This window comes from Bradyrhizobium sp. MV1.5, from assembly GCF_055807615.1.
Genome location: NZ_JBVVPL010000037.1, coordinates 1 through 55149 on the forward strand (window position 1 = coordinate 1; position 55149 = coordinate 55149).

General features: G+C 64.9%; 53 protein-coding genes, 2 tRNA genes and 1 riboswitch (1 of these 56 only partly in view). Of the genes, 28 read left to right on the forward strand and 27 right to left on the reverse strand.

Annotation, left to right across the window (positions count from 1 at the left end; genetic code table 11):
• Positions 1-65: 65 nt before the first annotated feature.
• From AC0L2J_RS27235 to AC0L2J_RS27245, 3 genes are all read right to left on the reverse strand, one after another.
• The gene (locus AC0L2J_RS27235; RefSeq protein WP_035973478.1) at positions 66-680 is read right to left on the reverse strand and encodes a 2-hydroxychromene-2-carboxylate isomerase; all 615 of its coding nucleotides are present in this window, start codon (positions 678-680) and stop codon (positions 66-68) included.
• Between the two features lie 66 nt (positions 681-746).
• On the reverse strand, positions 747-2117 hold the full coding sequence (locus AC0L2J_RS27240; RefSeq protein WP_473395077.1) for an MATE family efflux transporter: 1371 nt from the start codon (positions 2115-2117) through the stop codon (positions 747-749).
• Positions 2118-2206: 89 nt separating this feature from the next.
• The gene (locus tag AC0L2J_RS27245; RefSeq protein WP_473248838.1) at positions 2207-2803 is read right to left on the reverse strand and encodes a DUF2239 family protein; all 597 of its coding nucleotides are present in this window, start codon (positions 2801-2803) and stop codon (positions 2207-2209) included.
• Positions 2804-2953: 150 nt separating this feature from the next.
• Here AC0L2J_RS27245 and AC0L2J_RS27250 point away from each other — a divergent pair, with 150 nt between their 5' ends.
• A complete protein-coding gene (locus AC0L2J_RS27250; protein WP_063992271.1) occupies positions 2954-3619 on the forward strand; it encodes a glutathione S-transferase family protein in 666 nt (221 codons plus the stop codon).
• Positions 3620-3763: 144 nt separating this feature from the next.
• Here AC0L2J_RS27250 and ggt read toward each other — a convergent pair whose 3' ends face one another.
• Positions 3764-5515 (reverse strand): gamma-glutamyltransferase, encoded by a 1752-nt coding sequence (gene ggt, locus AC0L2J_RS27255; protein ID WP_473395078.1) that lies wholly within the window; start codon positions 5513-5515, stop codon positions 3764-3766.
• 99 nt (positions 5516-5614) lie between these two features.
• Between ggt and AC0L2J_RS27260 the strand changes: the two genes are divergently transcribed.
• Entirely contained in the window at positions 5615-7003 is a 1389-nt protein-coding gene (locus tag AC0L2J_RS27260; RefSeq protein ID WP_473395079.1) for an MFS transporter, read from the forward strand.
• Between the two features lie 144 nt (positions 7004-7147).
• Here AC0L2J_RS27260 and purH read toward each other — a convergent pair whose 3' ends face one another.
• The 3 genes from purH to AC0L2J_RS27275 all read right to left on the reverse strand — a co-directional run bounded on the left by purH (position 7148) and on the right by AC0L2J_RS27275 (position 12126).
• Positions 7148-8740 carry a bifunctional phosphoribosylaminoimidazolecarboxamide formyltransferase/IMP cyclohydrolase gene (gene purH, locus AC0L2J_RS27265; RefSeq protein WP_473395080.1) on the reverse strand — a complete coding sequence of 531 codons (1593 nt, stop codon included), beginning with the start codon at positions 8738-8740 and terminating at the stop codon, positions 7148-7150.
• A gap of 23 nt (positions 8741-8763) precedes the next feature.
• A riboswitch (ZMP/ZTP riboswitch) is annotated at positions 8764-8845 on the reverse strand.
• A 59-nt stretch (positions 8846-8904) separates the two neighbouring features.
• Positions 8905-10623, reverse strand: a complete 1719-nt coding sequence (locus AC0L2J_RS27270) for a heparinase II/III family protein (RefSeq protein WP_473395104.1) — start codon at positions 10621-10623, stop codon at positions 8905-8907.
• 156 nt (positions 10624-10779) lie between these two features.
• Complete coding sequence (locus tag AC0L2J_RS27275) at positions 10780-12126, reverse strand: RsmB/NOP family class I SAM-dependent RNA methyltransferase (RefSeq protein ID WP_063992275.1); 1347 nt, start codon at positions 12124-12126, stop codon at positions 10780-10782.
• A gap of 188 nt (positions 12127-12314) precedes the next feature.
• On the opposite strand from AC0L2J_RS27275, the gene AC0L2J_RS27280 reads away from it, so the two are divergent.
• Together AC0L2J_RS27280 and AC0L2J_RS27285 are read left to right on the forward strand one after the other, a co-directional pair.
• Entirely contained in the window at positions 12315-12524 is a 210-nt protein-coding gene (locus AC0L2J_RS27280; protein WP_063992276.1) for a DUF1674 domain-containing protein, read from the forward strand.
• A 57-nt stretch (positions 12525-12581) separates the two neighbouring features.
• Entirely contained in the window at positions 12582-13169 is a 588-nt protein-coding gene (locus tag AC0L2J_RS27285) for a thermonuclease family protein (protein ID WP_473395081.1), read from the forward strand.
• 56 nt (positions 13170-13225) lie between these two features.
• Here AC0L2J_RS27285 and AC0L2J_RS27290 read toward each other — a convergent pair whose 3' ends face one another.
• Together AC0L2J_RS27290 and acs are read right to left on the reverse strand one after the other, a co-directional pair.
• Entirely contained in the window at positions 13226-13741 is a 516-nt protein-coding gene (locus tag AC0L2J_RS27290; RefSeq protein ID WP_035973481.1) for a L,D-transpeptidase, read from the reverse strand.
• Between the two features lie 458 nt (positions 13742-14199).
• A complete protein-coding gene (acs, locus tag AC0L2J_RS27295) occupies positions 14200-16146 on the reverse strand; it encodes an acetate--CoA ligase (protein ID WP_473395082.1) in 1947 nt (648 codons plus the stop codon).
• A gap of 400 nt (positions 16147-16546) precedes the next feature.
• Here acs and AC0L2J_RS27300 point away from each other — a divergent pair, with 400 nt between their 5' ends.
• Positions 16547-17716 (forward strand): DNA topoisomerase IB, encoded by a 1170-nt coding sequence (locus AC0L2J_RS27300; RefSeq protein WP_473395083.1) that lies wholly within the window; start codon positions 16547-16549, stop codon positions 17714-17716.
• A 13-nt stretch (positions 17717-17729) separates the two neighbouring features.
• Here the strand turns inward: AC0L2J_RS27300 and AC0L2J_RS27305 are convergent, their stop codons facing one another.
• Entirely contained in the window at positions 17730-18185 is a 456-nt protein-coding gene (locus tag AC0L2J_RS27305) for an SRPBCC family protein (RefSeq protein WP_007604132.1), read from the reverse strand.
• Positions 18186-18285: 100 nt separating this feature from the next.
• On the opposite strand from AC0L2J_RS27305, the gene AC0L2J_RS27310 reads away from it, so the two are divergent.
• Entirely contained in the window at positions 18286-19365 is a 1080-nt protein-coding gene (locus AC0L2J_RS27310) for an adenylate/guanylate cyclase domain-containing protein (RefSeq protein WP_473395084.1), read from the forward strand.
• Positions 19366-19467: 102 nt separating this feature from the next.
• Here AC0L2J_RS27310 and AC0L2J_RS27315 read toward each other — a convergent pair whose 3' ends face one another.
• Genes AC0L2J_RS27315 through tsaD form a run of 3 tightly spaced genes read right to left on the reverse strand, consistent with a single transcriptional unit; the run spans position 19468 to position 21940 of the window.
• Positions 19468-19881 carry an EVE domain-containing protein gene (locus AC0L2J_RS27315; RefSeq protein WP_007604134.1) on the reverse strand — a complete coding sequence of 138 codons (414 nt, stop codon included), beginning with the start codon at positions 19879-19881 and terminating at the stop codon, positions 19468-19470.
• 2 nt (positions 19882-19883) lie between these two features.
• Complete coding sequence (locus AC0L2J_RS27320; RefSeq protein ID WP_007604135.1) at positions 19884-20864, reverse strand: NAD(P)H-dependent glycerol-3-phosphate dehydrogenase; 981 nt, start codon at positions 20862-20864, stop codon at positions 19884-19886.
• A 2-nt stretch (positions 20865-20866) separates the two neighbouring features.
• Positions 20867-21940, reverse strand: a complete 1074-nt coding sequence (gene tsaD / locus AC0L2J_RS27325; RefSeq protein WP_007604136.1) for a tRNA (adenosine(37)-N6)-threonylcarbamoyltransferase complex transferase subunit TsaD — start codon at positions 21938-21940, stop codon at positions 20867-20869.
• A gap of 166 nt (positions 21941-22106) precedes the next feature.
• On the opposite strand from tsaD, the gene AC0L2J_RS27330 reads away from it, so the two are divergent.
• The 5 genes from AC0L2J_RS27330 (at position 22107) to AC0L2J_RS27350 (ending at position 26694) form a co-directional block, all read left to right on the forward strand.
• Entirely contained in the window at positions 22107-22853 is a 747-nt protein-coding gene (locus AC0L2J_RS27330) for a uroporphyrinogen-III synthase (protein ID WP_473395105.1), read from the forward strand.
• Positions 22854-22922: 69 nt separating this feature from the next.
• Complete coding sequence (locus AC0L2J_RS27335; RefSeq protein ID WP_007604139.1) at positions 22923-24149, forward strand: COG4223 family protein; 1227 nt, start codon at positions 22923-22925, stop codon at positions 24147-24149.
• Between the two features lie 36 nt (positions 24150-24185).
• The gene (locus AC0L2J_RS27340; protein WP_473395085.1) at positions 24186-25985 is read left to right on the forward strand and encodes a heme biosynthesis HemY N-terminal domain-containing protein; all 1800 of its coding nucleotides are present in this window, start codon (positions 24186-24188) and stop codon (positions 25983-25985) included.
• 100 nt (positions 25986-26085) lie between these two features.
• Positions 26086-26161: transfer RNA gene (locus AC0L2J_RS27345), tRNA-Thr, on the forward strand.
• Between the two features lie 152 nt (positions 26162-26313).
• On the forward strand, positions 26314-26694 hold the full coding sequence (locus AC0L2J_RS27350; protein ID WP_473395086.1) for a hypothetical protein: 381 nt from the start codon (positions 26314-26316) through the stop codon (positions 26692-26694).
• Between the two features lie 78 nt (positions 26695-26772).
• Here AC0L2J_RS27350 and AC0L2J_RS27355 read toward each other — a convergent pair whose 3' ends face one another.
• Entirely contained in the window at positions 26773-27819 is a 1047-nt protein-coding gene (locus AC0L2J_RS27355; RefSeq protein ID WP_007604143.1) for a polysaccharide deacetylase family protein, read from the reverse strand.
• A 253-nt stretch (positions 27820-28072) separates the two neighbouring features.
• Here AC0L2J_RS27355 and AC0L2J_RS27360 point away from each other — a divergent pair, with 253 nt between their 5' ends.
• Positions 28073-28399 (forward strand): hypothetical protein, encoded by a 327-nt coding sequence (locus tag AC0L2J_RS27360; protein WP_473395087.1) that lies wholly within the window; start codon positions 28073-28075, stop codon positions 28397-28399.
• A gap of 167 nt (positions 28400-28566) precedes the next feature.
• Positions 28567-28779, forward strand: coding sequence for a hypothetical protein (locus AC0L2J_RS27365; protein ID WP_007604145.1), 213 nt, complete (start codon positions 28567-28569; stop codon positions 28777-28779).
• 25 nt (positions 28780-28804) lie between these two features.
• Here AC0L2J_RS27365 and AC0L2J_RS27370 read toward each other — a convergent pair whose 3' ends face one another.
• Positions 28805-30493 carry an MFS transporter gene (locus AC0L2J_RS27370; protein ID WP_473395088.1) on the reverse strand — a complete coding sequence of 563 codons (1689 nt, stop codon included), beginning with the start codon at positions 30491-30493 and terminating at the stop codon, positions 28805-28807.
• A 161-nt stretch (positions 30494-30654) separates the two neighbouring features.
• Here AC0L2J_RS27370 and AC0L2J_RS27375 point away from each other — a divergent pair, with 161 nt between their 5' ends.
• From AC0L2J_RS27375 to AC0L2J_RS27405, 7 genes are all read left to right on the forward strand, one after another.
• Positions 30655-32022 carry a hypothetical protein gene (locus AC0L2J_RS27375; RefSeq protein ID WP_007604148.1) on the forward strand — a complete coding sequence of 456 codons (1368 nt, stop codon included), beginning with the start codon at positions 30655-30657 and terminating at the stop codon, positions 32020-32022.
• Between the two features lie 34 nt (positions 32023-32056).
• Positions 32057-33424, forward strand: a complete 1368-nt coding sequence (locus AC0L2J_RS27380) for a cytochrome P450 (RefSeq protein ID WP_007604149.1) — start codon at positions 32057-32059, stop codon at positions 33422-33424.
• A 47-nt stretch (positions 33425-33471) separates the two neighbouring features.
• Positions 33472-34881 carry an adenylate/guanylate cyclase domain-containing protein gene (locus AC0L2J_RS27385; protein WP_007604150.1) on the forward strand — a complete coding sequence of 470 codons (1410 nt, stop codon included), beginning with the start codon at positions 33472-33474 and terminating at the stop codon, positions 34879-34881.
• 307 nt (positions 34882-35188) lie between these two features.
• The gene (locus AC0L2J_RS27390; protein WP_007604151.1) at positions 35189-35677 is read left to right on the forward strand and encodes a tellurite resistance TerB family protein; all 489 of its coding nucleotides are present in this window, start codon (positions 35189-35191) and stop codon (positions 35675-35677) included.
• A gap of 221 nt (positions 35678-35898) precedes the next feature.
• Positions 35899-36678, forward strand: coding sequence for an SDR family NAD(P)-dependent oxidoreductase (locus tag AC0L2J_RS27395; RefSeq protein WP_473395090.1), 780 nt, complete (start codon positions 35899-35901; stop codon positions 36676-36678).
• 127 nt (positions 36679-36805) lie between these two features.
• The gene (locus tag AC0L2J_RS27400) at positions 36806-37600 is read left to right on the forward strand and encodes a glutamine amidotransferase (RefSeq protein ID WP_473395091.1); all 795 of its coding nucleotides are present in this window, start codon (positions 36806-36808) and stop codon (positions 37598-37600) included.
• A 123-nt stretch (positions 37601-37723) separates the two neighbouring features.
• A complete protein-coding gene (locus tag AC0L2J_RS27405; RefSeq protein WP_473395092.1) occupies positions 37724-38536 on the forward strand; it encodes an enoyl-CoA hydratase in 813 nt (270 codons plus the stop codon).
• Positions 38537-38656: 120 nt separating this feature from the next.
• Here AC0L2J_RS27405 and AC0L2J_RS27410 read toward each other — a convergent pair.
• Positions 38657-38732, reverse strand: a tRNA-Ala gene (locus AC0L2J_RS27410).
• 204 nt (positions 38733-38936) lie between these two features.
• Between AC0L2J_RS27410 and AC0L2J_RS27415 the strand changes: the two genes are divergently transcribed.
• From AC0L2J_RS27415 to folD, 3 genes are read left to right on the forward strand one after another with little or no spacing between them, the layout of a single operon-like run.
• Positions 38937-39227 carry a YggT family protein gene (locus tag AC0L2J_RS27415; protein WP_007598721.1) on the forward strand — a complete coding sequence of 97 codons (291 nt, stop codon included), beginning with the start codon at positions 38937-38939 and terminating at the stop codon, positions 39225-39227.
• A gap of 20 nt (positions 39228-39247) precedes the next feature.
• Complete coding sequence (locus AC0L2J_RS27420) at positions 39248-39592, forward strand: DUF167 domain-containing protein (RefSeq protein ID WP_007604156.1); 345 nt, start codon at positions 39248-39250, stop codon at positions 39590-39592.
• A 10-nt stretch (positions 39593-39602) separates the two neighbouring features.
• Positions 39603-40487, forward strand: coding sequence for a bifunctional methylenetetrahydrofolate dehydrogenase/methenyltetrahydrofolate cyclohydrolase FolD (gene folD / locus AC0L2J_RS27425; RefSeq protein WP_473395093.1), 885 nt, complete (start codon positions 39603-39605; stop codon positions 40485-40487).
• A 37-nt stretch (positions 40488-40524) separates the two neighbouring features.
• Here folD and ppa read toward each other — a convergent pair whose 3' ends face one another.
• Positions 40525-41061 (reverse strand): inorganic diphosphatase, encoded by a 537-nt coding sequence (gene ppa, locus AC0L2J_RS27430; RefSeq protein ID WP_007604168.1) that lies wholly within the window; start codon positions 41059-41061, stop codon positions 40525-40527.
• Positions 41062-41238: 177 nt separating this feature from the next.
• Positions 41239-41748 carry a GNAT family N-acetyltransferase gene (locus AC0L2J_RS27435; RefSeq protein ID WP_007598725.1) on the reverse strand — a complete coding sequence of 170 codons (510 nt, stop codon included), beginning with the start codon at positions 41746-41748 and terminating at the stop codon, positions 41239-41241.
• A 262-nt stretch (positions 41749-42010) separates the two neighbouring features.
• Here AC0L2J_RS27435 and AC0L2J_RS27440 point away from each other — a divergent pair, with 262 nt between their 5' ends.
• Positions 42011-42901 (forward strand): dienelactone hydrolase family protein, encoded by an 891-nt coding sequence (locus AC0L2J_RS27440; protein ID WP_473395094.1) that lies wholly within the window; start codon positions 42011-42013, stop codon positions 42899-42901.
• A gap of 43 nt (positions 42902-42944) precedes the next feature.
• A complete protein-coding gene (locus tag AC0L2J_RS27445) occupies positions 42945-43352 on the forward strand; it encodes a thiol-disulfide oxidoreductase DCC family protein (protein ID WP_473395095.1) in 408 nt (135 codons plus the stop codon).
• Between the two features lie 34 nt (positions 43353-43386).
• Here AC0L2J_RS27445 and AC0L2J_RS27450 read toward each other — a convergent pair whose 3' ends face one another.
• From AC0L2J_RS27450 to AC0L2J_RS27475, 6 genes are all read right to left on the reverse strand, one after another.
• Positions 43387-44634: a flavin monoamine oxidase family protein gene (locus AC0L2J_RS27450; protein ID WP_473395096.1), complete on the reverse strand. Its 1248-nt coding sequence runs from the start codon at positions 44632-44634 to the stop codon at positions 43387-43389.
• A 224-nt stretch (positions 44635-44858) separates the two neighbouring features.
• Positions 44859-46685 carry a translational GTPase TypA gene (gene typA, locus AC0L2J_RS27455; RefSeq protein ID WP_007598731.1) on the reverse strand — a complete coding sequence of 609 codons (1827 nt, stop codon included), beginning with the start codon at positions 46683-46685 and terminating at the stop codon, positions 44859-44861.
• Positions 46686-46941: 256 nt separating this feature from the next.
• The gene (locus AC0L2J_RS27460) at positions 46942-47211 is read right to left on the reverse strand and encodes a hypothetical protein (RefSeq protein ID WP_007604174.1); all 270 of its coding nucleotides are present in this window, start codon (positions 47209-47211) and stop codon (positions 46942-46944) included.
• On the reverse strand, positions 47208-48638 hold the full coding sequence (locus AC0L2J_RS27465; protein WP_473395097.1) for a radical SAM protein: 1431 nt from the start codon (positions 48636-48638) through the stop codon (positions 47208-47210). The genes AC0L2J_RS27460 and AC0L2J_RS27465 overlap by 4 nt, the downstream gene beginning before the upstream one ends.
• On the reverse strand, positions 48619-49335 hold the full coding sequence (locus AC0L2J_RS27470; RefSeq protein WP_007604179.1) for a prolipoprotein diacylglyceryl transferase: 717 nt from the start codon (positions 49333-49335) through the stop codon (positions 48619-48621). Before AC0L2J_RS27470 ends, AC0L2J_RS27465 begins: the two co-directional genes overlap by 20 nt.
• A gap of 80 nt (positions 49336-49415) precedes the next feature.
• Positions 49416-50180: a Crp/Fnr family transcriptional regulator gene (locus AC0L2J_RS27475; RefSeq protein ID WP_007604181.1), complete on the reverse strand. Its 765-nt coding sequence runs from the start codon at positions 50178-50180 to the stop codon at positions 49416-49418.
• A gap of 156 nt (positions 50181-50336) precedes the next feature.
• Here AC0L2J_RS27475 and AC0L2J_RS27480 point away from each other — a divergent pair, with 156 nt between their 5' ends.
• Positions 50337-50738 carry a response regulator gene (locus AC0L2J_RS27480; protein WP_473395098.1) on the forward strand — a complete coding sequence of 134 codons (402 nt, stop codon included), beginning with the start codon at positions 50337-50339 and terminating at the stop codon, positions 50736-50738.
• Positions 50739-50748: 10 nt separating this feature from the next.
• On the opposite strand, the gene AC0L2J_RS27485 is transcribed toward AC0L2J_RS27480, so the two are convergent.
• Positions 50749-52290: an alkaline phosphatase D family protein gene (locus AC0L2J_RS27485; RefSeq protein ID WP_473395099.1), complete on the reverse strand. Its 1542-nt coding sequence runs from the start codon at positions 52288-52290 to the stop codon at positions 50749-50751.
• A gap of 103 nt (positions 52291-52393) precedes the next feature.
• Positions 52394-53839 carry a TAXI family TRAP transporter solute-binding subunit gene (locus AC0L2J_RS27490; protein ID WP_050992530.1) on the reverse strand — a complete coding sequence of 482 codons (1446 nt, stop codon included), beginning with the start codon at positions 53837-53839 and terminating at the stop codon, positions 52394-52396.
• Positions 53840-53992: 153 nt separating this feature from the next.
• Between AC0L2J_RS27490 and AC0L2J_RS27495 the strand changes: the two genes are divergently transcribed.
• Together AC0L2J_RS27495 and AC0L2J_RS27500 are read left to right on the forward strand one after the other, a co-directional pair.
• The gene (locus AC0L2J_RS27495; protein ID WP_473395101.1) at positions 53993-54295 is read left to right on the forward strand and encodes a 4a-hydroxytetrahydrobiopterin dehydratase; all 303 of its coding nucleotides are present in this window, start codon (positions 53993-53995) and stop codon (positions 54293-54295) included.
• Positions 54296-54387: 92 nt separating this feature from the next.
• Positions 54388-54768 carry a YkvA family protein gene (locus tag AC0L2J_RS27500; RefSeq protein WP_473248806.1) on the forward strand — a complete coding sequence of 127 codons (381 nt, stop codon included), beginning with the start codon at positions 54388-54390 and terminating at the stop codon, positions 54766-54768.
• 78 nt (positions 54769-54846) lie between these two features.
• Here the strand turns inward: AC0L2J_RS27500 and AC0L2J_RS27505 are convergent, their stop codons facing one another.
• Positions 54847-55149, reverse strand: the end of a protein-coding gene (locus AC0L2J_RS27505) for an NADPH:quinone oxidoreductase family protein (RefSeq protein WP_007598751.1). Its footprint extends 672 nt past the window's final position; 303 of the gene's 975 nt are visible here — the last part of the coding sequence; the start codon falls outside the window, past its right edge — the gene reads right to left on this strand; the stop codon is at positions 54847-54849.

The following is a 55149-nucleotide window of genomic DNA, read 5'->3' on the forward strand; positions in this document are numbered from 1 at the left end:
ATGGGTCCTGGCTTTCGCCAGGACGACATCGGAGATGATGGCTCGATCTGTCCATCATACGAAAATCACTTCCCCGACACCATCTCCTCGACTTCGCGCAACTGCTCCTTGCCGAAGAACATCTCGTCGCCGACGAAGAAGGTCGGCGAGCCGAACGCGCCGCGCGCGACAGCCTCCTCGGTGTTCTTGATCAGTCTGCCCTTCACCTCAGGTTCCCCGGCGCGGGTGAACAGCTTTTGCGCGTCGAGGCCGGAGGACGCCAGCGCCTTGGCCGCGACTTCCGGATCGTCCATCTTCTTCGGCTCGCGCCACATGTGGTGGAATGCGGCCTCGACATATGTCTCGAACACGCCTTCGAGCTGCGCCGCGATCGCCGCGCGCATCAGGTTCAGCGTGTTGACGGGGAAGAATGGATTCATGACGTAGGGTTGAACCTTGAAGCGCTTGACGAAGCGCTCGGTCTCGACCGCCTGGAATTCCCGCTTGTTCTTGATGCCGGCAAGCGTCTCGGCCGGCGACTTGTTGTTGGTTGACTTGAAGATGCCGCCGAGCAGGATCGGCACATATTCGAATTTGACGCCGATGCGCTGCTCGATGGCGGGTATCGCGAGATGGCTGAGATAGGCGTTCGGGCTGCCGAAATCGAACAGGAATTGCGGGGCTGTGCGGGTCAAAATCATCCTCCCTGACGTCGCTTTTCCGCATTGTGGCGCAGCGCACGCCGCCGGTCCACCTTTTAATGACGGTCATAATCTCTTGATGATGTCGTCATGTCCGACGCGGATCGTCCGTTTGCGCCACACCAGAAGGTAATAGCCCATCTGCAAAAGGAACATGACGCAGAACACGATCGGATAGGCGGCCCACACACCCTCAAGGCCGATCGTGCGGCTCAGGATCACTGCGGAAGGCAGCTCGATTGCACCAATGGCGAAGATCGCGAGCAGCATTGGCGTCAGCGCCACGCCGGCAGCGCGCATCGCCCCGGAAAACACCGTCGCCAGGCCGAACGGCACCGAGCTCCACAGCGCGATGTGGAGCAAGCCCTTCGCCAGCTCGAGCACGGTGTCTTCGGTGATGAAGATACCGAGCACGGCGCGCGGCGCGAGATAGATCATCGCCACCAGCCCGCCCGTCAGGACGATGTTGAACGCAAGTCCGGTGCGCACAATGCCGTCGAGCCCCGCTCGGTCGCCGCGGCCGACCGCCTGGGCACCGAGGATCGAGACCGCGATTGAAATCGACATCGCCGTGAACTGCGTGTAGCCCATCACCTGGTTGACCGCGCCATAGGCTGCGGTTGCGTTCGAGCCGAAGCCGTTGACAAGGCCGAGCAGCACCAGCTCGGCGATCGCCATCACCACCATGCCGATCGCGCTCGGCAGTCCAATGCCGAGGACTTGTCCCAGCACCACACGATTGAGCCGCAGATGGCGCAGCAGTGCAGCGTCCGGTGCCAACGCATGTTTCCCCCGCAGCAGATAGGCGGCCAGCGCGACCAGCGTCAACGCGTTGGCGATCGCCGCCGCCCAGGCCGGACTGGTGATGCCGGCCGCGGGCAATCCGAACGACCCCCGGATCAGAATCGGCGTCAGGATCAAGCCGATCGCGGTCGACAACGCCAGCGCCAGCAGAGGCGTCAGCGCGTCACCGACGCCGCGGATCATCGCCGTCATCAGCAGGAAGGCGAAGCCGAGCGGCATGGTGAGCAGCATGATGCGGGCATAGGCGCTGGCCTGGTCGAGAATGTCCGCGGGCGTTGCGAGCATCATCATCAATTGCCGGCTGAAGATGCCGCCGATCAGTGCAATTGAAATCGAGAGCAGCAGGCCGATTGCGAGCGTCGTGCCCACGATGAGCTTGATCCGGCCCTGCTCGCCCGCACCATAGGCCTGGCCGATCAGCACCGTGGCGCCGGTGCTTAGCCCGATGACGAAGGCGAACAGGAAGAAGAACACCGGAAAGAACACCGAGACCGACGCGAGCGCGTCGACCCCGATCATCTGGCCGAGATAGACGTTACTGAGGGTGCCGAACAGCGATTGCAGCGCATTGCTCAGCATCAACGGCGCGAGGAAGCGCAGAAAACTTTTCCAGAGCGGCTTGGCGGCGGACATGGATTGGCCTTTCATCAGGGCGTGCGGAACCGTCGCCACGCGAAGTGCGCGTGGCTCGGCCGTCGATAGGGTTGTGTGAAGGCGCGCGCCTAGGCGCGGTCGCTATAGGCGAGCTTGACGATGTGGTCGCGGATGTCGGCGGGCCAATCTGCGATCAGCCCGGTGAAACGCCGCCGGTCATCCGCAAACAACGCGCGGGAAGCTTCCTCGAACTGCGGCAGATTGCCGGCCATGGTCGACATGAAGTGATAGGCCGCATCGCGGGCCTGCCGTTCGCGGTCCTTGTCGCCGCTGGCACGGCGCGCCTCTTCGACAAGTTTCCGTAGTGCGACCGAGGCGCCGCCTGCTTGCGCGCTGAGCCACTCCCAGTGCCGCGGCAGCAGCGTCACCTCGCGCGCGACCACGCCGAGCTTCGGCCGGCCGCGGCCGCGCGGCTCGCTCGGCGATGCGGTCTCCTCAACCGGGGGCGGCACAAGCTTCGCCAGCCGCGCCAGCACCTCGCGGTCTCCGCCGCGCAGATCGAAGTCGATCGATCGGCCCGTGGCGTCCTCGAAGATGATGATGGGCTCGTCCGGCCGCTCCGCCATCCGCTTGATGACCAGCGCAACCTCTCCTGCCGGCCCGGAGACCAGACGGCGATGCCCTTGGAAAGCGGTGAAAGTTTTCTGCATTGGAATCATTGCCATATCCGTCGCGATGGCAGCTTTAATACCCGGGTAAATTGTAAAGGTCAATATACCCGGATGAAAATATCCGTCCGGATGGCTCGACATTGCGTTCCCGGGCTGGCAGGAACGCGCGGCCGATCGACCATGCCTAGCCTCGGGGACCACGCGATGCTGACCGTTCACCACCTCAACAATTCCCGCTCGCAGCGCGTATTGTGGCTGCTCGAGGAATTGGGCGTGCCCTACGAGATCGTGCGCTATCAGCGCCAGCCGGACATGCGCGCGCCGAAGGAACTCCGGGCCATCCATCCGCTCGGCAAGTCGCCCGTCATCACCGACAACGGCAACACCATCGCCGAATCAGGCGCGATCATCGAATATCTCATCGCCACCTACGGCAACGGCCGGCTGGTCCCGCCGCCGAACACGCCTGAGCGGCTGCGCTTCACCTATTGGCTGCACTATGCGGAAGGCTCGGCGATGCAGCCGCTGCTGCTCAAGCTGCTGTTCACGCTGATGCCGAAGCGCGCGCCGGCGTTGCTGCGCCCGCTGGTGCGCAAGGTCTCGAACCAGGCGCTCACCGCGCTGGTCAATCCGCAGCTCAAGCAGCACATGGACTATTGGGAAGGCGAACTCGGCAAGAGCGAGTGGTTCGCCGGCAACGAGTTCACCGCCGCCGACATCCAGATGAGCTTTCCGCTCGAAGCAGCCCAGGCACGCGGCGGGCTCGAGCTTGGCCATCCCAAGGCGATGGCGTTTCTGGAGCGCATTCATGCACGGCCGGCGTACAGCCGCGCCCTCGAAAAGGGCGGGCCGTATCAGGTGGGGCGGTAAGTTTCTCACTGCGCCCTGCGTGACAGTGCCCGCCAGTCCGCATGCAATACGCGTCCGCGCGTCTCTGGCAGTTTCTCTCGCCTCGCGGTGGTTGCACGCGCGGCGGCGCGCGCAAGCCGGCCTTCGCGCCATGCAAGGACAGAGTTACTGCCCCGCTGCTTCCGCGCCCCGGGTGCGTGGATCGGGCGCGCCGAGCGGACCGTTGGCGGTCACCGCGATCGAATTCGCCGATGTCTGCCCCATCGGTATGACGATGAGATGATCCATCGCCTTCAGCTCGAGCAGCACATCATTCGGGAAGCCGCTCTCGACCCGGACCTCGTCGGGCAGCCATTGGTGATGCAGCCGCGGTGCGGCCACGGCGGCCGCGACGTCCATCTTGTAATCGAGGACGTTGACGATCACCTGGAGCACGGTCGAGATGATGCGGCTGCCGCCCGGCGAGCCCGTCACCAGAACCGGCTTGCCGTCCTTCAGCACGATGGTCGGCGACATCGACGACAGCGGCCGCTTGCCCGGCCCGGGCAAATTGGCCTCGAAGCCGACGAGGCCGTAGGCATTGGAAGCGCCGACCGCTGCGGTGAAATCGTCGAGCTCGTTGTTGAGCAGCACGCCGGTGCCGTCGGCGACGAGACCGACCCCGTAACTGAAGTTCAGAGTATAGGTGTTGCTGACGGCGTTGCCGCTGCCGTCGACGACGGAAAAATGCGTGGTGTTGCTACCCTCATGCGGTGAGGTCGCGGTGGACACGAGCTGTTTCGACGGCGTGGCGCGATCGGCGGAGATGGTTGCGCGCAGCTTGGCGGCGTAGTCCTTGGCGGTGAGTGTCTCGATCGGTGCGTTGACGAAGGCGGGATCGCCGAGATAGCGCGCACGGTCCGCATAGGCGCGCTTCATGGCCTCGATCAACAGATGCAGCGAGGCCGGCGATCCCTGCTTCAGATCGGCGAGCTGAAAACCTTCGAGGATATTGAGCGTCTCCACCAGCACCACGCCGCCTGACGACGGCAACGGCATCGACACGATGTCATAGCCGCGATAGGTGCCGCGCACCGGGGCGCGGATCACCGCCTGATAGGATTTCAAATCGGCTGGCGTCATGATGCCGCCCGCGTCAGCCACGGCCTTGGCGAGTTTCTCCGCGACCGGCCCCTCATAGAAACCGCGCGGGCCCTGTGCGGCGACAGCCGACAGCGTTTCGGCGAGATCGCTCTGCACCAGCCGGTCGCCTTCGCCGAGCGGCGTACCATCGGGCCGCGAGAAAATCCTGGCCGAGGAGGGCCAGCGCACCAGCCGCTTGTGCCAGCCCGGCAGCGTATCGGCAATGTCGTCGGTGACGAGGAAGCCATCGCGGGCGAGCGCGATTGCGGGCTCGAGCAGTTGCGCCAGCGTGAACCGGCCCGAGCCATATTTTTCCAGGGCCAGCGCAAGACCCGCGACGGTGCCGGGCACGCCGACGCCGAGAGTGGAATCCCGCGACTTCGCCGCGTCGGGCTTGCCGTCGGCATCCAGGAAGATCTGCGGCGTGGTCGCAGCCGGCGCGGTCTCGCGATAATCGATCGTGATGTCTTCGTTACGCTCGGTGGAGTGAATCACCATGAAGCCACCGCCGCCGATATTGCCGGCGCGCGGATAGGTCACGGCCATCGCAAAGCCGGTCGCGACCGCGGCATCGACGGCATTGCCGCCGCGCCGCAGGATGTCGGCGCCGACGTGCGCGGATATTTTCTCCTGCGCCACCACCATGCCGTGCTCGGCGGGAACGGCATGCACCGTGTCGCGCGCGTGCGGCACATAGGCCCGCCGCGCATCCTGCGCGGTCGCGGCCGGAAGTCCGAACGCCAGAGTGGCAAGGAAGGCGAAAAATGTCCGCCGTGTCGAAAAAGACGACATCATCAAACTTCCGCAAAGGCCATGGGCAGTTCACATGCAGCGCTGCAATGCTATACGGTTTGCCCCGACAGAGGCAAAACTGTTCGTGATGAGGATGATGGAGTGACGACGATCGCCCCGGATGCGCGTATCGCCGGCGCGCCGCGGATCTATCCGCCGCGTGCCGCCGTCGTCAGCTGGATCTTCTTCGACTGGGCTGCGCAGCCTTATTTCACGCTGATCACGACCTTCGTGTTCGCGCCCTATTTCGCCACCGGCATTGCGCCGAATCCCGCCACCGGGCAATCGCTGTGGGGCTTTGCGATGGCTGCCGCGGGCCTCGCGATCGCGCTGATGTCGCCGGTGCTGGGGGCTATCGCCGATGCTTCGGGCCGCAGGAAGCCATGGATCGCCGGATTCGGCGCAGTGCTGGTGCTGGCATCCTGCACGCTGTGGATCGGCAAGCCGGGCGATCCCTCGATCATTCCGCCGCTGCTCACCGCGGTCGCGCTCGCCAGCGTCGGCGCGGAATTCGCCACTCTCTTCAACAATGCAATGATGCCGACCTTGGTGCCGCCGGATCGCATCGGCCGGCTCTCCGGCACCGGCTGGGCGACGGGGTATGTCGGCGGCATCGTCAGCCTGATCATCGTGCTCGGCTTGCTCGCGGCCAATCCCGAGACCGGCCGCACGCTGCTCGGGCTCACACCTCTGTTCGGGCTCGATCCCGTCAGCCATCAGGGCGACCGCGCCGCCGGACCGTTGACCGGGCTTTGGTTCATCGTTTTCGTGACGCCGATGTTCCTGTTCACGCCGGACTATCCGGCGAAGCGCCCGGTGCGCGAGGCGCTGCACGAAGGCCTGTCGGAGCTGAAGCAATCGATCAAGGGTCTGCCGCAGCAGAAATCGCTCGCGGCGTTTCTGCTCGCCAACATGATCTACACCGACGGTCTGGTGTCGCTGTTTGCCTTCGGCGGCATCTATGCGGCGGGCACTTTCGGCTGGCACACGATCCAGATCGGCTCGTTTGGCATCATGCTCGCGATCGCCGGCGCGTTCGGCGCGTGGTTTGGCGGCAAGCTGGACGATCGCTTCGGGCCGAAGCGCGTGATCGCCGGCAGCATGCTGGTCCTGCTGCTGGCGCTGGCGGCGATCCTGCTGGTCGACAAGGATTCGATCTTCTTCATGAAGGTCGCGCCGCCCGCGCCTGGCGGTGCAATGTTCGCCGCTGCGGCCGAGCGCGCTTATCTGGTGCTGGGCTGCCTGATCGGTGCAGCCGGTGGTCCGCTGCAAGCCGCCTCACGCACGCTCCTGATCCGTCTCGCACCGAAGGACCGCATCGCGCAGTATTTCGGTCTGTTCGCACTGACGGGGAAAGTGACGTCCTTCATCGGCCCGCTCCTGATCGGCGTGATCACCGCGGTGACGGCGAGCCAGAAGGCCGGCATGGCCGTGCTGGTGGTGTTCTTCGTCGCGGGGCTGGCGCTGTTGATGCGGGTGCGGGAAAATTAGTGTCGTCCCGGCGAAGGCCGGGACCCATACCGCGTGATTTGTCGTTGCCGCGACGCGGCTAGTACCGCACGCCAAACTACTTCCTGGGCTATGGGTCCCGGCCTTCGCCGGGACGACCCGTTAAGAGTTTAGTACACGACAGATCTAGTGCCTGAAGTGCCGCGTGCCCGTGAACACCATGGCGATGCCGTGCTCGTCGGCGGCCTTGATGACCTCGTCGTCGCGCATGGAGCCGCCGGGCTGCACCACGGCGGTGGCGCCGGCCTCGATGCAGGCGAGCATGCCGTCGGCGAACGGGAAGAACGCATCCGACGCCACCACCGAGCCCTTGGTGAGCGGTTCGGCGAGCTTCAGCTCGGCGGCCGCATCCTGAGCCTTGCGTGCCGCGATCCGCGCTGAATCGACCCGGCTCATCTGGCCGGCGCCGATGCCGACCGTGGCGAGATCCTTGGCATAGATGATGGTGTTGGACTTGACGTGTTTTGCGACACGGAAGGCAAACTTCAGGTCGCGCATCTCGGCATCAGTGGGCGCGCGCTTCGTGACAACCTTGAAGGTCATATCGTCGACCACCGCGTTGTCGCGGCTCTGCACCAGCAGGCCGCCGGCCACCGTCTTGGCGGTGAGGCCGGGTGCGCGCGGATCGGGCAGGCTGCCGGCGAGCAGAAGTCGAAGGTTCTTGCGCGCGCCGATGATGGCAATGGCTTCCTCGCTTGCGTCGGGTGCGATGATGACCTCGGTGAAGATTTTCGTGATCTCGCGCGCGGTGTCGGCATCGAGTGCGCGGTTCATCGCGATGATGCCGCCGAAGGCCGAGGTGGAATCGCAGGCCAGCGCCTTGCGATAGGCGCTGACGAGGTCGGAGCCCTCCGCGACGCCGCAGGGATTGGCATGCTTGACGATGACGCAGGCCGCGGTGCGCTTGGCGTCGAACTCGCCGATGCATTCATAGGCGGCATCGGTGTCGTTGATGTTGTTGTAGGAGAGCTCCTTGCCCTGGAGCTGCCGCGCGGTCGAGACGCCCGGACGCTTGTCGGGGGTCGCATAGAACGCCGCGGTCTGGTGCGGGTTCTCGCCATAGCGCAGCGACTGGATCAGCCTGCCACCGAAGGCGCGGAAATCGGGCGCGTCGATCTCGAGCTGGCGATTGAACCAGTTCGAGATCGCGGCGTCATAGGCGCCAGTGCGCGCGTAAGCCTTTGCAGCAAGACGCCGGCGTAGCTTCAGCGTGGTCGCGCCTTTGTTGGCGGCGAGCTCGTCGAGCACGGCCTGATAGTCCTGCGCCTCGACCACGACGGCGACGTCATCATGGTTCTTCGCGGCGGCGCGGATCATCGCGGGGCCGCCGATATCGATGTTCTCGATGCAATCCTCGAAGCCCGCGCCTTTGTCGACGGTCGCTTCGAACGGATAGAGATTGACGACGAGCAGATCGATCGGCGCGATGCCATGCGCCGTCATCGCGTCCGCATGGTCCTTGTTGTCGCGGATCGCGAGCAGGCCGCCATGCACCTTCGGATGCAGCGTCTTGACGCGGCCATCCATCATCTCGGGGAAGCCGGTCAGCTCGGAGACGTCCTTCACCTCAAGGCCGGCCGCGGCGATCGCCTTTGCGGTGCCGCCGGTCGAGATCAGTTCGACATCGTGCGCGGCAAGCGCCTTTGCGAAGTCGATCAGGCCGGTCTTGTCGGAAACGGAGAGAAGGGCGCGAGTGACGCGGCGGGGATGGTCAGTCATGAGCAAGATCCTCTGTCTTGAAGGAGTAATGCCCAGGCGCGCGGCAGCTATGTCCCGCGCTTCCCGATGGTGCTCCATCCAAGGTCGCCAGTCGCGCGAGCGAGGGCTCGATAGCAGTTTTCGGTCGTTTTCACAACGATCAGATCGGGCCGAATCGCAGGCGTCTACAGCGGAAGTTCCGGCTCCCGCCGCGCATTTCTGCGGGCATTCGTGATCGCCGGCGAGGTGGTGGAGCGGACAAAACTCCAGCGGATCGAGGGCGCCTGCCGCGCATCCTGGCGGATCACGATCTGAGCGGTACGGCGCGGGCCGTCATTGCCGGCCAGGGACACGCTGTCCTCGAGCTCCACCTTGTCGTCGAGCGCCTCGAAGGTCCAGACGTCGCGGTTTGGCAGCACCAGCATGACGCCGCGGGCATCGGATAGCCGGCTCGCCTTCACCGCCGGGTGCAGATGGAAGCGCAGCGCGAAATCGGCATCCGGACCCTTGAAACGTCCGCCTTGCGGCGGCGACAGCGTGTCCTCGCCGTCGATGCGCGCGCCGTCATTGGCGATCATCAGCACGCGGCGGTGGATCGCGCCGAATTTTGTGAGGTAACCGTCATGCGACGTCGTGAGCAGCGTGCCGTTCTGCACGATTTCGCGATAGCTCTCGACCTCGACGGGGCCGCTGGTGATCGGAGCGCCGTGCAGGAGCCGCTTCATCGCCGACATCTCCACGAACTGGCATGACGAGGTGTCGTGATAGGTCAGCGTCGAATGCGCTGCCGTGCCGCGTGCGAACGGCCGCCAATTGTCGCGGCCCGTGGTCGGCATGCCGCAATTGGTGACGATGCGGCTGATGCCGGAGGATAGTTCGAACGACAGGCAGCCGGCATGGGCGTCGTGGCTGACGCTGGCCGCCGGCGGCGGGCCGGTGTCGATGATCAGCGTGGTCTGGCCGGCATCGAGGCGCTGGAAACCGGTATGGGGCATATTCGACATCGGCGCGCCGTGGGTGTCGTCATAGGCAAGCAGCGTGGCGAGCAGATCCGAGGGCGTTGCGCTCATGCCGTTGAACAGCGCGAAATTGCCGTCGCCGTGGCGGAAGAAGCGCAGCATCGGCATCATGCGGTCGATCGCGTTGAGCAGCGCGGGCGGCGGCGCGATGTTGCGCGCGGCAAAGGTCTGCCGCAGCGGCAACAGGTCGATCAAGAGCTCGATCAGCGCGCCCGGGTTGCGCGAAACATGCCCGCCGTCGGGCAGGATCTGCCGCTGCAATTCATCCGAGAGCTTTTTCGAGGTGCTGCGGATGTGACTTGCCTGGTTGGCGAGGCACAGCGCCGCATAGCACAGCGCGATCAGCACCTGGAGCTTCGGCACTCCGTCCGGAATGTTGACCATGGTGTAGCGCAGCAAGCGGATTTCGCGCGCCAGCGCGCGCAGATAGCGGCGGTAGAATTTGTTGTCGGTGTCGTTGAGCACCAGCGGCGCCTGCGACAGCAGGGAGATCACGCGTCGCGCAAGTACGTCGGCGCGTCGCGCGACGGGACGGCGCTTGCTGGCAGGGTTGGCGATCCAGTCCTCGATCAGCGAGCGCGCATTCGCGCGCGTCAGCGCGGTGTCGGCGGCGCGCAAATGGCGCAGCCAGCCGAAGCCGAGCAGCGCAACCTCCCAATCCTCCGACGGAGGCTCGAGATCGAAGATCGAACGGCCGTGGCAATTGACGATCTTGCCGGCGAAGACGAAGCGGCCGGCATAGATCTCGGCGGCGCGGGTCGCATCCGCGGTGCGCAGATCATGCGGCGCGATGATCAGCCGGTCGGCGCGGCCGGGCCAGACCCGCGACAGGGCGACGGAACCGCCGCTCGCGCGCGCGAGCATGTTCCGCGCGAAGCGGTTCATCACCAGCGTCGAGATACGTCTGCGTTGAGCGACCGACACGCCTTGCCTTGATGGGGGAGAGGATTCCGACGAATCCTTATTAATCCCAAAATCGGACGGCCGACACCACCTTGAACGACGCGAATCAGCGCCGTGGTTGCAAAATCCAGTGCAAAATCAGGATTTAACGAGCCGGGCCGCGAAAAATCCGTCGAGCCCACCGAGCTTGGGATCAGCGTTCGGCAGATGGCTGGGCAGAGTGCGCAGATCGCCCTCGGCGGTGACGATCTCGCTGAGCCCCGACACCTCGGACGCATCGATCGGAACCCGACGAAGCCCAGGCTCTGCGGCCAGCAGCGCGGCGACCGCATGCTCGCCCTCTTCGGGTTCCAGCGAGCAGGTACAGTAGACCAGCGTCCCGCCGGGCTTGAGCAGCGAGACCGATTTTTGCAGCAGCCGCCGCTGGAGCGCGGTCATTGCGGCGATGTCGGATTCCTGCCGAAGCCAGGATACGTCGGGGTGGCGGCGGATCGTCCCGGTCGAGGTGCAGGGCGCATCGATCAGGATGCCGTCGAAGCCCTCGGCAGGACCCGCCCATTCCGCGGCGTCGGCGACGACGGTCTCGGCCTGGAGCGACAACCGCGTCAGATTCTCGCGCAGCCGCGCCACCCGGGCGGGCGAGCGGTCGATGGCCGTGACGTGCGCACCGGCCTGCGCCAGTTGCGCGGTCTTGCCGCCGGGAGCGGCGCAGAGATCGGCGATGGATTTGCCCTTGATGTCGCCGAACAGCCGGGCCGGCAGCGCAGCGGCGGCGTCCTGCACCCACCATTGTCCTTCGGCGAAGCCGGGAAGCGTGGTCACCGCACCGTGCAGCACCGTACGCACCGATCCGGTCGGCAGCACTTCGCCATGGAGCCGGCTCGCCCATTGCGCGGCGTCCGACTTCACGGTGAGATCCAGCGAAGGATCGTGGCTGAGCGCGAGCGCCATGTCTCTTGCGACTGTCTCGCCGTAATGCGCGCTCCAGCGCGCGAGCATCCAGGGAGGCAGGTCCAGCGACTGCGCGGCAACCTCGTCCACCAGCGCCTTGCCCTCGCGGGCGCAGCGGCGCAGCACAGCGTTGACGAGGCCGGCATAGCGCGCGGCGCGCCGGTCGGATTGCACGAGGCGAACGGAGAGATCGACGGCCGCGTGATCGGGCACGTCCATCCAGAGGATCTGGGCGGCGCCGATCAACAGCGCGCTCTGCGCGCGCGGCGCGTCGGAGGGAATGCCTTTGTCGAGCAAGCGGGACAGCACATGGCCGAGCGTGCCGAGCCGGCGCAGCACGGTGGCGACCAGGCGACGCATCAGCGCGCGGTCGCGGTCGGGGAGCGTCTTCAGTCCGGGATGGGCGCCGCTGCCGTCGAGCTGCTCGTCAAGCGTGCGGTGCTTTTGCAGCACGCCGTCGACGATGTCGGCGGCAATCCGCCGCGCCGCGAGACCGGGCACTTCGGATGGAGGAGCGAAACGTTGAGAAGGCATGCGGCTTAAGGTTCTTAGCGAGCGGCAGTTCCGCCGATACGGGCGCATGCCTTGAGAAAGCGATCTCTCGCACGCGAATATGCCAAATGTAAGAAGCGCTTCCGGCTTTTTCAGCCCTCCGGGCCCGATTTCAGGAATGCGTTATTGGGCGTCGCGCTGTGCCTCGCCCTGCGCTAGAAAGCCCAGCGATGAGTGACCAGCCTTCCGTTCCCGACCGCAAGCCGCTCACGCCGGCCGCCCAGCGTGCGCTGGCCGAGGCCGAAGCGCGCCGGCAGGCTGCGGCAGTCCGAGCCAAAAATGACGGCCAGGCGGCGCCAAAGGAGTTGCAGGGCCCAAAAGGACCCGAGCCGACCCGCTATGGCGATTGGGAGCGCAAGGGCATCGCTTCCGACTTCTGAAGCTTGTCTTTTGAGGCTCGCTTGCCGGACTGCCCGACTCAGCCCTAGCGTGCGCGGATGTCGCGTTTCGATCCAAGCCATCCATATCGGCCTTCATACAGCGGCTCGCCATTCGGTCGCCGTTTCTCAGGCCTGTTGCCGTGGATGTTCGTGGTCGGAATCGTGGTGGCCGTGGTGTTCACGTTCCGGCACGGGATGAACTGGCCGTTCCCTCGTGCGACTGACGGTCAATCGCGGGACGCCGAAATCATCTTACAGCAGGCAAGTCCTGACGTCCGTGAGCCGGTCGAGGTCGTTCGCACCATTGACGGCGACACCTTTCTCGCACGCGTTCGTCAGCGCAACGGCCGCGATCTCGTCGTGCGCGTTCGCCTGCGCGGCATCGATGCACCCGAGATGAAAGCCTCCTGCCAGCAGGAGCTGGACAAGGCCGAAGCCGCGGCCCGCGCATTGCGCGATCTGCTCGGGCAAGGTGGCGTGGTGATCACCAATCTCGGCTCCGATAAATATGGCCGCGTTCTCGCCGACGTCGCGACAAAACGCACGGCCAATGTCTCGGCGGCGTTGCTCGCCGGCGGTTACGCGCGAAGCTACAATGGCGGCCATCGCGACGGCTGGTGCACGCGGAGCTGGCGCTTCTGGTGACAAAAAAAGCCGCGTCAAAAGACGCGGCTCTTGCCGTCTCACCCCAATGCCGGCGATCAGCGCGTCACGACCACCGTCGTGCCGACCGAGACGCGGCTGTAGAGATCGGTGATGTCGTCGTTGAGCATGCGGATGCAGCCATAGGAGACGAAGCCGCCGATCGAGCCCGGCACGTTGGTCCCGTGGATGGCATATTCACCGCCGGACAGCGTCATCGCCGCGACGCCCATCGGATTGCGTGGCGAGCCGCCCGGGATGACGTCCGGGATGGTCGGCTTGTCGCGCTTCACCTCGGCGGGCGGCGCCCAGGCCGGGTTGCGGTACTTGCCGTCGATGCGGGTGGTGCCGGCCCACTGCTTCCCGGACTTGCCGACGCCGACCGGGTAGCGCACGGCGTGGCCGCTATCGAGAACGAGATAGAGCCGACGCTCGTTGGTTTTGACCACGATGGTGCCCGGCGAATAGTCGGCCAGGTGTGTCCCCACCATTTCCGGCCGCGCCTGCGCCGCCGTCGACATCAAGACCCCAGCCCCGACGGTGGCGGCCAGCGCCACAGCAATCCTCATCGACATCGATTTTCCCCTTGCCCCGAACGGACCGTCCAAAATTACGCAAAACCGGCAATCGCTGGCTCGCCAAGTCCTTGTCGCAAGTCTTGTCGCAAGTCCTTGTCAGGCGACATTCTTAACCGCGCCTGTTAACCGGATGGTTTCCACGCACGGCCGCCAAGGGCCACCCAACAGGGGGAACAAAGGAAATCTTCGAAACAAAGTAAATGACCTGAAAACAACACTCAGCCGGAAAGATGCCCGGGCGCCGGGGCGCGGCCTGACAAGTGCGTGACGATGTGAACGGCCGTTGTTTCAGGGGCGGTGATGCGGGAGGCGGTCCGTGTCCCGGACGCGGCGCAACGCGAAGCGGTGCGACGCCGAGCCGGGACCACGAAAGCCACAGTGTCTGCCGTTGCATGGCCCGGCTCAGCAGCGCACCGCTAAAGAGCGCTGCGCTGCGTCCGGGGCACGAGACTGCCTTACGCGGACTTCTTGTTCTGTCGGTTCTTGACGAGGTCGTCGACCACGCCGGGATCGGCCAAGGTCGAGGTGTCGCCCAGGCTGCCCGGCTCGTCCTCGGCGATCTTGCGCAGGATGCGGCGCATGATCTTGCCGGAGCGGGTTTTTGGCAGGCCGGGCGAGAACTGGATTTGGTCGGGCGCAGCAATCGGGCCGATCTCCTTGCGCACCCAGGTGACGAGCTCCTTGCGCAGTTCGTCGGTCGGCTCGATGCCGGCCATCAGGGTCACATAGGCGTAGATGCCCTGGCCCTTGATGTCGTGCGGGTAACCGACCACGGCGGCTTCCGAGACCTTCTCGTGTGCGACCAGCGCACTCTCGACTTCGGCCGTGCCCATGCGATGGCCGGAGACGTTGATGACGTCGTCGACGCGGCCGGTGATCCAGTAATAACCGTCGGCATCGCGCCGGCAGCCGTCGCCGGTGAAATATTTGCCCTTGTAGGTCGAGAAATAGGTCTGCTCGAAGCGGGCGTGATCGCCATAGACCGTGCGCATCTGACCCGGCCATGACCTCGTCAGGCACAGATTGCCTGATGTCTCGCCGTCCAGCACGTTGCCGTCGGCGTCGACGATCTCGGGCACCACGCCGAAGAACGGCTGCGTCGCCGAGCCCGGCTTGAGCTTCGTGGCGCCGGGCAGGGGCGTGATCAAAATGCCGCCGGTCTCGGTCTGCCACCAGGTGTCGACGATCGGGCAGCGGTCGTCGCCGACGACGCGGTGATACCACTCCCAGGCTTCCGGATTGATCGGCTCGCCGACCGAGCCAAGCAGGCGCAGGCTGGCGCGCGCGGTCTTCTTCACGGGCGCGTCGCCGCTCTGCATCAGCGCGCGGATCGCGGTCGGCGCTGTGTAGAAGATGTTGACCTTGTGCTTGTCGATCACGTTCCAGAATCGCGAATTATCCGGGTAATTCGGCACGCCTTCGAACATCAGCGTGGTCGCGCCGTTGGCGAGCGGTCCGTACAGAATGTAGCTGTGGCCGGTGACCCAGCCGACGTCGGCGGTGCACCAGTAGACGTCGCCATCGTGATAGTCGAAGACGTATTGATGCGTCATCGCGGCGAACACGAGATAGCCGGCGGAGGTGTGCAGCACGCCCTTGGGTTGGCCGGTCGAGCCTGAGGTGTAGAGGATGAACAGCGGATCTTCCGCGTGCATGTGCTCGACCGGGCACTCGGTCGTCACCATCTTGGCGGCGTCGTGATACCAGAGGTCGCGCGAGGGATTCATTTCGACCGCGCCGCCGGTGCGCTTGACCACGACGACCCAGTCGACGCCGTCTGCCTTGGCGAGCGCGGCGTCGACATTGGCCTTCAGCGGCACTTTCTTGCCGCCGCGCAGGCCCTCATCCGCTGTGATGATCACCTTGGATTGGCAGTCGTTGATGCGCTGCGCGAGGCTGTCGGGCGAGAAGCCGGCGAACACCACGGAGTGAATTGCGCCGATCCGCGCGCAGGCCAGCATCGCGTAGGCCGCCTCCGGAATCATCGGCAGGTAGATGGTGACGCGGTCGCCCTTCTTGACGTTCCGGGTGCGCAGGATGTTGGCCATCCGGCAGACCTCGTCGTGCAGCTCCTTGTAAGTGATGTGCCGGGATTGCGAGGGATCGTCGCCTTCCCAGATGATCGCGGTCTGGTTGGCCCGGCTGTGGAGATGCCGGTCGATGCAATTATGGGCGACGTTGAGGATGCCGTCCTCGAACCATTTGATGGAGATGTTGCCCGGCGCGAAGGAGACGTTCTCGATCTTCGTCGGAGCGTGCATCCAGTCGATGCGCTTGGCCTGCTCAGCCCAGAAGGCGTTCGGGTCCGAGATCGAGCGGGCGTACATGTCCTTGTATTTGGCCTGGTCGACCCAGGCGCGCTTCGCCCATTCCGCGGGGACGTCGTAGATCTTCTCGGACATGTTTCCCTCCACATACGGCAAGCCGAGCACAGACCACTGGCGAGCCGACTTGATCCTTGAACCGATTATGCGTCGGGCTAACCGGACCCGACAAGGTGCACAAGCTGGACCTTCGGCGAGCAGCCTGCCATGCGGAGGATCAAGCCGTTTCGTGCGACTGTCGCAGTTTTGAAACAGGGCGACGGGCGGCTTTCGGGTCTTTACCCAGATCCTCGGAAGGGGCCCGCGCAGAGCGCCATGCACCGTGCAGAGGTATTTAGAAACCGCCTCTCACTGATTCGGGACTCGCAATGCGGTTCGGAACACCCTAAATGGCCAACCCGGGTCCAACGAGACCCCATGGAACAAAAATCAGAACAGCGGCATTGACCGATAACAGACAGGGCTAAGGCATAAGACTATGATGGATCAGCGGAATTTCGGGACGATGCGGCCCGCTTCAGCCGATCCTGCTGCCATTGCGCTGGCCAAAGCCCTCGGACAATGGCCGAAACCGGCCGGTTCCGGCCGTCCCAGCCCGAAAAAAGCGTTCGACACGGCGCCTGCGAGGACGGTCGAGGCCCTCGCCAGGGAACTGGGCCTGCGGCTTGGTGACCAGAACGAGCTGACCATCCGCCGCATCAGGCGCGGCAAGGGCTATTCGTTCGTGCGACCCAACGGGGTCCACATCCGCGATGCCCGCATCATTCGGCGGCTGCATTCCATGGCGGTGCCGCCGGCCTATCGCGAGGTGCGCTACTCGGCCGATCCGAGCACGCATCTCCAGGCGGTGGGACGCGATGCCGCGGGCCGGCTGCAATATCGCTATCACGCCGATTGGGAGAAGGTCCGCGAGCAACGCAAGGCGCATCGTCTGGAAAAACTCGTCGGCGCGCTGCCCAAGATCCGGCGCAAGGTCTCGGCGTTCCTGTCGGGCGACGAGCCGACCCGCGAATTCGCGCTCTCGGCCGTCATCGAACTGATTGCGCGCACCGCGATCCGCCCCGGCAACGAATCCTATGCCCGTCTCAACGGCACCCGCGGAGCCACCACGCTGCTGAAGTCCAACGTCTCGCTGGAAGACGACAACTTCGTGCTGACCTTCAAGGCGAAGGGCGGCAAGGCCGTGCGCAAGGAGTGCGACGCGGCCAAGCTCGTGCGTGCCATCGGGATTTTGCAGGGCGTTCCGGGCAAGCGCATGTTCCAGTATCGCGATGCCTACGGCATCGTGCGCGCGGTCAGCACCACGCAGGTGAACGCGTTTCTGCGCGAGATCGCCGGCATCAAGATCTCGCTGAAGGATTTCCGCACGCTGATGGCCTCTGCCGTGGTCGTGGAATCGTTGTCGCGGATCACGCCCGCGACCAGCCAGCGCGGCCGCAAGAAGCAGGTGCTCGACGCGATCCGCGGCGCTGCCGATCAGCTCTCCAACACGCCGGCGATCTGCCGCAAGAGCTATGTTCACGACACCATCGTCACCGCGTTCGAGGACGGCATCCTCGAACGCTTTGCCGCGACCATGAAGGGCCAGCGTTCGCAGGCCAGGCGCGAGCAGCTTTTGCAGCAGGTGGTGGCGACCGCGGCGGTCTGACCTTCTTCCGTCGCTACGCCTTGGTGGAAACGCCGTTGTCGGGACCTGGATCGCTGCCCGCGGCTGCGGTCGTGAGCCGTCCCAGATAATGCGCCCATCCCGTCGCGTGGGCGGCAGCCTGTTCCTCGGTCGGCAGCCCGCTATGGGTCATGCGCAGCAATGTGCCGCCGTCGCGTTCGATCAGGTCGATCTCGATCAGGCTCGAGCCGGGCGGCACTTCCTGACCACCCTCCCATCCAAACGTGTAGGCGAGCCGATGCACCGGCACGACCTCGCGGAACGCGCCGCGGGCGACGCCGCCGCGGGGGCCGATGCCTTTGAGCAGATATAGCCCGCCGGGATGCGGCTCCGTGGTCGCGTCGGAACCCATCCAGCTCAAAATCTTCTCGGGGTCGGTCAGGTAAGCGAAAACGGTGGCCCGTGGGGCGGCGATCTGGGTCTCGCGTCGCACTATGAACGGTTCGGTCATCGGCGATCATCCCTGGCTGACTGTGGGACATGGCGGCCCTCGGGCGGCCCGTCAAGGATTGCCCGTGACAAAGAGGGCCTGCCTTCGCCATGATCGGGCCATGCAGCTCTCGCCGACGCTCGCCTGGCTTGTCGATGTCGCCGCCGATAGCACCGGGGCCGACCGCTTGCTCGCGGATCTCGGCGCACATCTGGTCGCCGACGGCGTGCCGCTTGCGGCAGGCAGCCTGACGTTGGGGGTGCCGCATCCGTTGATCGCGAAGCGGACCTGGTTGTGGCGCGCGGAGAACGGCCGGGTGATCGAAGCGCTCGGCTTCGCACCAGGCGGCCTCGCGCCCGACCCGCCCAACGATGCCGGCCGCCGCTGGCTGCGCGACATCGCGGCCGGTGAGGTGCACGAAGACGCGGTCGGACGGCCCGACGGGCCATTGCTCGGCTGGATCGGGCCGCGTCCGTTCACCGCAGACGAGACCGAGCAGTTGCGCCAGGCCGCGCGCTTTGCCGCGACGCCCCTTGCGGTGCTTGCCGCGCGCGCCACGTTGCGCGCGACGCTTGATGCCTATCTTGGCAAGCGCAGCGCGGAGCGGGTGCTGGCGGCACCCCTGCGGCGCGATCTCGGCGAGACCATTCAGGCCGCGCTGCTCTATGCCGACCTGCGCAATTTCACGCTCCTGTCGGAAACCACGCCACCTGCCGGCGTCATCGCGGCGCTCGATGCATGGTTCGATCGAATCGCCGGCGCGATCCACGCCTTCGGCGGCGAGGTGCTGAAATTCATCGGCGACGGCGTGCTCGCCATCTTTCCGGTGGTCGGGGCGTCACCGCGCCAAGCGTGCGATGCAGCTCTGCGTGCCGCGAGCGCAGCCGAAGCCGGAATGACGTATCTCAACGCGGAGCGCCGTGCCCAAAGTCTGCCGCCGCTCGCGTTCGGTGCGGCGCTGCATCTCGGCGAGATGCTATGGGGCAATATCGGCGCCGCCAACCGGCTCGATTTCACGGCGATCGGTCCCGCCGTCAATCTCGCCAGCCGGCTCGAAGGATTGTGCAAGCCGCTCGGCAGAACCGTGCTGGTGTCGGGCGCGCTCGCCGCCGAGACGGACATGCCTCTGATCGCGCTCGGATCGCATTTGCTGCGCGGCATTGCCGCGCCATGCGAGGTGTTTGCGCTTCCGGAAACGTAAGCTCGGATATCGTAGCCCGGATGGAGCGAAGCGTAATCCGGGGTCGTGCGACATGGAGACTTTCCCGGATTGCGCTTCGCTCCATCCGGGCTACAGCAGCAACTACATCCCACCCATCTTGCAGACGAGCTTCCATTCGTCGGCCGTCACCGGCTGCACCGAGAGGCGCGAATATTTCACCAGCGCCATGTCGGCGAGCTTCTTCTCGGCCTTGATCGCGGCCATCGTCACCGGACTCTTCAACGGCTTGTCGGCCTTGATGTCGACGCAGACGAATTTTTCCGTCTTGTCGGTCGGATCGAGGTAGGCTTCCTTGATAATCTCCGCGATGCCAACGATCTCCTTGCCCTCGTTGGAATGATAGAAGAACGCCTTGTCGCCCTTCTTCATGGCGACGAGATTCTGGCGCGCGGTGTAATTGCGCACGCCGGTCCAGGCTTCGCCCTTGGCGCCTTTCGCCACCTGCTGGTCCCAGGACCACACCGATGGTTCGGATTTCACCAGCCAGTATGCCATCTTCATTCCTCTGCCTTGAAAGGTCGCGCCATCAGCCCCGAGATCGCGGCATCGATCGTGCTTCTGCCGGTCAGGATCGATGCGACGGCTTCCGATACTGGCATTTCGATGTTTTGCGAAGCCGCGAGCTCGATCAGGACCGGCGCGGTGAATTCGCCTTCGGCAAGCTTGCCGGTGGGCGGCTGCTCGCTGCGGCCAAGCGCCAGGCCGAGCGCAAAATTGCGCGATTGTGGGCTCGAGCAGGTCAAGATCAGATCGCCGAGGCCAGACAAGCCCGTGAGTGTTTCGCTGCGTGCGCCGAGCGCGCGGCCGAGGCGTGTCAGCTCGGCAAAGGCGCGGGTGGTGAGTGCGGCCTGGGCGGAAGCGCCGAGCTTGCGCCCGACCGCGATGCCGACCGCGATCGCCAGCACGTTCTTGGCGGCGCCGCCGATCTCGACGCCGCGGACATCGGTGGAGTGATAGGGCCGGAAGGTCGTCGAGCCCAGCGCCTGCACCAAGCTGTTGGCCAGCGCTTCCTCCCTCGCCGCCAGCGTGACCGCGGTCGGCAGGCCACGCGCGACATCGTCGGCAAAGCTCGGGCCCGATAGGATCGCCGGCTGCGCGTGAGGCGCGGCCTCGGCGATCACGTCGGTCATGAATTTATGGGTGCCGTGCTCGATGCCCTTGGCGCAGGCAATGATCGGCACCGGCTTTTCCAGGTGCGAGGCGAGCATGTTGACAGCACCGCGCAGATGCTGCGCGGGCACTGCGATCAGCAGCATGTCCGCGCGCGCGGCGAGGCCCAGGTCGCTCGTGACGATGATCTCCGGCGCAAGCCGAATGCCCGGCAGCCGCGGATTGTCGCGGCTCGATGCGATTCGCTTCGCGTGCTCGGGATTGCGCGCCCACAGCGTCACGTTCCGTCCGGCCCGCGCCGCCACCATCGCCAGCGCCGTGCCCCAGGCGCCCGCGCCGATCACCGTGACCGATCGGAACGCTGTCATTGCTAGAATCCCGCGCGTGTCTTGCCGTATCCGGCCGGTGCCGTCGCGTTCGCATCGAGCAGCCAGCGCGCGCGGGGCTGTGCTTCCATCGTGTCGGTCATGCCGAGTGCGAGACGTTCGGCGCCGGCCCAGGCGATCATCGCGCCGTTGTCGGTGCAGAGCGCCGGCGGCGGCATGATCAGTTGTGTTCCGGCCTTCCTCGCAACGTCATGCAGCGCGCCGCGGATCGCTTGATTGGCGGCGACGCCGCCGGCCGCCACCAGCGCACGCGGCGCACCGAACTGCTCGCGGAAAAGTTTGAGACCGACGCTCAATCGGTCGGCGGTGGAATCGAGCACGGCGGCCTGGAAGCTCGCGCAGAGATCGCTGACGTCCTGCGGCGTGATCTCGGCCAACCGGCTTGCTTCGTTGCGCACCGCCGTCTTCAATCCCGATAGCGAGAAGTTGGCGTCGGGGCGTCCCTGCAGCGGCCGCGGAAACGCAAAGCGCGCGGGATCGCCGCTGGCTGCTGCGCGCTCGACCTGCGGCCCGCCCGGATAGGGCAGCCCCAGCATCTTCGCGACCTTGTCAAAGGCCTCGCCGATCGCATCGTCGACGGTGGTACCGAGCCGCACATACTGGCCGACGCCGGTGACCGCAACGATCTGAGTATGGCCGCCCGAGGCGAGAAACAGGCAATAGGGAAATTCGAGTGCGTCGGTCAGGCGCGGCGTCAGCGCATGCGCTTCCAGATGGTTCACCGCGACCAGCGGCGTGCCGTGCACCATCGCGATCGCCTTCGCGGTGGTGAGCCCGACGATGACGCCGCCGATCAGTCCCGGGCCCGCGGCGGCCGCGACACCGTCGAGCTGGGCGAAGTCGATGCCGGCCTCGTGCATGGCGCGGTCGATGATGCCGTCGAGCAGGTCGACATGGGCGCGGGCCGCGATCTCCGGTACCACGCCGCCGAAACGGGCATGCTCCTCGACCTGCGACCATACGATATTGGACAGGATCTTGCCGTTGCCGTCAGGCGCACGCTCGATCACCGCCGCGGCGGTCTCGTCGCAGGTGGTTTCGATGCCCAGTACCAGCATTGGCGAATTGTTATCCAATTTGCGCCCTTCTCACCCCCCCCTTGCGCTGATCCGCAAAGCAGAGTTCTGGTACGTCCGGTAGCATTCCGGGGTCGGCCAACGCAATCGTCACGCGCGGCCGTTCCTCGTGAAAGCGCCACCGCCACGTGGTTCGGGAACACAAGCGATGTCCATTCTTGTCACACGGCCGCATCCCGACAATGAGGCGACGTCGCAAAATCTCCGTGTACGGGGTCATGTGGTGCTGCTCGCGCCGGTGCTCAAGTTCGAGCCGGTCGCCTTCCATGACGAGAGTGAAACGAGCTACAGCGCCGTCATTGTCACATCGGCCAATGCGATCCGTGCCGTCGCGTCACAATTACCGGACCTTGGTCTCCTGCAACTGCCGCTGTTCGCCGTCGGCGAGCACACGGCCGCCGCCGGGCGCGATGCCGGCTTTGCCGAGGTGATCGTCGCCGGCGGCGACGCCGCGGCCCTGCGCGACAAGGTGATGGAGAGCGCGCGCGACAAGCGGCTGAAGAAAAAGAGCACGTTGCTCTATCTCGCGGGCGCGGATCTCTCGCGCGACCTCGGCGGTGAGCTGGGCGCCGAAGGCTTCAACGTCGTCACGCAGACGACCTATCGCATGGCCCCGGTCAAGCTGTTGCCGCGCGATGTCTGTGAGGGTTTTGCCGCCCATGGGATCGAGGCGGTGCTGCACTACTCCCGGCGCAGCGCGCGGGCTTTCCTGGAGGCCGCGCGGGCGGAAGGTGTCGAAATCTCGGCTCTGGCGATCCCGCAATGCTGCCTGTCCGAGACGGTCGCCGGCGTGCTGCGCGAGGCCGGTGCCTCGCAGGTTCTGGTGGCGGCGACGCCGGACGAAAATGCCTTATTTGACACCTTGGAGCGTGCTTTGCGCACCCGTTTGGCGTAAGAGGTCGGGCCGAATCCGACGCAATCGGATCCGTTCGTTCAAGGCAGGTAAGTGTGAGGAACCGTCACGATGGCCGACGACAAGCCTGAAGACGCAGGATTGGCTCCCGAGTCCGGCCGCGCCAAGCGCATCCCGCCCACCATCGACCTCGAGGCAACCGAAGTCTCGACCCAGCCGCAGGAGGTGGCGGGCGAGCCTCAGGCCCCGACCGAACAGGCCGCGCATGAGCAGGGCAAGTCTGAAGTAGACAAGTCCGAACAAGCCAATGCCGAGCCGCAGCCCGAACCTGCCGAAGAGGAATCTTCCGTTGCGTCCGCGTCGGTCTCGCCGTCGATTTCACCCTGGGTTATCGCTCCGTTCTCCGGCGCCGTCGCAGCCGCCATTGTGATCGCGGTCGGCTGGATGCTGGGCTGGCCTGCGGTGCAGGCGCCGCCGGCTGCTCCGCAAGTTACGGGCGCAGCCGTCGACGCGCTGAGCGGACGCGTTGCCGCGGTCGAAGCCAAGGCGGGCAAGCCTGCCGCCGATCCGGCCATGGTGGCGCGGATCGACGCGCTGGAGAAATCCGCAACGAGCCTGCGCAGCGACATCGCCAATCTGCGCACGCAGTCCGACAAAACGGCAAGCGCCCTGAACGACGCGACATCGGCGCCACGCGCTGCCGCGCCCGATCTTGCCGCTCTCAACGACCGCCTCGCGCAACTCGAGCGTGCCAGCAAGACCGAACGTGCGGAACTCGCACAGCAGGGCGAGAAGATCGCCGACGCAAAGGCGACGGACGACAAGCCGCTGCGCCATGTGGTGGCGGCAGCCCTGCTCGACGTAGCCGTTCGCCACGGCGACGCTTATGTGTCGCAACTCGCTGCGGCGCGGTCGCTGGCAGCAAAGCCGGATATGCTGAAGCCGCTCGACACCTTTGCATCGTCTGGCATTCCGACGCCGGTTGCGCTCAGTCGCGAGCTCCTCAACATCGTGCCAAAATTGTCGCCGCCGGCGGAAGCCCCGGCCAGCGGCACCGGAATCGTCGAGCGCCTTCAGGCGGGGGCGTCAAAACTCGTCCGCATCGAGCGTACCGACGGGGTCGGCAACGATCGTGGCGCCATCGTCGCGCGGGTGACGGCGGCTGCGTTGCGCAACGATTTCGTCGAGGCACGGCGCGAGTTGAAGACGCTGCCCGAGGCCGATCGTGCACCGGCGCAAGCCTGGCTCGACAAGGCCGATGCCCGTGACGCCGCGCTCGCCGCCTCACGCAAATTCGCCGACGCCGCCATGGCGGATCTCGTCAAGCCTGGTCAATAAAGGTTCGCGCAACAATCAGCGCGTATAGGGATCGTCATGCTTCGCATCGTCCTCTTTCTCGTCCTGATCGCGCTGGCGGCGGCCGGCGCGGCCTGGGTTGCCGACCAGCCCGGCGACCTCGTCCTGACCGCGGGCGCTTTCCGCGTCACAACAACGCTTCCCCGATTCGTGTTCTTGCTTGGCCTCTTTGCCGCGGCAGTCGTGCTGGTCTGGAGCCTGCTGACGATGGTCTGGCGCGCTCCGGGACGTCTGCGCCGCCGTCGTCACGAAAGGCGTCATGCTCGCGGTCGCCACGCCATCACCCACGGCCTGCTTGCGATCGGCCATGGCGACACCGCGCTTGCCCGTCGTCACGCCGATACCGCGCGGCGGCTGGCCGCAAACGATCCGCTTGCGCTTCTCTTGCATGCGCAATCCGCGCAGCTCGAGGGCAATCGCGACGAGGCCCAGCGTGTCTTCCGTGTCATGGCCGAGCGCGAGGACACGCGCCTGCTCGGTCTGCGCGGCCTGTTCATCGAGGCGCAGCGCGCCGACGATGCGGTCGGCGCGGTGATGATCGCCGAGGAAGCGATCAAGCTGTCGCCGTCCTCGACCTGGGCCTCGCAGGCGGTGCTCGGCTTCCGCTGCGCGCGCGGCGACTGGAGCGGCGCGATCGCGATCCTCGATTCGAATCTGTCCGCGGGCCTGATCGACAAGCAGGCCTATCGCCGCCAGCGCGGCGTGCTGCTGGCCGCACGCGCGCTGGAATTGGAAACGATGGACCGCGACGTCGCGCGCGAGAGCGTGATGCAGGCGGTCAAGCTCGCGCCGACCCTGGTTCCGGCCGCGGTGCTCGCTGCAAAATTCGAGAGCGAGGCGCATCAGGTGCGCCGCGCCATGAAGCTGGTGGAAACCGCCTGGCTCGCCAATCCGCATCCTGATCTTGCGGATGCCTATGCGCATGTGAAGCTCGGCGATTCCGCGCGGCAGCGCTTGCAGCGCGTCGAGACGCTTGCTGCCAAGATTCCTGCCGACAAGGCTGGTTATGTCGAGGGCCAGCTGGCGATCGCGCGCGCCGCGATCGATGCGTCTGAGTTCGCCCGTGCGCGCGCGGTGCTGGCGCCTTACGTCAACGATCCGACCCAGCGCGTGGCGCTGCTGATGGCCGAGCTCGAGCGCACGGAGCATGGTGACGGTGGCCGGGCCCGCGCCTGGACCTTGCGCGCGGTGCGCGCCCGCCATGATCCGGCCTGGACCGCGGACGGTTATGTCAGCGATCGCTGGCGTCCGGTTTCCCCGGTCACCGGCCGCCTCGACGCCTTCCAGTGGCAAACGCCGGTCGCTAGCCTTCCTTCCGGCAAGGGCGACACGATCGAATCCTCGGCCTTCGAGGAAGCCATGCTGGCCGCCCCGCCGCCGAAGCGGGTGACGGCGGCCCCGAGCGAGAGCTCCGTGGAACCGGCTGTCATCGCGCCGGATCCGGCGCCTGCCGCGCAGGACAATTCGCCGCCCCTTGAGACCCAGGAAATCCTAGAGGAAACCGCCAAGGAGACCGCCAAAGAAACCGTCAAGGGAGAGCCGGCCGTCACGCCAGCCGAGCCGGTCAAACCGGCCCCTGAGGTCGCCGAATCATCGCCCGCGGCGGCGACGCCGGTGTTCAGGACACGCGCCGACCTCGGCAAACCTGCACCAGCACCTATTCCCGCCGTCATCCCGATCGTCCGCGCCCCGGATGATCCCGGGATCGATGACGAAGGTCCGAGCGATGAATTTACGGAACAAATCGGTACGCCCAGGGACCATGCAAAGGCCCAGGCCGGCGGCTGGCGCGGATTCTGGTCTCGCTGGGGCGGGTGAGCGGCATTTGGGAGCCGGCGCCACCTTGCCAATTCGGGCCCCGCCCGATATCAGGAGCGCGCGTATCGGGACCGGCCTCGCGCGGGCCCCGGCAGAGTTCGCCGCAATAGCTCAGTTGGTAGAGCACGTCATTCGTAATGACGGGGTCGGGGGTTCGAATCCCTCTTGCGGCACCAGCGCCCCAGCTCATTTGCTCTCCGCAAGCCAGGCGTTCTGACCAGGGCATTCGGTCACCGTGAACGCACGGCAGCATGAGTGATCGCAATCACATAACCTGTGGCCCGTCTCCCGTAGTGTTTCGAGCACGCCAAACACGGGGAGATTTCATATGCGTAAGATCATTCTGGTGGCCGCCATGGTGCTGGTCTCTGCATCTGCCCAGGCCGAAGGCCCGCGCAGCCTGTCGCTGTCCTCTGCCAACGGGCAGGCTTCGGTTCAGCAAACGGCGCCGGCGCTTGCTGCCACGCCGACACAGGTGAGCGAAGCAGCGCCTGCTGTCGAAGCTCCGAAATATCTCGATCGCCCGCCGGCGGTTTCGCTCACGGCGCCTGCGGCGGCCGCCACACCCACGGCCACGACGACCTCAGCGCCCGCGACGACCCAACCCGCCGCGAAGACGACGGCCAAGGCGGACAAGCCGAAGCACAAGCGTACATGGACCGAAGGCCGCATCATCAGCGAACTGCATCGACACGGCATCTACTGGTAAGGGGCATTGGTCCCAAAAAGCACATGGCCGGGACAAGCCCGGCCATGACGCGAGAAGTTTTGGATCTGATCGGGCGCGTTACTGCGAAACCGTCTGCACCACGCTCCCGATCGGACGCGCGCTCGAGGTCGGCACCTTCATATCCTTCAGCAGCGCCTCGTCATATTCCGGCAGCGAGTCGAGTGTTGTCTTGGCCTTCATCTGCACGACCTTGTAGCCGCCGGCCTTGAGCCGCGCGAGCAGCGCCGGCATCGCTTCGCCGGTATGCTTCTGGAAGTCGTGCATCAGGATGATGCCTTTGCCGAGCTTGTCGAGCCTGGTCATCACGGTTTCGATGATCTTCTCCGGCGTGGCGCCCTTCCTGAAGTCGAAGGAGTCGATGTCGGTCGAGAACATCGCGACATTGCGGGTGCCGAAATAGCTCACGATCGCCGGATTGTGCTGCAGCTGCGGGAAGCGGAAGAACGGCGCCGGGTTGGTGCCGAGCGCGTATTTCACCGCGCTAATGCCCTTTTCGACCTCGTCCTTGGCCATCTGCTCGGTCATCTTCTTGCCGTTCAGATTGACGTGCGACCAGGTGTGAGTGCCGACCGTATGGCCCTGGGCCAGCACCTGGCGCAGGATTTCGGGATGGTAGGTCGCATGCTTGCCGACCGAGAAGAACAGGCCCTTGGTGCATTCATCCGCGAGCGCCTTCAGCACGGCGGGCGTGTTGACTGGCCAGGGACCGTCGTCGAAGGTCAGCACGACCTCCTTGTCGGTGAGGAAGTCGAACTGCTTGAAATGATCGAAGCCGAAGCCCGGACCGCCGGTGGTGTCGATCTCGACCACGCGGGAGACGCCGAGCGCGTTGGGATTGGCGCAGGTCGATTTCTGCTGCACCGGCATCGGCGCGGGTGCGGGCGCCGGGGCGGCTGCCGCCGGCTTGGCCGCAATGGCCGCCGTGGTCGCGACGTCGTCCTTGGCGGCGAGCTTCGCCTGTGCCGGCAATTGATCGGCGGCACGGGCGGCAATCGTCTTGGGAGCGGCCTGGTCGGCGCGCGAGGAATAATAGAACCAACCGCCGGCGGCGATCACGACCGCCGCAACTACACTGGCCAGCATCAGGCCCAACGCATTACGCATCGCCATTCTTTCCAATTACGCAACCAAACCGGCGGAATTTCCCGCTCGCCGAGCCATTAATGCGAAGGATCGGTTAACGTGACACCAACACGACAGCGGATATGAAGGAATTTCAGCGAGGTGCTCCAACGTGACCGAGGTCACAGAGGGTGGGCCTCCCGTGACCGTCATCACAGTGGAAACTGTTTTGCTGGAGCATGGTCAATCCCATCAACAACGGGCCCGCTTCCAGCGGTGCCAATGGGAGCTTCAAATGACCAACTCGCTGAACACCAACTCGCTGAACACCAAGTCCTTGAGTAGCAAGATCCGCGACACCAGCCTGGCTCTGGGCTTTGCCGCCATCCTCTCGATCGCCTCGACCGGCTCCAGCTTCGCCTTCTCGTCCGAAGCGCAGCAGCAGTGCACCGGCGACGCTTTCCGTCTGTGCTCGTCGGAAATCCCGAACATCCCGAAGATCACGGCGTGCATGATGAAGCATCGTTCAGATCTGAGCGCCGGTTGCCGTGCGGTGATGGACAAGGACCTCGCCAAGGGCGGCGCGTCACGCAAGGTCGCTGACGCCCAGGACGGTCAGTAACAGCAACGATCGCGTCGTTGCGTCGGTTAGCTCCCCTCGCGATGTGCCCCGGCGTGAATGCCGGAGCCACGCGTCGGCGCAAGCCCGCCTGCCAATAAAGCCGTTGCGGCTTCGGGATCGTCGCTCTAGCTTCCCCCGCACATCTTCCGGGTAAGAGGCATTACGCGATGACCAGATTTCTTTTCATCATTCCATTGATCCTGTTTGCATCGGCTGCGTCAGCGCAGCAGCCCGGTCACGATGCCTGTGCGCGCGACGTCACGCGCTTCTGCCGCCCGGTGATGAACAATGGCGATCAGGCTGTGCTCGCCTGCCTCAAGCAGAACCGTACGCGGCTCACCAAAGGTTGCGACAAGGTGCTGACGGATCACGGGCAGTAAGACGTCGCTACGGACTCGCAAAACCCTAAGTGCTGCTTCCCGCCGCGGTGGCGACCACGGGCAGCACCTCACTTGCTGCCTGGTCCGGCGTCTCCTCTTTCCAGCGCACCGAGCCGAACGGACGCTCGAGCATGCGGCGGATCCGCACCGCGTCGGGGCCGACGTGGAAATCGATCGCCTCCTGATGCAGCGCGCGTTCGGACTGGGTCGAGCGGTTGCGCTGGCGCAGATAGTCGAGCCAGGTCGGACAGTGGTAGCGCTCGGTCCACAATTCGGGATCGGCGATGTCGCGCGCGATCGACCAGCCATAGGCGCCGTTGCGCTGCCGAGAGAGCTGCACGTCCTGCATCACGTTGTGAAAGGCGCGCGCGTTCTCTTGGGCGACGCGGTATTCGATCTCGACCACCAGCGGTCCGCTGCGCGCCGTGAGCGACAGTTTGACTTCCGGATCGGCCAGCACGTCGGCGTCTTCGTTACGGGCGCCGACGCGCGGCATCGTGAGCCAGATTCCCAGCACTGGCGAGATCAGCATCAGGCCGGCGGCCGTCAGCAGCGCGACCTCGACGCCGGCATAGTCGGTGAGATGGCCCCAGCCCCAGGCGCCGATCGCGATGCCGCCGGAAATCGAGGCCTGGAACGCCGCGAGCGAGCGGCCGGCGACCCAGCGCGGCGCCGAGAGCTGCACGCCGATATTGAACAGCGCGATGGCGGCCATCCAGACCGCGCCGGCGAGCACCAGCGCAGCCGCGGTCAGCACCGGCTCGGTGCTCACGGCAAGCGCGGCCATCGCAAACGCCATCGAGATGGTGCAGGCGCGGATCGCGGCTTCGCCGCTCATGCGCTTGCGCAATTCGTGGATGTTGAGCGCGCCGACCACGGCGCCCATCCCGAAGGCGCCGAGCATGATGCCGTAGGTCTGCGCGCCGCCATGCAGCAGGTCCCGCGCGACCAGCGGCATCAGCGCCATGATGGCACCGCCAATCAGGCCCATCATCAGCGTGCGCAACAGCACGATCTTGATCGGCGGCGAATTGGTGATGTAGCGGAAGCCCGACACCATGGCGCGGTTGAGCTTCTCCCGCGGCAGCCGCGAGGGTTCGGTGTTGCGCCGCCAGAGCAGCAGCACCACCAGCAAGGGCAAATAGAGGATCGCGTTACACGCAAACGCCGCCACCGCGCCGAGCGCGGCGACGATGACACCGCCGACCGCCGGACCGAAGCTGCGCGCGATGTTGTAGCTGATGCCGTTCAGCGCGACGGCCGACGGCAGTGCATCGGGCGGCACCTGCTCGCTGACCGAGGATTGCCAGGCCGGACCGAACAGTGCGTTGCCGCTGCCGACAACGAAGCAGAAGACGAGCAGCGTTTCCGGGGAAATGTAGTTGAGCCAGGCCAGGACCGTGAGCGCTGTCGCGCCAGTCAGCGCGATCATGAGTGCGATCAGGGTCACGATGCGGCGGTCGTACATGTCGGCGATGGCGCCGGCCGGCATCGAGATCAGCATGATCGGCAGCATCAGGGCGGTCTGCACCAGCGCGACCTTGTCCGCCGAGGCCGCCATCTGCGTCATTGCCCAGGCGGCACCCACGCCCTGGATCAGCAGGCCGAGATTGGAGAGCAGGCTGGCGAGCCAGATGCGCCGGAATACGGTGTATCGCAGCGGCGCCATGATGCCGTCGGCTGCAATTTTCTGGCGGTTCGTCTGCTCGGTCATATCCCCTTCCAAATGGGCTGGCAGAAGTGGTCTTGAAATTGTCTTGGAGTGGTCTTCGGGCGATTCCGGCAAGTTCAGTGATGCCTGCGAAAGTCCTTCGCTGTCCAGTGGTTAGGTCGGTATAAGCGGTGCACAGAGATGCTTTTGCCGGGGAGGAACAGATGAAGCTGTCGCGACGGACGATCTTGCAAGGTGCCGGCAGCTTGCCCTTCGCAATTGCGAGCTTGCGGACGGGTGCATCGGCTCAACCCGCACCCGCTGCGCCGGGCGAGGTGCCGCCGATCCTGTTCGTCCACGGCAATGGCGACTACGACGCGCTCTGGATGACGACCTTGTGGCGGATGGAATCCAACGGCATTGCGCGCGATCGCATGCGTGCGATCAATTTCACCGATCCCAATGCACGAAGTGACGACAAGGTCGAGCAGGCGGGCCGCTCCTCGACCGAGGACCAGCGCCGCGAGCTCGCCGCCGCCATAGCCGAATTGAAGCGCAGCACCGGCGTGGCCCGCGTGGCGCTGGTCGGCAGCTCGCGCGGCGGCTATGCCATCCGCAACGTCATCAAGAACGGCGGCGCCGGCGATGTCAGCCACGCCGTGCTGTGCGGCACGCCCAATCACGGCGTGTTCGCGACCGACGACCAGCCCAACAGCGAGTTCAACGGTCGCGGCGCGTTCTTGCGCGGCCTGAACGAGGGCGAGAGCGAGGCGACACCGGGTGTCGCCTTCCTCACCTTGCGTAGCGACGGCATGGACAAATACGCGCAAGCCGATGGCCGTTTCATCGGCAAGCCCGGTACGCCGACCGGCGTCAGCGTCGAAGGGCCGGAGTTGAAGGGGGCCACCAACCTCGTGCTCGGCGCACTCGATCATCGCGAAGTGGCATTTCACCCCCGGGCCTTCCGCGAGATCTACAAGTTCATCGCTGGCCGCGAGCCCGCGCGGATCGCGATTGTGCCGGAGCAGAGCATCAGGCTGAGCGGCCTCGTGACGGGCACACCGGGCGGCGCGCCGACCAATCGGCCGGTGGCCGGTGCAACCGTCGATGTCTTTCGGGTCGATCCTGAAACCGGTGAGCGTAAGGGCGGCGCCGTCCACAGCGCGAAGACCGGCGCCGACGGACGCTGGGGCCCGGCGCAGGTCGAACCTTCCTGGTCGCTCGAATTCGTCTTGTCATTGCCGGATGCGCCGACGACGCACATCTACCGCTCGCCCTTCCCGCGCTCGTCTGACGTGGTGCATCTGCGCGCCGCGCGTCCGCTCGGGCCCGCGGACAAGGACGCCGGGGCTGTGGTGATCATGTCGCGTCCGCGCGGTTATTTCGGCCTGCCGCGGGACGTGGTGCTGCTCGACGGCAAGGAGCCGGCGGACGTGAAATCGGGGGTGCCCACGGATTCGACAGCAACACTGCGCCTTCCGGCCGGCGAGGTCGGGCGTAACATCGTGGCCCAATTTGGCGAAGAACGAATTGTGGCACGCGCCTGGCCTGCCCAAGAGAACAGGATTGCGATTGCCGAGCTGACTTACTAGCTAATTGCCTGCGTCACCTCTGCGGGAGCGAGCCATGAACATCGCCAGCGTGCGTCGGCCCATCGTCCCTCCGACCCCGCCGCGTGCGCCCGACGACATGTCGTTCCTCGCCCGGCTTGCCGTGATCAAGCGGAACATGATCGCAACCTGGGGGCAGCGCGCCTACGAGGAAGACGTCATCGAGGGCCGATTCTTCTTTCGCAACAGTTTCATCCTGAACCGGCCGGATGCGATCCGGCATGTCCTGCTCAGCAATTACGAGAATTATTCGCGCACCCCGGCGGGCATTCGCATGCTGCGTCCCGTGCTCGGCGATGGTCTTCTGATTGCGGAGGGTCATTCGTGGACGTTTCAGCGCCGCACCCTCGCGCCTGCGTTCACGCCGCGTGCGACGGCAAATCTCGTTCCGCACATGACGGCGGTGCTCGACGAGACCATCGCGAAGCTCGACGGGCGAACGAGCGAGCCGGTCGATCTGCGCGAGATCATGCAGCGCATGACGCTTGAGATCGCCGGACGCACCATGTTCTCGTTCGGCATGGACCGGCATGGTCCGACCTTGCGCAACTTCGTCATGGAGTATGGAGCCCGACTCGGGCGGCCGTACTTGCTTGACATGGTGCTGCCGCTGTCCTGGCCAAGCCCGATGGATTTTGCCCGTGCCCGTTTCCGCAAGCGCTGGACCGAATTCGTAGCGATGCTGATCGCCGAGCGGCGTGAGATGGGCAAGCAAGACGGCGCGCCGCCGCGCGACCTTTTCGATCTCATGGACGAGGCGCGCGACCCCGAAACCGGCAAGGGTTTTTCGGACGAGCAACTGGTCGACGAAGTCGCGACCATGATCCTCGCGGGTCACGAGACCACGGCGACCGCGCTGTTCTGGGCGCTCTATCTGCTCGCCCTCGACCCGGACACGCAGGAAGAAATTGCCTCCGAGACGCGTGGCGAACACCTCGACAGCATGGCCGACATCGATCGCCAGAAGTTCACCCGCGCCGCGATAGAGGAGACCATGCGGCTTTATCCGCCGGCCTTCCTGATCGCCCGGGCCGCGCGCGAGAAGGACAACGCGGCCGGCGTCGCCATCGGCAAGGGCGACATCATTATGATCGCGCCGTGGCTGCTGCACCGGCACGAGAAGCTGTGGGATCAGCCGAACGCGTTCATTCCAAAACGCTTCATGTCGACGGAAGCGCCCGATCGGTTTGCCTATCTCCCCTTCGGTGCGGGTCCGCGCGTCTGCGTCGGCGCCCCCTTCGCGCAAGCCGAATCCGTGCTGGCGCTGGGCCGGCTGATCGGCGCGTTCCGTGTCGAGCTTGCCGATACCAGCCCTGTCATCCCGCTCGGCGTCGTCACAACGCAGCCGGACCACTCCCCGCGGTTCCGTATCACGCCACGGTGACGAGCCGCCGCGCCCTGACGGCACCGCCGACACACGAGATGAGCGACATGAGCGATATCCAGGCGCAGCTTTCGGTTCTCAGGCAGACGGCCGATCCGGCCGTTGTCGAGGTCATCGCGCGGTTGATCGCCGATGGTGAGGATCGCGATCTCCATCGTATCAATGCCCTCGACTTTGCAAATCGCACCGGGCTTGATCAGGAGAAGATCATCTCCGGATTTCTGCACGCCTCGCGGCTCGGCCTGTTCGACATGAGTTGGAACGTGCTGTGCCCCGGCTGCGGCGGAGTCCTCGGCGCGCATGCAACACTGAAATCTCTGAAGCATGACGACTACAACTGCGCACTTTGTGCCGCCGGATACGAAGCCTCCGTCGATGAGATGGTGGAGGTGGCGTTTACCGTCAGCCCGCGGGTGCGCCGCATCGGCGCTCACGATCCCGACACCCTGCCGATCTGGGAATATGTCCGGCAGATTTTCTGGAGTTCGGGCGTCGACGTCAGTGACGAGTCCTTCTCGCGACTGATCGACGAAGTCACACTCGAAGCACTGGAATTGCCGGCGGGTGAAACGGCGATCCTCTCGCTCAATTTGCCGAGCCAGTTCATCATCGTGTTCGAGCCGGTCACTCATTCCGCCCACTTCCTGGATGTCCAGGGCGAGCCGACGAGCCAGCGTCAGCAACTTTCGATGGTCTTCAACAAGTTGGAAGCGCCCACGGGGACTACCGTGATGCGCCCTGGACCGCTGCGCCTCACACTCGAGAACCGATCCGGAAATCGCGTACTGCCCTCGGTGTGGATCGCGGCTGATGCGTTGCATGAGATGCTCGGCAAGCGCAAGCCGATCCTCACGGCCAAACGGATGCTGTCGAACCAGACTTTTCGCGACGTCTTCAAGGCAGACAATCTCAATGTCGACCAGCGGTTGAAGATCACGTCCCTGACTTTCCTGTTTACCGATCTGAAGGGCTCGACTGCGCTGTACGAGCGCGTCGGCGATCTCAACGCTTTCGATCTGGTGCGAGCGCATTTCCGCGCGCTCCTGGAAATCATCGCCGCAGAGAAAGGAGCCGTGGTGAAGACGATCGGCGACGCGGTGATGGCGACTTTCGTCAGACCCGAGCATGCGATCGTAGCCGGCCTGCGAATGCGCGCAGCGATGGATGAATTGAACGAGCAGCGTGGTGCGGACGACCTTGTTCTCAAGATCGGCATCCACGAAGGTCCGTGCCTCGCAGTGATGCTCAATGACCGGCAGGATTATTTCGGCCAGACCGTCAACATCGCCGCCCGCGTGCAGAGCCTCTCGACCGCGCAGGAGATCCACATCACCGGCCCGGTGCTGGATGCGCCGGCGGTCGCCGAAGTCCTCAAGCAGCGCGAAATCAGGCCGATCCAGAAGCAGGCCGCACTGCGCGGCATCGCCGACAAGATGGTGGTGTACGAGATACCGTGAGGTGTTGCCCCCGACGTCGTCCTGGCGAAGGCCAGGACCCATACCGCGGAATCTATCGATTGCGGATGGTCGGCGTACCGGACCACAACCAGTCTTCGCCAAACGACTCCCTGGGCTAATGGGTCCTGGCCTTCGCCAGGACGACGTCGGAGAGACGATTTAGCCGCCCTGCAGAAACCAGCGCTCCAGATTGCCGAAACGTAATGCGGCGCGCGGAACTGACGCACATTGCGCCGGTTGAGTTTCCTGCTCATATAATACTGGTAGCGGCCGCGCCTCGCGGCTTCATCGATTTCGGTAGGACCATATGCTCGACGGCCTGCGCCAATTCATCGCCGACATTGTTGCTCCCCATGCCCAGGACCGTGCATTCGGTGACAGTGATTACCGCCTGGCGGCGACCGCGCTGCTCGTTCACGTGATCTCGCTGGACGGCCAGCCAACGGCTGCCGAGCAGCGCAAGTTGCACAGCCTGATCGAAAGCCACTTTGGGCTCGATCGCGGCACCGCGGATCGCCTGATCGCGGATGCGACCGAGGTCGAGGGCGAGGCGGTCGACCTCTATCACTTCACCAGCATCATGATGCGCTCGCTCGACGAAGAGGGCCGCAAGCGGGTCGTCCAGATGATGTGGGAGCTGGTCTACGCCGACGGCCAGGTTACGGAGTTCGAGGATAATGTGGTCTGGCGCGCTTCCGACCTGCTCGGGATTTCGCAACGCGACCGGATCGATCTGAAGCACGCGGTCGCAGATCGTGCCGGTGGTCAGGTCAAGGACAGCGCGGTCGGTGGGTGATCACAGCCAATTGGCGGTTGTGCGGACCACATGACGAAACTTTAATGTAGCCTCGGGGCTGCCCGGGTTCCGGATTTCGCCTGTAAATCCCTGGTTTTCCTGCTTCCCCCGTTTCCCGCTCAAGTGGCTATGCGGCGGACATCGCTTGCCTGTCGCGCTCGGCCTATGCTCTGGTTCCAGCATTGCGGGGCCAAAAAACTTCAATTCAAGAGACTTCGATCGTGACTGAGAGGGTAACGTTGATCACCGGTGCCTCGGCGGGCATCGGCACGGAGCTGGCGCGTGTGTTCGCCGCGAACGGACACCGTCTTGCGCTGACGGCGCGACGCGTGGACCGGCTCGAGGCGCTCGCGAACGAGCTCGCCGCCAAGGGCGGCAAAAAGCCGATCGTGATCGCCTGCGATCTCCAGGACGCGGATGCCGGCGAGAAGATCGCCGCTGCACTTGCTGCCGAAGGCGTCGAGCTCGATCATCTCGTCAACAATGCCGGCTTCGGCGTATTCGGTGACGCACTCGAGCGCGACCGGGTCGAGCAGCTCGGCATCGTGGATGTCAATGTCCGGGCCCTGACGGATCTGTCGCTGCGCTTCGCCGATCAGCTGATCAGGAACAAGGGCGGTCTTCTCAATGTCGGATCGGTCGCCGGCTTTCTGCCCGGCCCCGGCATGGCCGTCTACTACGCGTCCAAGGCCTATGTGATTTCCTTCACCGAGGCCCTTCGGGCGGAGCTTGCACCGCACGGCGTTCGCGTCACCGTCCTTTGCCCGGGCCCGGTGCCCACCGAATTCCAGGCGCGCGCCGGCGTTGGGTCCGGACATGATACGGCCCTTCTCAATGTTCCTGCCGCCGAGGTCGCACGGCAGGCCTATCGCGGCCTGATGTCCAACAAGCGGGCAGTGCTCCCTGGTCTGGGCATCAAGATTGTGCCATTTGCACTGCGGTTTTTCCCGCGCGGCTTCATCCTGTCGGCTACCAGCCGGTTTCAGAGGCAAAGACAGTAAAGAGAGCTCTCGGTCCGTAGTGGCCCGGAGCTTGCTTTCTATCGGGCGTGTGTGTGCGCAAACTCACACGAAATTAACGATCGCTTAGTTATGCTGGCGGTCTGAACCGATAGCACTCGCAGAGACCATGTCGTTCCGGACGGACAGGTTTGGTGGCGCAGAAGTGGTGCCCTTCCCCGGAAGGACGCCGAACGTCGCCGCCTCCGAAACCCGGTTGCCGGTTCTGATCATCCTGCATCAGGAATCCTCGACGCCCGGCCGCGTCGGCAATGCGCTGCGCGCGCTCGGCCATCGCCTCGACATCCGCCGTCCCCGCTTCGGCGATCCGCTGCCTGAGACCCTCGACCAGCATGCCGGCGCTGTGGTCTTCGGCGGTCCCATGAGCGCCAACGATCCCGACGACTACATCCGCCGCGAGATCGACTGGCTCGAAATCCCGCTCCGCGAACAGCGGCCGTTCCTCGGCATCTGCCTCGGCGCGCAGATGCTGGCGAAGCAGTTAGGGGCCCGCGTTGCGCCGCATGCGGATGCACTGACCCAGATCGGCTACTACCCGATCCGCCCGACAGAAGCGGGACACCGGCTCTGCCCGAATTGGCCGGCGCGGGTCTATCACTGGCATCGCGAAGGCTTCGAGTTGCCGGTCGGCACTGAACTGCTTGCGGAAGGCGATGATTTTCCGGTGCAGGCGTTCCGCACCGGCAACGCTTTCGGCGTGCAGTTTCATCCTGACGTGACCTACGCGATGATGCATTGCTGGACCACGCGCGGCTATGACGGGCTCAGCGCGCCCGGCGCCCGGCAGCGGCATCATCATTTCGCGGACCGTGCCGTCTACGATGTCGCGGAACGCGCCTGGCTCGATCATTTCATCGACGGCTGGCTCGCGCGCCGGCCGGTTCTGGCGCAAGCCGCCGAGTGATCGCGCCTTCTCAGGTCCTTAACGCAGGTTCCTGGCGCAAGCCCTTGTCTCATCCCTTGATATGCTAAGCTCGGTGCCAACGAGCGCGCGCGAAATTGCGCCGGCAAACAGAGGGAGAGCGTCATGGCCTACGAACACATTCTCTATGAGGTCAGCGACAAGGTCGCGACCATCACGCTCAACCGTCCCGACCGCATGAATGCGTGGACGCCCATCATGGAGCGGGACGTGCGCCATGCGATGGAAGCATCGAGCGCCGATGACAATGTCCGGGTCATCGTCATCACCGGCGCGGGCCGTGCCTTCTGCGCCGGTGCCGACATGGATGCATTGAAGGGGCTCGACCCCGATGATATCAGACGTGCGTCGAACCTGCCGCCGTTCGACATGAACCGGCGGCCCGATTGGCAGACGCGCTATGGCTTCTACCCGTCGATCGGAAAGCCTGTCATCGCCATGCTCAACGGCGCGACCGCCGGCATCGGCCTCGTCCACGCGCTCTATTGCGACCTGCGCTTTGCCGCCGACAACACGGTGTTCACGACAGCCTTCGCGCGGCGCGGCCTGATCGCCGAGCACGGCATCAGCTGGATGCTGCCGCGAATCGTCGGCCACGCCAACGCGATGGATCTGTTGCTCTCGGCGCGCCGTGTTTCGAGTGACGAGGCGCTGCGGATCGGCTTGGTCAACCGGCTCTGCTCACCAGAGAAGCTGCGCGAGGAGACCTATGCCTATGCGCGCGACCTCGCCGATTTCGTCTCGCCGAGCGCGATGGCCGTGATCAAGCGGCAGCTCTACGAGGTGCCATTCCAGACGCTGGCGGAGGCGACGATCGCGGCCAATCGGGACATGATGGTGGCGCTGAACGGCAGCGATTTCCGGGAGGGAGTCGCGAGCTTCATGGAGAAGCGGCCGCCGAGGTTTACGGGGAAGTAGGGGGGATTTCGGATGGAGCCCGCCGTCGCCCTTCGGGCTATGGCGGGGCAGCCTTCGCTCACTTCGCCGCGAGAGACCTTCCGGGCTTGCCTAGCCGTAGCTCGCGAAGCGAGCGAAGGCTGGTGGAGCCAGGCGGGATCGAACCGCCGACCTCGTCATTGCGAACGACGCGCTCTCCCAGCTGAGCTATGGCCCCTTTTGTAGGCCGCTCTGGTCAATGCGGCCGACAACCGGGCGCCATTTAAGTCCCCGCCAAGGTCAAGTCAAGGACGGGTGTAACCCGGTTTTAGCCATCCCGGCACCGACTTCCCTTGTTTGGACCGGGGGGAACCGATATCTAGCAACAGGCGTCAATCCCGACCGCAGCCAGAATTTTCAAAAGCCAGAGTCTTCAAAAGCCATGCGTGCCGTTCTCGACATCGTCATCATCGTGCTCGACCTTTACGTCTGGCTGCTGATCGCGTCCGCGATCCTGTCCTGGCTGATCGCCTTCAACGTCGTGAACACCCGCAATCAGTTCGTTTCGGCGGTAGCGGAGTTCCTGTACCGAATCACGGAGCCGGTCCTGGCGCCGATTCGCAATTTCCTGCCCAGCCTCGGCGGCCTCGACATCTCGCCGATCATCCTGATCCTGCTCATCATGTTCATCGAGCGGGTGATCCTGTATTACATCTACCCGAACGTGATCTAAGCAGGCTGGAGCGCCCTGGGTTGCCAAAGAACCTTGGTATCAAGGAACCTTGGCGTTACGGGGCCGCAGGCATCAGCATCGCGCTGCGGGTAACGCCGCGCGGCGGCCGCGACGACATCGACGGGATCGAGCAGCTCTCCGATGGCCGTAGCGTGCTCAAGGTGCGTGTGCGCGCCATCGCCGATGGCGGCGAGGCCAACAGGGCCGTTCTGGTGCTGCTGGCGAAATCGCTTGGCGTGCCCAAGGCCAGCGTCAAACTCCTGTCGGGAGCGACCTCGCGGCTGAAGCAGATCGCGGTCGACGGCGATCCGGCGCGGCTCGGCGAAGCCCTGCGCCAGCTCGCATCAGCCAAATCGACAGACTAAGGGAACTGACATGACCGCCAAGATCATCGACGGAAAAGTCATCGCCGCGGAACTGCGCGCCCGCGTCGCCGACGAGGTCGCACGCGTCAAGCGCGAGCACAATCTCGTGCCGGGCCTTGCGGTGGTCCTGGTCGGAAGTGACCCGGCGAGCGAGGTCTATGTTCGCTCGAAGCACACCCAGACCCAGGCCGCCGGTATGGCCTCGTTCGAGCACAAGCTGCCGGCCGACGTCTCGCAGGCAGATCTCCTGGCGCTGGTCGCAAAACTCAACCGCGATCCCGCCGTGCACGGTATTCTGGTGCAATTGCCGCTGCCCAAGGGCCTCAACACCGAGGCCGTCGTCAATGCCATCGATCCCGCCAAGGACGTCGACGGGCTGCATCCAAACAATGCCGGCCGCCTCGCCGGCGGCTTCGAGGCGCTGTCGCCCTGCACGCCGCTCGGCTGCATCATTTTGACCAAGAGCGTGCATGCCTCGCTCGAAGGCATGAACGCCATCGTCATCGGCCGCTCCAACCTCGTCGGCCGCCCGCTGGTGCAGCTATTGCTGAACGAGAATGCCACGGTGACCATCGCGCATTCGCGCTCGCGCGACCTGCCCGGGCTCGTGAAGCGCGCAGATCTCGTCTACGCCGCGGTCGGAAAGTCCGAGATGGTGCGCGGCGACTGGCTGAAGCCGGGGGCGACCGTGATCGACGTCGGCATCAACCGGATCCCGAAGGACGACGGCAAGACGCGTCTCGTCGGCGATGTTGCCTATCAGGAAGCGCTCACCGTGGCCGGCGCCATCACGCCGGTGCCGGGCGGCGTCGGTCAGATGACGGTCGCGTGCCTGCTCGTGAACACCTTGCGTGCGGCCTGCGCGATTGCGGGGCTGCCGAAGCCGGCGGTCTAGTTCACCTCGCCCCGCAAGCGGAGCGAGGGAGCAGAGCTCAGGCCTTCTTCTTCTTCTCGCGATCGATGCCTTCGAGGATCAGCTTGTGCGCATCCTCGGGTCCGCCCCAGCGCAGGATCTTCACCCACTTGCCTGGTTCGAGATCCTTGTAGTGTTCGAAGAAGTGCTGGATCTGCTGGAGCGTGATGTCCGGCAGGTCGGAATACGACTTCACCTTGTCGTAGCGCTGGGTGAGCTTCGACGACGGCACCGCAAGAATCTTCTCGTCGCCGCCGGCTTCGTCTTCCATGAACAGCACGCCGACCGGGCGCACGCTCATGACCGCGCCTGGAATGATGGCGCGGGTGTTGATGATGAGGACGTCGCAGGGATCGCCGTCATCGGACAGCGTGTGCGGAATGAAGCCGTAGTTCCCGGGATAACGCATCGGCGTGTAGAGGAAGCGGTCGACCACCAGCGTGCCGGCTTCCTTGTCCATCTCGTATTTGATCGGCTCGCCGCCTACGGGGACTTCGATGATGACGTTGACGTCGTGGGGGACGTTTTTCCCGATCGAGACCGCATCGATACGCATTCAAGGCTCCGTTGTTGCCGAGGTTAAATCGCACCCGGCAGCGATTTTGGCGCTGTCATACGCGGGCTTGGCCCGCTGATCCATCGCGTTTTTGTGAAATAATGAATCCAGCGATCACCGGCTCAAAAGGCAACGGTATCGACGGAAGGAAAACGCTGCCGGCGGAACTTCAGCAGCTCAATTGGTCCAAGCGAAGGCAACCTTGTCGAGCGACTTCGGCCCGAAACGCTCCGAGGAGCGCGCCACCATGCGGCCTCCCAGGGCGCGGTAGAACTCGGTGGCCGGATCGTTGTCCGAAAGCGCCCACACCACCATGCTCTTCAGGCCGCTCTGCATCAGGTCGCGGCGGGCCGCGGTGAACAGGCGGCGGCCAAAGCCCAGGCCTTGGAATTCAGGACGCAGATAGAGCTCGTAGACCTCGCCGTCGAAATGCAGGCTACGGGCGCGGTTGCGGCCGTAATTGGCGTAGCCCGCGATCTTGTCGCCGAACACCAAGACGCTGACGCGGCTGCCCTTGCGGATCGCGCTGTCCCACCATTGCGGACCGCGGCGGTTGATCAGCTTTTCCAGTTCGGCGCCGGGAATGATGCCCTGATAGGCGGAGCGCCAGGCTTCGTCATGGGTGGACGCCACCGCAGTTGCATCTGCGGCTTTGGCCGGCCGGACCTCGATCAGGGTTGTGCTCATGGACGTGATCAAACCAAGTCGCCGCGCCGGCGGCAAGACCTATCCTTAATTATCGGTTAACCTGTGGACTTTCTGCATCAGTATTTGACCCGTGTTGTACCGAAAAAAGACAAGACGCCAATTCGAATGGCACCGGAGTGCTGTGCGTCGGTGCAAAACTGCTTTGCGGCAACGAATGAACGGCAATGGCAACGCAGAAAGTCTGCCGATAATGATTCGTTCCTACTAGTCTAACTGTCGCTGTTCTCGCCTCCGGCAATTCATGCGGCTCCTCAACATTCTCGTGCTCCTGGCTTTCTTGGCCTTGCTGACCGCGCCGCCCGTGCGCGCTCAGGTCATTTTTGGTTCGTCCGGAGCGGAGGGCGATCCGTTTCGCCGGCAGCAATGGCGCGTGCCGTCACCGGATACCGACATCGCCGCACATGCCCTGCTGTTTCGCCCGCCGGGTGCTGGCCCGTTCCGGCTTGCGGTGATCGCGCATGCTTCGACGCAAAATGGCTTGCGGCGCGCGCAAACACCACAGCCGGAATACCGCGCACTTACGGCGTTCCTCATCGCGCGCGGCTTCGCCGTGCTGGTGCCGGAACGGCTCGGCCATGGCGTAACAGGCGGCCGTTATGTCGAGGACCAGGGTGGCTGCGACGAGGCGGACTATGTGCGCTCGGGCCGCGCAACGGCCGACCAAATCGCGCTCGCGTTGGACTTTGTGCGAAAGCAGGATTTTATCCGGAACGACGCCGCGATCGTGATCGGCCATTCCGCCGGCGGTTGGGGCGCGCTGGCGCTCGCGAATGCCGATCCGAAGGCGATCTCCGCCATCATCGCCATTGCGCCGGGCCGCGGCGGTCATGCCAATGACGAGCCGAACCGGATCTGCGCGCCGCACACGCTGCTCGCGGCGGCGGCTGAATTCGGCAAGGCCGCGCGCATCCCCGTCACGTGGCTCGTCGCCGCCAATGACAGCTACTTTGCACCGGCATTTTCGCTTGCGTTGGTCGACGCGTTTCGCGGCAGCGGCGGCAAGGTCGAGTTCCGGGTGCTGACGGCCGTGGGCAGCGAGGGGCACTGGATGATCGAAGGCGAGGCCGGTGTCAAAGCCGCGCGTGGCGAACTCGATCGCGCGCTGAAGCCGGCGGCTGGCAAAAAGCCATGATGCTTTATTTCCTGGTCACGCCCCTGATATTGGACAATCGCTGATGCCCAACTGGCCTGACGATGACGTCATCCTGTTCGACGGCGTCTGCATCTTCTGCTCGCGTTGGGTGCGGTTCGTCGCGCAGCGTGACACGTCGAAGCGGTTTCGCTTCACGCCGATCCAGTCGGACTATGGCGCCCGGCTCGCGCGCGCGTTCGGCATCGATCCGGATGATCCCGACACCAATGCCGTCATTCATGGCGGCGAGGTGTTCATGAAGTCGGACGCTGCGCTGACGGTGCTGTCAAAGCTCCCCGGCTGGGCTTGGGTGAGCGCACTGTTCGCCGTACCCAAGCCGCTGCGAGACCCGATCTACAGCCTCATTGCGCGGAATCGCTATCGGATTTTCGGGAAGTACGATGCGTGCTTCGTGCCGGATGCGGATTTGCGGACACGGGTGATCGAGTAACACGTCGCTGCGCTCGCAATGACGGAGTGCGTGGTTACGGTTTGCCCAGAACCCCCAGCGCTTCCTGCGCCGCGCGTTCCCCTGAATCCCTCGCCCCATGCGCCGTCGAGAAAAAGTTCGGCGAGGTCGCTTCTCCCGCAAAGAACAGGCGCCCATCCACCGGCGCGGCCAGCGCGGCGCGATCGCCGGCGTGGCCCGGCAGCGCGTGCGAATAGGAGCCTCTTGCGAAAGGGTCGTGCGCCCAGCGCGACTCGTAGAGCGGCTTCAGCTTTCGCCTGATATCGTTGCCGAGCAGGCCTGCGATCTCGTCGATGCTTTGCGCTGCAATAGCGCCTTCGCCGGCATCTTCCAGTTCGCGCGCAAAGCTGCCGCCGAAAAAGCCTTCGATGCAGGGCTGGCCGAACGGGCGGATATGATAGGTGCCCATGTCGGTGCGCATGGTGGCGCCGCGCAAATTTCCTTCCTTCGGGAAGGCTTCGGCATCCTCGAGCGCCAGCGTCACCTTGTCGTCGACGCCGAGCGGCAGGCCGGCTGCGGCATCGACCTTGGCGGGGAGAGATGGCGAGAACCGGATCGCCTCATTGGCGATGAGATTGGTCGGCACGGTGACGATCACCTTGTCCGCGACCAGCGTGCCCTGCGATGTCTCGATGCCGATGCGCTGGCCGGAATGATCGATCAGCGTGACGTTGCAGTTCAGCGCCACCGGGCAGGGCGCGCCATAGGCCGTGATCAGAGCGCCGTAACCGCGGCGGACGCGCCAGTTGAGGTCGCTGTCCTCGTAGGCGTCCCAGTCCAGCGTCGACATGTCCTTCAGCTCGCAGCCGTTGATGTAGGTGGAGATCGCGTCGATCATGGGATTCCAGCGATTGCCGGGCTCCAGGCTCAAGCTCGCGGGTACATCCTGGCGCTTCTGGGCGACCTTCCACAGTCGCTGATAGAAGGCGTCCATCGCGTGCATGAAATCGTCGCGCTCGGCTTTCGGAAACGCGTTGCCATAGGCGCGCTCGCGCCAGGGCGGGAGGTCCTTGTTGACCTCGAAACCGAGCTGCTTTGCAATCGCGACGAAGGAGTTGTTGTCCGCCGAATGCAGCCAGCCGCAGCCGACGTCGAAGGTGACGTCGGGCGAGGCCTGCACCGTCCAGGCCCGGCCGCCGAGCCGGTCCCGCGCCTCGAGCACGATCGCGGAGAGGCCGGAGCCTGCCAACGCATGCGCCGCGCCGAGGCCGGCGGCGCCCGCACCGATGATCGCGACGTCGACGGAGGAGGGCAGGGAGCTCATGGGCGGGCTCTAGCACGTTCGCCGAGCGCGCTGAAGCCGCCGCAAGCACAGCTCTCGTGTCCCGGACGCGGTGCGGCGCTTCCCGGCGATGCGAAGCATCGTCCGGTGCGCCGCTCCGCAGAGCCGGGACCCAAGGTGATGTGGAGGTGGTGAGAGTAACTGGGCCCCGGCTCAGCAGCGCATCACTGCGTGCTGCGCTGCGTCCGGGGCACGAGAGCGGAAGCTTAAGCCACCGCTTCCTTGGACTTCTCCGCGCGCTTGCGCTCGTTGGGGTCGAGGTGCCGCTTGCGGAGGCGGATCGACTTCGGCGTGATCTCGACCAACTCGTCGTCCTCGATATAGGCCAGCGCCTTTTCCAGGGTCATGCGGATCGGCGGGGTCAGGCGCACCGCTTCATCCTTCGACGTGGTTCGGATGTTGGTGAGCTGCTTGCCCTTGAGCACGTTGATCTCGAGGTCGTTGTCGCGGGTATGCTCGCCGACGATCATGCCCTTGTAGACCTTCCAGCCCGGCTCGATCATCATCGGGCCGCGATCTTCCAGCTTGAACATGGCGTAAGCCACGGCTTCGCCCTGGTCGTTGGAGATCAGCACGCCATTGCGGCGGCCCTGGATCTCGCCCTTGTACGGCGCGTAGCCGTGGAACAGACGGTTCATGATCGCGGTGCCGCGGGTGTCGGTGAGCAGTTCGCCCTGGTAGCCGATCAGGCCGCGGGTCGGCGCGTAGAACACCAGCCGCAGGCGGTTGCCGCCGGACGGCTTCATCTCGATCAGCTCGGACTTGCGCTCGCTCATCTTCTGCACGACGACGCCCGAATGCTCCTCGTCGACGTCGATGACGACTTCCTCGATCGGCTCCAGCGTGGCGCCGGTGGCCTCGTCCTTCTGCAGCACGACGCGCGGACGCGACACCGAGAGCTCAAAGCCCTCGCGGCGCATGGTCTCGATCAGGATCGCGAGCTGCAATTCGCCGCGGCCCGAGACTTCCATCGCGTCCTTGTCCGAGGCTTCGACGACCCGCAGCGCGACGTTGCCTTCGGACTCGCGCAGCAGGCGGTCGCGGATCATCCGGCTGGTCACCTTGTCGCCTTCGGTGCCGGCGAGCGGCGAGTTGTTGACGATGAAGGACATCGACACGGTCGGCGGGTCGATCGGCTGCGCCACGAGCGGGGTGTCGACCGAGGGATCGCAGAAGGTGTCGGCGACGGTGCCCTTGGTCAGACCGGCGATCGCGACGATGTCGCCTGCCTCGGCTTCGTCGAGAGGGGTGCGCTCGATGCCGCGGAAGGCGAGGATCTTGGTGATGCGGCCGGTCTCGATGGTCTTGCCGTCGGCGCCCAGCACCTTCACGGCCTGGTTCGGCTTGATCGAACCGGAAGAGATACGGCCGGTGATGATGCGGCCGAGATAGGGGTTGGCTTCCAGAATGGTGCCGATCATGCGGAACGGGCCTTCCTCGACGGTCGGCGGCGCGACATGGCGCACGATCAGGTCGAACAGCGGCTGCATGCCGGCCTCGTGCGACCCGTCCGGGCTCTCGGCCATCCAGCCCTGCTTGGCCGACCCGTAGAGGATCGGGAAGTCGAGCTGCTCCTCGCTGGCATCGAGCGCCGCGAACAGGTCGAACACCTCGTTGATGACTTCGGTCGCCCGCGCGTCGGGACGGTCAACCTTGTTGATCACGACGATCGGCTTCAAACCGACCTTGAGCGCCTTGGAGACCACGAATTTGGTCTGGGGCAACGGACCTTCGGCGGCGTCGACCAGCACCAGCGCGCCGTCCACCATGTTCAGAATGCGCTCGACCTCACCGCCGAAATCGGCGTGGCCGGGGGTGTCGACGATGTTGATGCGGGTGTCCTTCCACTGCACCGAGGCCGCCTTGGCCAGGATCGTGATGCCGCGCTCGCGCTCCAGATCGTTGGAGTCCATGGCGCGCTCGGTCACCTTCTGGTTCTCACGATAGGTGCCGGATTGCTGGAGGAGGCGGTCGACCAGGGTCGTCTTGCCGTGGTCGACGTGGGCGATGATGGCGATGTTGCGAAGGTTCATGAGTGAGCTTCTTTGCGGTCGGACAATGGGTTAAGCGCGATCTCGCCGGTCAGACCGGGACCTCTTCTCGAAACAACGCTTGAAGACTGGAAACGGGGCGCTTTCCGCCCAAAAGGGAAAGCCCGGCATATCGACCGGGCACCCTACGCGTTGCGGCGCAATATAGGCAAAAACGGCCAAAAAACAATGTGTTCTTTGGCCGTTGGTTGATTGAATTTTGTCCGGGGATTCCCGGGGGTTAGGCGAAAAGCTGGGCTCAGCCGCGCCGGCCCTTGATGGCGGCCCAGATCAGGGCGACCCCGCCCAGCCCCACGACGAGGCCCAGGAACACCAGGGGCGCGACGTCGGAATCGATCCGGCCTCTGTCGGATATGGAGATTCCGCCGAACAGGAGTGCACAGGCGCCGGGCAGCAGCAGGATGATCCCAAAGATCGCCATGAGCGCGGTCAGGCAGCCGCTGCGCTGGTTCGGCGGGGCAGGAGGCGGTCCCGGAGGGGCTGGCGGCGGCGCGTCGCTGATGCTCATGCCTGCAGGACTCCTTCGGTTGACTGTGCCGCCAGTTCGGCGCGGATGCCGTCGATCTTTCCGTTCCGGTAGAACAAATTGTAGGTGTCGAACGGGATGATCGCGCCGTTCTCGGTGACGAAATGGATACAGCTGCGCTTGACGTTGCCGACGCAGAAATTGAAGCGGTCGAGAAACTGCACGATCGTGACGCGGAATACGTTTTCGTAAGTGATGCCCTGCGGCACCTCGAAGCTTGGCAGGCAGCACAGCAATTCGCAGACGCGCTCGCTCGTGTTCAGCGGTCCCGAGGACAGCGAAAACAGATCGATGAATTTCTCCCTCAGCGCCGGATGCTTCTCCGGGCTTATCGTATTGGGCAACAATGCGACGAGTTGCTCCTGCGGGATCAGCGAGGTCAGCGGCAGCACTTTCTCGCCGTTGCGCAGGCCGTAACCGATCGAGATGCTTTCGGGGTTGCAGGGTAGCGGGATCAAGTCCTTGTCGCCGAACACGCCGGTTTCGACCACGCGCTTGCGGATCTCCGACAGCATGATGCGGTCGGTGTTCTTGTCGAAATTCTCGTTGCGGCCGGCATCCTGCACCGGCTGCAGCGTGACGCCGCGCACGCATTTCCAGCTCAGCGCGTGGCGAACGATGTCGCCGATCTCGGCATCGTTGACGCCACGCTTGATGGTCGCCACCAGCGTGGTCGATACGCCGCAATGCTCGAGATTCTCCAGCGCCTGCTGACGGATCTTGCGCAAATCAGCGCCGCGCAGATTGATCAACGCGTCGCGTTCGAGCGAGTCGAACTGGAGATAGACCTCGAGCCCGCGCTTGTTCTCGGCGAGCCGCGCCACGAAATCCTTTTCGCGGGCGATACGCAGGCCGTTGGTGTTGATCATGACATGGCGGATCGGGCGGGCGCGCACGGCATCGAGGATCGCGAAGAAATCCGGATGCAGCGTCGGCTCGCCGCCTGAGATCTGCACCAAATCGGGCTCGCCTTCGCTCGCGACCAGCGCGTCGAGCATTCGCTCGATCTTGGCCAGCGGCGTAAAGCTGGTCCGCGCCGGCGAGGAATCGGCAAAGCACACCGGGCAGGTCAGATTGCAATGCTCGGTGATCTCGATCAGCGCCAGGCAGGAATGCTGCTCGTGGTCGGGGCACAGGCCGCAATCGTAGGGGCAGCCGAATTCGGTATGCCGTTGAAAGGCGAGCGGCCGGTCGCCCGGCTTGATGAAATCCTTGCACAGGCGCCAATAGGCTGCGTCCGTCGACACCAGCGTGGACTGGACGCCATGCTCCTTGCAGCGCTTCTCGTACCAGACCTCGTTGTCGAGGATCTGGATCTTGGCCGGCACCAGCTTCAGGCAGGTCTCGCAGAGAGATTGGGTCTGGCCCCAGAAGATATAGGGGCGCGACTTACGCAACGGCGCGTTCATGCATGGGTCTCGCTTTGGGCGCCCTCGCCAACATGACGACGGCGTAGAGCAGGATGGACAGCGACAGCAGGTGAAACAGCGTGAAGGGGCCGATCAGCGTGCCGTAGGGCTTGAGGAATTCCCACAGGAAGCGCTGTGCGCCATAGTAGACAAGGACGAGGTAGAACCCATTGGTGATCACAAACGCGCTCCGGTTCAAGACCGCCAGCACGTAGAGCAGCGCGAATACCCCCATCGCGGCGCTTTCGTAGAGCTGCACGGGATGGCGAAGGAGGCCGTCGCCGAAATCATGACCCCAGGGCCATGCCGTCGGCGTGCCGTAGGTGAAATCGTCGAGGCCCGCAAAATAGCAGCCGAGCCGGCCGATCGCGATGCCGAGCGCCAGCGGCAGCGCAAAACGGGCGCCGGTTCGGACCGTGATCCCTGCGGACCATTTGTAGAGCTCGATTGCCACGATGCCGCCGGCGAGCGCACCTTCCACGGAGCGCGCGATGCCGCTCTGGCCCGACAGCCACAGATTGGCGGAGCCGAACAGATAGGCCCCGAGGCCCGCACCGAACACCAAAGCGGCGAGGTAGGACCGTTCGAAGGATTGCGCCGGAAACCGCAAGCCCTGTCGCGACAGCCAGTACAGTGCCGCGGCCGCAGCCAGCCACGCCCCGACATCGAAGAGAGTGTGAAGGAAAGCCCCGCTCATGCGGGGGACATTAGCCTAGGTTCCCGCCCGGCGGGATAGTGCGGCCGTTCCTTATCCCCGAAGAGGGGCGAGGCAGGCGGCTAGCCGGCTTGCCGCTCTTCGGTCGGATAGACGCCGCGCAGCACCTCTTCGAAGTGCATCTTCACGGCCTCGTTGCACATGCAGGCGCGCAGGCGCAGGCCCTCGCGATTGCGGACCAGGATCGATCCGCGCCGCGTGTCGAGCACGCCCTCCGCCTTGAACGACTGGAGCACGCGGCTGGCATAGCTGCGGCCGACGCCGAGCAGCGTCGCGAGCTGCTCGTGGGTCAGCGGCACGCTGCTCTCGTCGCCGGTCCGCTCCATCGCCGCCAGCATCCATTTGGCGGTGCGCTGCTCGATCGAGTGAATGGCATTGCAGGCGGTGGACTGGAAGATCTGCGCCAGCATGCAGTCGGCGTAGCGAGCGAAGACATGGCGCAACGAGGGCGAGCGCTGCTTGGCGGCCTCCAGCTTGCTGACGTGAATTCGCGCAAACGGCCCGCCGAATTTCACGCAGATGCGGGTATAGGCCGGCAGATAACCCTCGCTGACGATGCCGCCCACCGCGCCTTCGCGGCCGACCAGGATGGTCTCGACATCACGGCCGTCTTCGTTGGGAACCAGGAAGGTTGCAAGCGATGGTCCGCAGGGAAAGTGGACGACCTGGACGTCATCGCCGGGGTTGTAGAGCAGTTCATTCGCCGCTGCGCTTTCGAGCATGACATGTGGCGCAAGCAGGGCGAAATCGGCCGCGCTCAAGCGCCGCAGCAGATTGTTGGTCGGCCGGCTGTCGATCTCGGTGGCGTTGCTGGTCCGCACGTCCATCTTAAACTCCCATCCGCCTCCACCTTAGCGAGTTCCGACGAGGTCCTGTGTGCACAAGTGGACAGACCTGACAACTGTGATGTGGTGGTTTCGTTCCGGGAACCTTCCGCGCCGGGTACAGGCGTCGTGGCCCGGTATCCCAGTCAGAGAAACCTCATGCTCCAAGCTACGATGATGGCACCCGCCGTTTCCGATGATTCAAACTGTCCCGCCGATGTTCTCATCGTCGAGGACGATCCGATCATCGCAATCGACTTCGAGGATCGCCTGCTCGGATTTGGCGTGAAGAGCGTGCGCACGGTCGGTTCAGTGGCACAGGCGCTGGCCGCAATCGCGGCGCATGCCCCCGAATTCGCCTTGCTCGATGTGGGATTGAGTCGCGAGAACAGCTTTGCGGTCGCCGAACGGCTCGCGGCGTTGAAAATTCCCTTTGTGTTCGTCACCGGTTACGGCGCTGACGCGCGCATCCCGCCGGAATTCGCCGGCCAACCGCGATTGCAGAAGCCGTGTTCGAGCGACGCGCTGGAGGCGGCGCTCCAGGTCCGCGCGGCGGACTAGCGATACGGCGTCAGGCCGGCTTCGGATCGAGCGTGGTCGACCACAGCGCGACGTCGGCGCGGTCGCGCAAGGTCACCGTCATCTGGCCGGAAGCGCCGTCGATCTTGACGTGACCGAAGAACTGCATGCCGGCGGACGGCGGCAGGTTCTGGTTGTCTTTCCCCGGCGCCTTGACGAAACGCACCTCCGGCCCAAACGTATTGTCGAGCGCGTTCGGACCGAATGTGCCCGCGTGAAGCGGCCCCGACACGAATTCCCAGAACGGCTCGAAATCCTGGAATTGCGCCTTGTTCGGATCGTAATAATGCGCGGCGGCGTAATGCACGTCCGCCGTCAGCCATACGGTGTTGCTGATCGGCGCCATCTTGATGAAACGCAGGATGTCGGCGATCTCGAACTCGCGGCCGCGCACCGGGCCGTCGCCCTGCGCAATGGCTTCCGATCCCCCCTTCGGCGTGTCTGACACGACGAGGCTGAGCGGCATGTCGGAGGCGATCACCTTCCAGGTCGCGCGCGAACTCAAGAGACCGCGCTTGAGCCAGGCGACCTGGTCGGGGCCGAGGAAATAGCTGGCCGGGCCGTAAGCGGTTTCGAGGTTGGGGCCGTTCGAGCCGCGATAGCTGCGCTCGTCGAGCACGAACACGTCCAGATGCGGGCCGTAGGAGATCTGGCGATAGACGCGACCGGGCTCGACGATGCTCTCGCGCATCGGATACATCTCGTGGAAGGCACGGCCTGCGCGGGCCGCAAGCAGTGCGATGTCGCGCTCCTTGTAGGTCGCCGGCAGCTCCTTCGACAGAGACCAGTTGTTGGTCACCTCATGATCGTCCCACTGCACGAAGATCGGCACTTCGGCATTGAAAGCGCGGAGATTGTCGTCGGTGAAATTGTATTTGTGCGCGGCGCGGTACTCGTCCAGCGTCTCGGCGACCTTGGCCTTCTCGGGAATCGTGACATTCTTCCAGGTCTTGCCGTCGGCGAGCTTCACCTCGGCCTGGATAGGGCCGTCGGCATAGATGGTGTCGCCGGAGTGCAGGAAGAAATCCGGACGGTGCTTGCGCATCGCCGAGAAGGTGAACATGCCGCCGTCATCGGGGTTGATGCCCCAGCCTTGTCCTGCGACATCGCCGCCCCAGACGAAGCTGACGTCGCGGCGGTCGGCGGGCGCGGTGCGGAAGCGGCCGGTCACCGGTTCGCCCTCCACCGCGGTGTGCGACAGATCGCGGAAGCGGACGCGGTAAAAGATGTCCTGTCCGCCCGGCAGGTTTTCGATCAGCATCTTCGCGGTGAAGTCGCTCTCGGGCAGCGCCGCGATCGGCGGCAGTGCGCGGGCATCCCTGAACGACTCCGTCGTCGCCACCTCGACCAGCATCTGCGCGGGCCGGTCGGTGCGCGCCCAGACCACGCCGCCGTCGACGGTGACGTCGCCCGACTGCACGCCATGGGTCACCGCCGGCCGGTCGGCCGCGCGGGATAGATGGGGCATTGCGACCGCGCCGAGCGCGCCGGCAGTGGTCGTCAGGAAATGGCGGCGGGAGAATTTGATGTTCATGGGACGGTCTCGATATCGCGTGAGGCGACCATCCAGGGCGGTCGCCACGGTGAAGCCCGACGCTATATTGAGACAATGTGACGCAGCGATAACGCGCGAGCGCTTACGCGTTGCTGGCGGCCCGGAATTGCGCGCCGGCGCGCTGCAGGTTCTGCGGCAGGCTGAACAGCACCGCCTTGCGGTCGGCAACCGCCGCATGGAACTGGTCGAGCGCGATGTTGAAGGCGGTGAGCGCACCTTCCTCGATCGCGCCGTGGTCGTAGCAGCGCAGCGTGTCGCGCAGAATCTCGTCGGCCTCGGTCTGCATCTGATCGAGATCTTCGGTCGTTTCGCTCTTTCGAGCGGCGGTGATCATGTCGAGCAGCCGCTCGCGCAGATGGCTGTTGTTGTCGCGCTCGTCCTTTTTCAGATAGCCCGCAAACCAGGCGCCGATCGAGCCCATGGCCGAGAGCGCCATCAGGGTCCACCAGATGTAATCGCTGTATCTGTCGAGGAAGGTCTTTTCTTCGCCGTCGACGAAAGCGGCGGCGCCGGGATGCACGGGAATCACCGCATCCTTGTCGGTGTCTGGCGTTTCGATCTTCGCCGCCAGCGGGAATTCCGTCACCAATTGCTGGCGTGCGGAGAACAGCTGGCGCGTGAACGCCGCGATGGTGGTTTCGGACACGGCTTTGCGCGCCACGATGTGGTGCGAGAAGCTGATGGTCTTGACCTCGTCGTCGGGACGATCGGGCGAGCCGCCGTAAGTGCCCGCGGGAATCTCGGCCGCTTCATAGACCGGATGATTTTGCGCTATCGCATCGGCGGAATCGATCGCGAGGAAAGTCGGCGTGCCGAACTCCTTGGCGGAAGTGGCGATCGCGTCCGAAGTGATCTTGCTGTTGACGGGACCGGCCGCGAGATAGGCATCGACCTTCTGCGACTTGATCGCCTCGGCAACTTCATTGGCCGGGAATTGCACGATCTCGACCTTGGCGGGATCGACGCCGTATTGCTGCAGGATCACCTTGAGCAAATTGACGTTGGCCTGGGTGCGGCCAACCACGCCGACCCGATGTCCGGCGAGCTGCGCGATCTTGGTGATCTTCGCGCCCTTCTTCTTGCCTTTGACGGGTACCGACCACAACACCACGACATTCTTGCGCAGGGTCGCAACGGCTTGTGCATTTTTCGGCACGTCGAGATCGCCGCGCACGATGGCAAGATCGGCTTTGCCTTCCGCCAGCAGATTGGCGCTGGCGGTGGCGCCATCGGTCTGGATCGGGCGCAACCGCACAGAACTCTTGTGCTGCGCGAAGGCCTGGGTCAGCGCCTGCACAACCTTGACGTCATCGCTGTTGGCGGGGCCGACCGCGATCTTCAGCGTCTCCGGCCGCATGGCAAAGTAGTAGCCGCCGGCGAGCGCGCCGACGATCGCGAGCACCAGCGCGAGAGTCACGAGCGCCGTCTTCCGCGCCGATGATCGCGGCGAGGGCGGGTTGGGCGCTTCGGCCAGGTCCAATCCCCCGGTCATCGATCTCCCGAACAGTCGCTTGAGGCTCAGTTTCATCTTGGCCGGCGATTTACGCCCGCAAGTGTAGCAAATTTCTTGTCCGGCAGGGTTACATCTCCGTCATGGTTAGCGGATGGGGTCTAATCCCGTATGAACCCGGGGCGTCAGTGCGATGTTAGGGTAAAGTTCCCCTGAAGGATGGAGGCAACGATGGCAGAACGGCTCTCGGCGGAGGCGCGCAGGCAGGCGCTGGGCGGATTACCTGATTGGAGCGAGGTTCAGGGACGCGACGCGATCGGGAAAACCTTTGTCTTCAAGGATTTCATCGAGGCGTTCGGCTTCATGACCCGCGCGGCACTGGTCGCCGAGAAGATGGACCACCACCCCGAATGGCGCAATGTCTACAAGACGGTGGAGGTGGTGCTGTCGACCCATGACGCCGGCGGCGTCACCGCGCTCGACATCGAGCTCGCCAAGGCGATGAACGCCATCGCCAAGCTGACACCAGGCTGACGTCTTGCAGGGGCCGGCCGCGTCCCCATCTTGTGATCAGCAGGGGATGCGGCGATCCGCCACCCAGGCTGGAACGGGGAGTTTTTCCGAAGATGGCTGCCGAACACAGCGTCGGTTTCGAGCCGGCCGACCGGCTCGCGGAAGATCGTGAGAGCGTGCGTCGCCGCTTCTGGCGGAAGCTGAAGCGTGTCGCCGCGCAACTGCCGTTCGCGGAGGATCTGCTCGCCGCCTACTACTGCGCCTTCGACCGGCAGACGCCGCGCCATGTCCAGGCCTCGCTGCTCGGGGCGATCGCCTATTTCATCCTGCCGTTTGATTTCGTTCCCGACGTGATGCCGATCCTCGGCTTCACCGATGACGCCGCCGTGCTCGCCACCGCGATCCGCATGGTTGCCAGCCACATCACGAACGAGCATCGCGAAGCCGCCCGCGCCGCGCTGAAGCGCGGGGTGGATGAGGGGGAGGCGCACTAGCAGCGCGCCGCTCCAACTCCAACGTCGTCCTGGCTTTCACCAGGACGACTCGGGGAGGGAGTCTTCGCCACCCCACCCTCACGGATGCAGGATTACCTTGCCCATGGCCTGACGTCCCGCGAGCACCTTCAGCGCATCCGCCGTCTGCGCCAGCGGGAAGACGCGGTCGACATGCGAGGAGATCTTTCCTTCCGCCGTCCACTTCACGAGCTTCTCGAGATTGGCGCGGTTCTTTTCCGGGTTGAGGCGCGTCCACGCGCCCCAGAACACGCCGCGGATGTCACAGCCTTTTAGCAGCGCAAGGTTCAGCGGCATCTTCGGAATATCGCCGGCGGCGAAGCCGATCACGAGGAAACGGCCTTCCCAGGCAATCGAGCGCAG

Coding starts and splice junctions, on each gene's coding strand:
- AC0L2J_RS27235 (WP_035973478.1), bottom strand. CDS start 680: ATGATTTTGACCCGCACAGCCCCGCAATTCCTGTTCGATTTCGGCAGC.
- AC0L2J_RS27240 (WP_473395077.1), bottom strand. CDS start 2,117: ATGTCCGCCGCCAAGCCGCTCTGGAAAAGTTTTCTGCGCTTCCTCGCG.
- AC0L2J_RS27245 (WP_473248838.1), bottom strand. CDS start 2,803: ATGGCAATGATTCCAATGCAGAAAACTTTCACCGCTTTCCAAGGGCAT.
- AC0L2J_RS27250 (WP_063992271.1), top strand. CDS start 2,954: ATGCTGACCGTTCACCACCTCAACAATTCCCGCTCGCAGCGCGTATTG.
- ggt (WP_473395078.1), bottom strand. CDS start 5,515: ATGATGTCGTCTTTTTCGACACGGCGGACATTTTTCGCCTTCCTTGCC.
- purH (WP_473395080.1), bottom strand. CDS start 8,740: ATGACTGACCATCCCCGCCGCGTCACTCGCGCCCTTCTCTCCGTTTCC.
- AC0L2J_RS27270 (WP_473395104.1), bottom strand. CDS start 10,623: ATGAACCGCTTCGCGCGGAACATGCTCGCGCGCGCGAGCGGCGGTTCC.
- AC0L2J_RS27275 (WP_063992275.1), bottom strand. CDS start 12,126: ATGCCTTCTCAACGTTTCGCTCCTCCATCCGAAGTGCCCGGTCTCGCG.
- AC0L2J_RS27280 (WP_063992276.1), top strand. CDS start 12,315: ATGAGTGACCAGCCTTCCGTTCCCGACCGCAAGCCGCTCACGCCGGCC.
- AC0L2J_RS27285 (WP_473395081.1), top strand. CDS start 12,582: ATGTCGCGTTTCGATCCAAGCCATCCATATCGGCCTTCATACAGCGGC.
- AC0L2J_RS27290 (WP_035973481.1), bottom strand. CDS start 13,741: ATGTCGATGAGGATTGCTGTGGCGCTGGCCGCCACCGTCGGGGCTGGG.
- acs (WP_473395082.1), bottom strand. CDS start 16,146: ATGTCCGAGAAGATCTACGACGTCCCCGCGGAATGGGCGAAGCGCGCC.
- AC0L2J_RS27300 (WP_473395083.1), top strand. CDS start 16,547: ATGATGGATCAGCGGAATTTCGGGACGATGCGGCCCGCTTCAGCCGAT.
- AC0L2J_RS27305 (WP_007604132.1), bottom strand. CDS start 18,185: ATGACCGAACCGTTCATAGTGCGACGCGAGACCCAGATCGCCGCCCCA.
- AC0L2J_RS27310 (WP_473395084.1), top strand. CDS start 18,286: ATGCAGCTCTCGCCGACGCTCGCCTGGCTTGTCGATGTCGCCGCCGAT.
- AC0L2J_RS27315 (WP_007604134.1), bottom strand. CDS start 19,881: ATGGCATACTGGCTGGTGAAATCCGAACCATCGGTGTGGTCCTGGGAC.
- AC0L2J_RS27320 (WP_007604135.1), bottom strand. CDS start 20,864: ATGACAGCGTTCCGATCGGTCACGGTGATCGGCGCGGGCGCCTGGGGC.
- tsaD (WP_007604136.1), bottom strand. CDS start 21,940: ATGCTGGTACTGGGCATCGAAACCACCTGCGACGAGACCGCCGCGGCG.
- AC0L2J_RS27330 (WP_473395105.1), top strand. CDS start 22,107: ATGTCCATTCTTGTCACACGGCCGCATCCCGACAATGAGGCGACGTCG.
- AC0L2J_RS27335 (WP_007604139.1), top strand. CDS start 22,923: ATGGCCGACGACAAGCCTGAAGACGCAGGATTGGCTCCCGAGTCCGGC.
- AC0L2J_RS27340 (WP_473395085.1), top strand. CDS start 24,186: ATGCTTCGCATCGTCCTCTTTCTCGTCCTGATCGCGCTGGCGGCGGCC.
- AC0L2J_RS27350 (WP_473395086.1), top strand. CDS start 26,314: ATGCGTAAGATCATTCTGGTGGCCGCCATGGTGCTGGTCTCTGCATCT.
- AC0L2J_RS27355 (WP_007604143.1), bottom strand. CDS start 27,819: ATGCGTAATGCGTTGGGCCTGATGCTGGCCAGTGTAGTTGCGGCGGTC.
- AC0L2J_RS27360 (WP_473395087.1), top strand. CDS start 28,073: ATGACCAACTCGCTGAACACCAACTCGCTGAACACCAAGTCCTTGAGT.
- AC0L2J_RS27365 (WP_007604145.1), top strand. CDS start 28,567: ATGACCAGATTTCTTTTCATCATTCCATTGATCCTGTTTGCATCGGCT.
- AC0L2J_RS27370 (WP_473395088.1), bottom strand. CDS start 30,493: ATGACCGAGCAGACGAACCGCCAGAAAATTGCAGCCGACGGCATCATG.
- AC0L2J_RS27375 (WP_007604148.1), top strand. CDS start 30,655: ATGAAGCTGTCGCGACGGACGATCTTGCAAGGTGCCGGCAGCTTGCCC.
- AC0L2J_RS27380 (WP_007604149.1), top strand. CDS start 32,057: ATGAACATCGCCAGCGTGCGTCGGCCCATCGTCCCTCCGACCCCGCCG.
- AC0L2J_RS27385 (WP_007604150.1), top strand. CDS start 33,472: ATGAGCGATATCCAGGCGCAGCTTTCGGTTCTCAGGCAGACGGCCGAT.
- AC0L2J_RS27390 (WP_007604151.1), top strand. CDS start 35,189: ATGCTCGACGGCCTGCGCCAATTCATCGCCGACATTGTTGCTCCCCAT.
- AC0L2J_RS27400 (WP_473395091.1), top strand. CDS start 36,806: ATGTCGTTCCGGACGGACAGGTTTGGTGGCGCAGAAGTGGTGCCCTTC.
- AC0L2J_RS27405 (WP_473395092.1), top strand. CDS start 37,724: ATGGCCTACGAACACATTCTCTATGAGGTCAGCGACAAGGTCGCGACC.
- AC0L2J_RS27415 (WP_007598721.1), top strand. CDS start 38,937: ATGCGTGCCGTTCTCGACATCGTCATCATCGTGCTCGACCTTTACGTC.
- folD (WP_473395093.1), top strand. CDS start 39,603: ATGACCGCCAAGATCATCGACGGAAAAGTCATCGCCGCGGAACTGCGC.
- ppa (WP_007604168.1), bottom strand. CDS start 41,061: ATGCGTATCGATGCGGTCTCGATCGGGAAAAACGTCCCCCACGACGTC.
- AC0L2J_RS27435 (WP_007598725.1), bottom strand. CDS start 41,748: ATGAGCACAACCCTGATCGAGGTCCGGCCGGCCAAAGCCGCAGATGCA.
- AC0L2J_RS27440 (WP_473395094.1), top strand. CDS start 42,011: ATGCGGCTCCTCAACATTCTCGTGCTCCTGGCTTTCTTGGCCTTGCTG.
- AC0L2J_RS27445 (WP_473395095.1), top strand. CDS start 42,945: ATGCCCAACTGGCCTGACGATGACGTCATCCTGTTCGACGGCGTCTGC.
- AC0L2J_RS27450 (WP_473395096.1), bottom strand. CDS start 44,634: ATGAGCTCCCTGCCCTCCTCCGTCGACGTCGCGATCATCGGTGCGGGC.
- typA (WP_007598731.1), bottom strand. CDS start 46,685: ATGAACCTTCGCAACATCGCCATCATCGCCCACGTCGACCACGGCAAG.
- AC0L2J_RS27460 (WP_007604174.1), bottom strand. CDS start 47,211: ATGAGCATCAGCGACGCGCCGCCGCCAGCCCCTCCGGGACCGCCTCCT.
- AC0L2J_RS27465 (WP_473395097.1), bottom strand. CDS start 48,638: ATGAACGCGCCGTTGCGTAAGTCGCGCCCCTATATCTTCTGGGGCCAG.
- AC0L2J_RS27470 (WP_007604179.1), bottom strand. CDS start 49,335: ATGAGCGGGGCTTTCCTTCACACTCTCTTCGATGTCGGGGCGTGGCTG.
- AC0L2J_RS27475 (WP_007604181.1), bottom strand. CDS start 50,180: ATGGACGTGCGGACCAGCAACGCCACCGAGATCGACAGCCGGCCGACC.
- AC0L2J_RS27480 (WP_473395098.1), top strand. CDS start 50,337: ATGCTCCAAGCTACGATGATGGCACCCGCCGTTTCCGATGATTCAAAC.
- AC0L2J_RS27485 (WP_473395099.1), bottom strand. CDS start 52,290: ATGAACATCAAATTCTCCCGCCGCCATTTCCTGACGACCACTGCCGGC.
- AC0L2J_RS27490 (WP_050992530.1), bottom strand. CDS start 53,839: ATGAAACTGAGCCTCAAGCGACTGTTCGGGAGATCGATGACCGGGGGA.
- AC0L2J_RS27495 (WP_473395101.1), top strand. CDS start 53,993: ATGGCAGAACGGCTCTCGGCGGAGGCGCGCAGGCAGGCGCTGGGCGGA.
- AC0L2J_RS27500 (WP_473248806.1), top strand. CDS start 54,388: ATGGCTGCCGAACACAGCGTCGGTTTCGAGCCGGCCGACCGGCTCGCG.